Below are 41456 nucleotides of genomic sequence, written 5' to 3' on the forward strand. Positions count from 1 at the left end.
AAATAGTAGACTAGCAACTACTGTCAAACACAAAGATAGAACAATTTTATTTTTCATTGTTTAAATTACCTCCTTTAAAATTCAGACGAGTCTTATTGAAAAACGTTACAACTCTCCATTTAAGAAAGTGGCCCTATTGCGGTATTGGTGCGATTACATTTGCAGCAATCGCACCCGATTCTTTAATCATTATTCTTTTAAGTATTCAAAAGAATTAAGATACCGCACTATGTCTTTTTCGGATGGACCACACTTTTCAAAATAAATGGCAGCACCTTGTTCGTCAGAATCTCCCGGATTTCGAGAGTCAACTTTAAAATCTTTACATGTCCATTTTATTCGTATTAATCCTATTCCACTTGAATTAATGACGGTTATTCCGCTTTCCTCTTTTTTAATATAAAATTTTGTATTTCCTGTTTTTATAAGTTCATTTTCCGAATGACCCGCGACCTTTTGAGGAATGTAATGAGTGTTAAAGTAAAAGTTCCTGATTAGCAGCAGGATTACAAATAAAATAATTAAACCTACTACATTTTTTGTTTTCTTATTCTTCATATCTTAATCTCCTGATGTTCACTTAGAAGTCCGACATAATCTGGCCCGATTGCTTAATAAGCCAACCTCTTATAATTCACTTTAGCATATAATTCCTTTTTTACATCAAAGTTTTTTAGTATTTCAAAATTCCTTTCTAGGAAACCGTTCCATTCATCAAGGCTCAATCATTTAACAATGTAATTAGCAGGGGAAAATAAATTTATGAGCTGCTGTTTAGTTGCCTTTAACGTCAATTCAAAAATAAAAATAGGGACACCGACTCCTGTGCGGATTGCGTCCCAATGTGTTATGCATTTACAGGTTGAACCGGTATCACCATGAAAACAGCAGGTTACCTATGCCGATTCACTTTTTCAGCCCGTGGCCAAATGAAGTAGGAGAGTGAAACCACCATATCAAGGCCAACGATGAGAGCCCATAACTTTAGCATTTGAGAGAGTGCTTCGGTTTTATTGGCATCTCCAATTAGGTAAATCAAGACAAACAAGAACCCGCCACCGATGATAAATGCTAGTACATGTTGTAACGCACCTTTCACGGAATGGCGTGCATGGGCATATCCTGTTTTCTTCGCTGGTTTTGTGCCTTGTTTCTTGATGTAGTAAAGAAAGCGTTCGTCCGCCCAGCCAATCATACTTTTTCCGAAAGCAATCGATACACCTAGATAAATCGCCGCAATGGCATGAACTTGTGTGGCAACAGCGCCGTTGTACAGATCGGTAGCCGTGACGACTAGCAATAGTAAATCGATGATTGGGGTTAATGCTAGAAAAAATAAGCCGAGTCGTTTTTTATTGAATACATATCGTGTAATGAGGCCTGCAAGAATGACGATCCAAAAACCTATTTCACAAGCAATAATCGTCCAAGCAATGAAATCCATTTATTCACCTCTTTTACTAGAGTGATATTGTTTATGTATATAATAGCATAAGTATTCCGAATTGTTTGTGACGATGACACTTTTTGATATCGGAACACCTATCTTCTAGTATATTTCATCACACTAGTTGAAAGCATAAAGAAAATGATAGTGATTAGTAGTAGATACATCACACTGACTAAAGGGGAGATATGCCAACCATTTACTTTGAAAACCACTCCCATATTCAACTGAAAGCTTTCTTTCATTTCAACGGGTGCTTGAGCGAATGCTTCAGTCATTGGAGCCTCCATGAGAATTTGACGAAGCAAAGCGGCGATATGGGAGATTGGGAAAATTTGAATCAAACTTTGTAAGTAGGCAGGTAAAGTGCCGATTGGGATGTAGATGCCGGTAAGGAAACCGATTAAAGTCCCAATTAATGTACTAGCGGCGGCAAATGCATTGGAGGTTTTAAAGAAAATGACGAGTAGAGAAATCATTGAACCAGCAGTCACAACTGCTAGAAATAGTACGCCTACCGATTGAATGAGTTGTGTGAATGAAAGTAAAGGCTCACCAGTGGCGAGAAGCATTGCGTTTGCTACGAGAAGCGTCATGATGCACATAAGAAATCCTATGGAGAGTGAACTGATTATATAGCCACCGAGTAATTGGAATGGTTTGATGGGCGTAACACGGAAATCTTTATAGGCATTCGTTGCTTGGTCATTTACCATCACACTGAATGCACCTAATGTTGTCGTCACACTCGTCACCGTGATGACACCAGCGATAATCCAAGATAGCAAGAGCCAATGCTTCGCTGGAAAGTCCGGCACTCCATCCGCGATCAAATCGCCAAGAAAGAATACATAGAGTGCAATTAAGATCAAGACGGCTAGCAATGAGAAAAACACTGCAGATTTATCCCGGAAATAGAGTAGTAAGTTTCTTTTGGCAAAAATCAGCATGGTCTACACATCCTTTCGATCATGAATACGAATAAAGACATCATCCAAACTAGACTTTCGTACTTCAAAAGACGAAATAAGCGATTGGTATGTAGTGAGTATAGGAATGGCTGCTATCGTACTCGGCAAATCGATTGTGTATCCTCCAGCTTCTTCTTGAAACTCCACATGATCTTGTTGAAAATGTGTGCGCAATGCAATGTGATCGGTCGTTGTAATAAATAAGCGGTCTGCAGAGTATTGCTGTTTTAACTCTACTGGAGTTCCTTTGGCAATGATTCGTCCTTCTTTTATGACGATAACGAAATCCGAATTGGCGGCTTCTTCTATATAATGTGTCGTCAGAAAAACAGTCATGCCATGCTCTTTTTGCAAACGTCCGATCATTTTCCAGATTTGCTGACGACTTTGTGGATCGAGTCCTGTTGTCGGTTCATCGAGAAGCAAAATTTTGGGTTGGTGGAGGAGAGCACGAGCGATATCGACTCTTCGCTTCTGGCCGCCAGATAATTTGCCGTATCGCCGTTTCAAGATGGAATGAATATCTACAATGTCAGCGCAGCGCTGTATGGCCGCTAGCCGCTCCTGCTTTACCATTCCATATAATTGTGCACGTATTTCTAAGTTCTCTTGCACAGATAACAACGGGTCTAGTAAGCTTTCTTGGAATACGACTCCGATCTCTTTTCGAATTACTTCATCCTCTTTGCCAACCGTAAGTCCGTTAACCGTGACGGAGCCACTGTCCGGTTGGAGTGCGGTTAAAATAATAGATATGACTGTCGATTTGCCGGCGCCGTTCGTTCCAAGAAATGAAAATAGACTTCCTTTCGTTACGTAGAAACTCATATCGTCAACAGCATTTACAAGACCGAACGATTTACTGACATTCTCCACTTCAATGATTGTTTGCATCCTGACTCCTCCTCTGCAAAATCATATGATTTATTTTTAACTCGTCTGCTTTATTGTTCAAGTACATCAGTATAATCACAGAACCATATGCAATAAGCCCCACCAGTATAGCCGTCACTACGTTATACAGCCCGAAAGGAAATAAGTCGAAAAATGCACCGGCTACGATCATCACAGTTATGACGCAACTCACTTCTAACACATACACCAAAATCGGATTCTCTATTGGCAATTGATGTGAAAGAAAAATAAGAATCGTAATGATGATAGAAATGACTAGCATGGAAAGCGTCATGTTTTCTGTCAGTGGAGGGTAGATTCCAAGAAATCGGAATAGAGAATAGACGATCGTGCTGAATGTAAATGCGAAGCAAGCCCCGCTTATATAGAGTAAAAGATTTTTCAACTGCTTCACCTCATCCTAGGAAATGCTTTCGAAATATTTTTGCGTAATGACGATTGACGATGACCAGTTCACCGTTTTCTAAGATGGCTTCAAATCGCCCATTCAATAACGCACGAACACTTTCAATTTTGGATGTATTGACCATCATATGTTTGCTGATCCGCAGAAATCGCGTATCTTTCAATTGATTCTCAAATTCATACAGCCGTAATTCGCTTTCATAGACGTCATCCTGTGTGTATAAAAAGGATGCATTGTCCACTGTTTCGATATAGAGAACCTCACTAGATTGTATCGAATAGACAGCGTCATCTTTTGTAACCGTAAAGCTATACATCATTTGATTGATCTGACGTATGAGGCAGGATAAGCGCTCATCTACTTCAGGGCATCTAATCGTGATTTCAATCTCCTGAAATTCATTGGATTCTTCAATTTTCAGCTGTATGGTCATCACCTCTATTCATTGTTCATGGCTGAATCGTATCATGGTGATGGAAATCGAACAATGGCTTTTGTGGTGACCTGCATGTAAAGGGGGGTTAGTTGCATAAAGAGCTTTTGCTATTCAATTACGTTGCCAGCCTCATTGTTTTACCGCAAAGTAAAGATAACGACATGTAATTAATCAATCGACTGTTGAAAGATAGTCAGTTTCGGTATAATCAAGAGAGAAGAAGCGCGTCAGTTCGCAAAGGAGTGAAGCACGATGCAAAGTTATATCGTAATGCAAGGACGTACATATGATGAAGAGAAGGAATTAGGTGTGCTTTGGTCATTACAGCAAGATAGTATAGGCAATGTTCATCATTTTTGGGAACGGATGAAAGAAGTGGATGAAGGAGATCGCATCTTTCATTATGTAAAAGGGGATATTGTCGCAATAAGTGTGGCGAAGTCGAGTTACCGCGAGGAGCGAAAGCCGTCTTCGATTCGATTGACAGATAGTGAAGACGCCAAAGGGTACTTAGTGGAAGTGGAGTATCACGAACTCGATAAACCGTTGACGATTGCGGATTGTTTCGATGAACTTCTACCGCTATTGCCGATTAAGTATTCTGCATTTCAAGAGAACGGCAATGGAAATCAAGGCTATCTCTTCCCGTGCAATGAAGAACTGACGATTAAATTGGTTGAGTTGATTGCAGATTTGAATATTTATGAAATCGATGAAGAACAATTGGAGTTCGTTATGGGCACCGTGCAGAAGACGGAGCATGATTTCCTCATTCCGGTACTTGCTGAAACCGAATCGGAAACGAAAACGAAAGTGCGAATGGGCCATCAGCGCTTCCGCAACGAACTCATGCAATTATGGAATGATCAGTGTGCGCTATGCGATATCGAGCTACCGGAATTATTGCAAGCTAGCTACGCAAAACCTTGGAAAGATTGCACGAACAACGAACGCGTTGATCCGAACAATGGCATTCTGCTCTGTCGCAATCATGATGCGCTCTATCATTACGGTTTCATTGCGTTTGACGGAACTGGCAAAATTCATATTTCATCTAGAATTCTGGAAGAGGATTACGAGAAGTATGGATTGCACAGCAAGATGAGAGTGAATCGAACGGAGAACAACAAGCCATATTTAAAATGGCATAAGAAACATATGTTTAAAGAATAAACCTACCGTCACGCCGAAAACTCAGTCCGTGATCGGATAGAAGTGCTTCGGTTCCGGTCAATTCGCCATACTTCATCTGCAGGCCTTGCAAAACTTGGTGAGTTTACCCTCTTTTTGTAGTATGATGCATAGAGAGTGTGAATTCGATAACATATTGTGCGGAGGTACGACATGAATTATGGTGATCCGTTAAAAAATAAAGACATAGAACGAGATACGACAATTTATAATAGTGAAGGTTTTGACAGACGAGGGTTTAACAAGTTTGGTTATGATCGTCACGGCTTTAATGAACAAGGATTTAATGCCAGTGGTTTTGATAAGTATGGCTTTGATGCACAAGGCTTTGACAAAAATGGCTATAATAATCAAGGGTATGACAAAGAAGGATTTAAGGCAACGGGCTATAATAAAGCGGGCTTTGATCGAACGGGTTATGATCGTTATGGTTATGATGCAGAAGGTTATAATAAAAGTGGTTATAACGTCCAAGGCTATGACAAAGAAGGCTATAAGGCGGATGGTTTCAACCGCCAAGGCTTTCACAAGAATGGCTATAACAGGGACGGTTATGATGTCCATGGCTTCAACCGTGCGGGTTTCAATAAACAAGGCTATGACAAATACGGTTTCAATAAATACGGTGTCAGTGCCCAAGGTTATGGGACGGATGGATTTAATAAGCTAGGTTATGATAAGAACGGTTTTAATCGTCAAGGCTATACTAAATTCGGCTATGACAAAAGAGGGTTCAATCGTGATCGCAAGCATATGAACGGTACGATGTATGATGGCAAAGGCTTTGATTTTCAAGGCGTTCATCTAAATAATAGTCCATTCGATGATCACGGCTTTGATCAAGCGGGCTTTGATGCAGACGGCTATAATAAAAGAGGATACAACCGCGAAGGTTTTACACGCGATGGCGCGCATATTAGTGAAAAGACGTATGATGCAGAAGGTTATGATCAGCACGGTTACAATCGAGATGGCTTTGACCGAGCAGGATACGATGCATCGGGCTTAAATTCGCTGGGCTATGATTCTGAAGGCTATGATGCACAAGGTTTCAATAAACATAGCATGGATCGTGAAGGCTATAATCGAGACGGATTTAATAAAGCAGGCGTCGATCGAGAAGGTTTCGGGAAGAATGGACGAAATCGCCAAGGCTATGATAAAAAAGGTTTTAATTTGCAAGGTTATGATAAGAACGGTTTTAATAAAGAAGGCTATAACCGATTCGGCTATGATCGATATGGTTTTAATCGGGATGGCAAACATGCCAATGGTACGAAGTATGATACAAAAGGGTTCGACTGCAACGGCTTCACCCCACAAGGACTCCACCGAAATGGAACGGACCGGGATGATCAAGGCTATGATAAGTCGGGCTATGATGCGGATCGATATGACCGAAAAGGTTTCAATAAACTCGGCTACGATCGAAATGGTTATGATAAATATGGCTATGATAAATCAGGTTTTCGAGCGGATTCGAAATAAGATTCGTCACTATTAAATAATGAACACCTAGAAAGTTAGAGTATTCCTCTAATTTTCTAGGTGTTTTTTAAAAGGAGTTATGTTGGACTTAGAAAAATACAGAGTGAAACTAAAACAGCCCACACTTCAATGGAAAAGTGCGGGCTGTTTTGTATTAATTTATTATAGCGTACATAAATACTCTTCCAACCACTGATCCGCATCCTCTTTTGAAGAAACGTCTCCATTTAGCTGGCTAACTTCCAAGTGTAGCAAGATCTTAGAGAAAGTTGGACCTGGCTTCAGTCCTGCTTTGACTAAATCACCGCCATTCAAATAGCTTTGCAGCTTGTTACGATCATATAAATACTCCATAACGGATTCCTGATAGGGCACTTGATTAGCCACTAGAATAAACAGAATAGCTTCATCGGAGTAGTCATGTAAAAACAGATGGTAGTCTCCTGTTTGTGTAGACTCATTCCATTGTTCATGTTTTTGCAACTCCATGATTTCTTCCAATAACTTTTTCCTGTTCTTCCGCAACGTGAATTTCTCTGCGGCATACAAGCTATCATTACAATAGAAGGGGAGTAAAAAGTAATTGAACCAACTAGGTTTTTCAGCGATTTTTAAATTCGTAATCTTACGTACTTGTTCGTTGTAAATTTGTTCTAGATTTTCAGCCGTAGCAACCGATGCATCCATCTGTTTTTCATTCACACCGAACTGTTGCCATACATTCAGTTCAAACAGGCGTCGGATCACTTCTTGCGGACTGCCTTCGGTAAATAAACGGATCATTTCTTCGTTAATGCGTTGAGGTGACAAATGGATTACTTTATCGATCGACTCAAGCGCCAATTTTTCTGTCTGTTCATCCATCGAAAATCCGAAACGTTGTTCAAAACGTACCGCTCGGAAAATGCGGGTAGGGTCTTCGACAAAACTAATATTATGAAGAATTTTAATTTTTTTCTCACGTAGATCATTCTGCCCGTCAAATGGGTCAATCAATTCACCGAACGCTTCGGCATTGAGACGGATGGCCATGGCGTTGATCGTGAAATCTCGGCGCTGCAAATCATCGCCGAGAACGGATGTCTCGATCTCGGGTAAAGCAGCAGGCTGTTCATAATATTCGAGTCGAGACGATACGATATCGATTGATAAGCCGGACGGTGTATTCCATGTCGCCGTGCCAAAACTTTCATGTTCAATGACGTCGCCACCATGTGTATCCATCAAGCTATTGGCCAATTCAATTCCATTACCTTCCGCGACGATATCAATATCGAAATTTGGCTTGTCCAATAAAATATCCCGGACAATCCCACCAATTAAATAAACAGGCACGTCGATTCGACTGGCAGTTTCTCCGATTTCTTTCAACAACTGGAGAGCTTCTCCTGGCAGTTGCTTTTGCATTTTATTAATGATCTCACGGGAAGGTGGAGTGTCTGCTGTTTTTTTATCCGCCATCATATCGCTATAGAGAACTTGGATAATATTCGATCGAGTCACAATGCCAACGATTTTTCCGTCTTCAATGACAGGCAAGCGACCGATATTGTGTTTAATGACAAGCTCTTGGATTTCTTCGAGTGACGTATCGGGCTCAATAGTATACATTTTAGTCGTCATATACGCTTTTACAGGCGCATGTCCGAGTCCATGATGATTCCCTTTATCGAGATCTCGTCTAGTAATAATGCCGACTAGTTTTTTATTTTCGACAACCGGGTAGCCGGAATGTCCGTAGCGATACATGCGACGCCCCGCTTCTTCGATCGTTGTATCGGGTGTCAGTGTTTTAACAGGAGAAGTCATCAGCTCTTTTGCGGTAATCGCTGGCCGCAGTATTGTTTCCAAACTGCTGTTGATATCTTCAAGAATCGCTTCTTTATCTCCTTTTTTCACCGTAGCGGAACCGGCGTGTTGATGACCGCCACCGCCAAGTTTTTTTAGAATGGGTTGCAATGTGATGCGTTCTGAGTTTGCACGTCCCACGATAAACACGGAGTTTTTCATTTTAACAACAGCAATGACCGCATCGGTTCCTTTAACGCCTAACACCTTTGTTGTAATCAACGCAAGGCCGTTTACGAAATGATCTAACTCATGTGTGCTGACGGCAATTTCAAGACCATCTACTTCATGAATTTCAGTATGGGTAAGAAGTTGATCTAATAAATCTTGCTGTTCGAATGTCAACGTTTCTTCCGCGAAACTCCCGACCATTTCGAGGCTCATTCCTTGCTCAAGCAGATAAGCAGCTGCCTTCATATCCCGTACCGTGGTGCTCGCATATGTAAATTTTCCTGTGTCTGTATACAGGCCAAGCCCGAATAATGAAGCTTCGAAACTTGAAATAGCTATATTCTGTTTACGTATTTCTTCAATAAGTAGAGTGACCGCAGCGCCAGTTAATTCAACGATACCTTCATCATATTGCACATCATTTTCACCTTTTTGGTGATGGTCGTAGACGATGATTTTTCGCTTAGATGCATCGAAATCGTCAGGAAGTTTGCCGATTCTAGCTAAAGATGCAACGTCGACGATAATCATTTCCGTCACTTGTTCCCAGTCGACGTGAGCGCTTGGCACAAAGTCGAAGACATCCCGATAAATATTTAAGAAACGTTGTACGCGACTTTCGAGCTTATCTGAAATAATTAGTTGTGCGTCCGGATACAGTTTTTTCGCTGCAATCATTGAAGCAAGTGCGTCGAAGTCTGTATTGACGTGTGAAGTAATAATTTGCACGGGTAGTACCTCCTATTTGAAAGTGGTTCAAGTAGTATAAAAAGAAAAGTAACCACCCTCTATTCTGACCAAGTGGAAGGTGGTTACTCGTTAATTTCGATTGTGTTCATGAGACCAGTTTATCATCTTCAACCAATATGTTCAATTCAGTCTAGTAAATGGTACTTGCCTTAACCCATATACACACTTTCGCACGTACCGGCTACTGGCTCATAGAAACAGTGATTTTTAAATTGCCCTGTAAACGGCTGACCATACCAAGTAGGTGGGCAGGGGGCGTATGGATTAAAATACCATAACGCATAGTGGGCGGGATGTTGACGCCAGTTTGTTAGAGTCCGTTCAGCTAATCTTTTTTCAGAAGCTCGAGCGCGTTGGTAGAACAAGTTTCCTTTTTGCACCGCTTCAAAAGAATAATTATTGCCTTGTATTTGGAAAATGACATCGTTTATAGACCGCACATCTCTGAAGTCTAGACAATCGGCTACTGCACGATTCACGATAACATTTCCGACATATAACATACCTTGATTACCTTCGGCCTCGGCTTCCGCTCTCATCATTCTTGCCATTAAGTCGACATCTGAATCTCGATATTTGACTCTCGCCATAGTTTTCACCTCATTCATAGTGTATGAGAACAGCGGGTAATGATGTGACATTTTTAGAAGGATCTATAGAAGTACTTCGAAGAAAATATTGAATGTAGATCGTCGAATAGGCTTATATTTTTAAAAAGTAGGGTAAAGGTTAATAGTTTGAAAAATCTGGACTAAGGATTTAGACTGTGCATAGGACAGTACATTTCTATACAATCACTGTAAAAATAGTATTTTAGTGTCTGCTAGTATTTACGATAATCACATTGTGATAGCATTACTGCATACGCATTCAGTTTCCCGAAAAGTGGGAATGTATTCCGATGTGCATCACTAATGTAGTGTTGAACTATTTACATAAAGAGGAGGAAAGCCAATGGCTGATAATAATTCGAACAACCCGAAGAATACAAATGAAGTTTCCGATCCGGGACGCCGTAATTTTGTTAAGAACACAGGAATTGCTGTCGGTGGTGTAGCCGGTGGTGCGCTACTTGGCGGTCTATTCAGCAGTCGATCTAAAAACGATACGAATTCGAATACCGCTGGGGATAAAGGAAGCGGTAAAGAAAAGCGATATGAAGAAGCGCGTATGTATTTCACACGTATTGCTGATTTCGCTATTTTGGAACAGGCAGTGGAGCGAATCTTCCCTGAAGATGATAACGGTCCTGGAGCGATAGAATTAGGAGTTCCTTATTATATCGATAAACAGTTGGCAGGTCCTTATGGATCCAATGTCGGCGATTTCAGACAAGGTCCTTTCATAGGTTCTAAAGCAGCGGCTTCGGACTCTAGCCTCGACCGTGGGCAGATTTTCATTAATGGTTTACGAACAATGGATGCCGAGAGCCAAAAACGCTTTGATACGAATTTCGTTAAAGCGACCGAAGATCAGCAAGTAGAAATTATGACGGACTTTGCAGATGACAAAGTGGAAGTCAAAGGCATTAGTTCAAAAGGATTCTTTAATTTATTGCGTTCTACTACGCTTGAAGGCGCGTATTGTGATCCGTTATACGGAGGCAATCGAGATATGAAAGGCTGGAAAATGAAAGAATATCCAGGTGCTATCGCATCGTATGCCCATATGATAGAAGAAGATAAGTTCGTGAAAATGGATCAAGTGAGCCTGACAGATTATCAACCTAAATAAATGATAGGAAAGGGGAGAAAAGAATGGTAAAAACATTAGAAAAAGTAGATGCGGTCGTCGTAGGTTCAGGCTGGGCAGGTGGTATTGCAGCAGCTGAATTAACGAAAAAAGGATATAAAGTAGTTGGATTAGAAAGAGGGAAAGCGCAGAAGCGAGAAGATTTCGTCGGTGCAAAAGATGAACTTCGTTACGATGTGCGGAAACTCATGTTCCAAGAATTGAACAAAGAAACGTTGACGATCCGCAATACGCTGGATGAAACGGCGACGCCTAACCGAAGTAACGATACAAATGCGATTAATGGTACAGCTACTGGCGGTTCAGGTGTTCACTGGAACGGCATGGTCTATCGTTGGCTTCCAACAGATTTTGAAATGCATACGAAGACGGTAGAAAAGTATGGAGAGAAGATTATCCCGAAAGATATGCAGCTTCAAGACTGGGGTATTACATATGATGAATTGGAGAAGTATTACGATCAGTTTGAAAAAACAGCTGGTATTTCTGGTGAGCCGGATCCATTGCGGCCAGGTCAACGTTCGGATGAATATCCAACCCCACCGATGAAAGAAACGGATATCATTCGTACCTTTACGAAAGCTGCAAAAGATTTGGGGTACCATCCGTATCGTATAGCTTCTGCTAACATATCGGAGACGTATACGAATCCCGACGGAGAGACGATCAACGGATGTGTGTACTGCGCATTTTGTGAATCATTCGGCTGTGACTTCGGAGCGAAAGCCGATCCGATTGCTACAGTGTTAGCGACAGCAAATAAAAGCGGTAAGTATGAGTTGCGCAATAACTCGTACGCAGTTCGGATTGTCCATGAAAATGGAAAAGCAGTCGGTATTAAATATGTAGATACGGAAACGGGGGAAGAGTTCATTCAACCGGCAGATATTGTCGTTGTGGCTGGATTCACCTTTACGAATACGCGTCTCATGTTATTATCCGAAATCGGCAAGCCATACAATCCAAAAGACGGAACAGGCGTGATTGGTAGCCATTTAACTGCTCACCAGCGCAACTTGACGCATACACGTGTACGTGGATTCTTTGATGAAAAGAAATTCAATCGCTATGCAGGTACCGGCGCACTTGGTGTGACGATGGATGATTTCAACGTGGAGCAACTGGATCACACGAAACTCGATTTCTTGCATGGTTTCTGTTTGCGTACGTCTCAAAGAGGAGATCGACCGATTACGAATAACCACGTTCCAGCAGGTGTCCCTTCTTGGGGGAAAGAATTTAAAGACAAGTCCATTTTCTATGCGAACCGTCGGATAGACGTTCAGCAACAAAATGGTGCGCTTGCTTGGCGTGAAAACTATATGGACTTAGATCCGACGTATACAGATATGTTTGGTGATCCATTGCTACGCGTCACGAGCAAGTTCCATGATCAAGACCGCAACATTGTCAGATATGCTCACCAAAGAGGTAAAGAGTTACTGGAACAAATGGGTGCCGATCATATTACCGTGCCTGAAATTACAGAGGAAACGGAATTTGATAAAACGTCATTATCTGACCATACAGGTGGCGGTGTAGTCATGGGAGACAATCCTGAAACATCCGCTGTCAATAACTATTCACAAGTATGGGATATGGATAATTTATTCGTAGTAGGGGCTTCTTCATTCCCACTTATGGGTAGTTCCAATCCTACAGCAACAGTTGGTGCTCTAGCGTATCGTGCTGCAGAAGGTATGATCAAGTTCTTAGAGAACGGCGGAGGCCAATTGGTTAAAAAAGAGGAAACAGCTAAAGCATAACTTGCAAAGAGGAGAGAGGGATCGAAACCTCTCTCCTTTCTTTCATACCTATTAAAGCGAGGAAAGATGCCTATGACTATACGATCCGTCCTCATACTTTTGGTAGCTGCTCTTTTTCTGAGTGCCTGCAACAATACAATTGAAACGAATATGTCAGAGAAAATCTCAGATTTCGACTACACTACACAAGACGAAAATACACTGGGCTTGGATGATTTGACAGGTGATTGGTGGATTTCTTACTTCTCCTATACGCACTGTACAACCGTTTGCCCGAGAACGACGGCTAATATGGTCGGTATACAGGAAGAATTAAAAAAAGACGGCTTAACACCCCCTATCATTTCGTTCAGTATTGATCCGGAAATTGATACACCGGAAGTTTTACGAGAATATGCAAAAGACTATAGTGCTGACCTACAGACGATGACGTTTTTAACAGGTTATGAGTTTGAAGAAATTCAAGATCTATCGGTTCATACGTTTAAAGCTTTTCTAGAAAAGGGAGCACTTGACCAACGATCACACAGTTTTTTCTTTTACTTAATTAATCCTGACGGAGAGATCGTCAAGCAGTATAACGGTATGAGCGATACGGAAAATGACTTGCTGGTGGCGGATGTAAAGAAGGTTTTAGGGAAGTAGCGTTTCTGTCATGCAATTAAAAAAGCATTCATTTACTCTAAATTAGAGTAAATGAATGCTTTTCTTTGTAAGATTTACGTGCACCATACTACAGATGAAAACAGCTATAGAAGATAGTTCTACTGATCTTTTATTATATAATTGTTTTAAAATATTAGAAAATATAGTAAAATGGAAACGTTTACTATACAATTGTGTTAGAACAGAATGAGGAGGTATGCAGATGAATGTTCCATTAGTTTTGACGCAATTCCTAGATCGTGCCGTTACGCTGTATGGTGGTAAGGAAGCGATTTTTGGAGAAGAAGGACGCACTTTTACATACGCACAGTTAAACGGTCGTGTGAATCAGCTATCACGTGGTTTACGTGACTTGGGTATTGAAAAAGGAAATCACGTAGCGTATTTATGTGGAAACTCGATTGAAATGCTTGAAGGGTTTTATGGACTCTATCAAGTAGGTGGCGTCATGGTGCCGTTAAATACACGACTGAAGCCTGAAGATTATGTATTCATTTTAAATCATAGTGAGTCGAAGTTATTATTTGTTGATCAGGATTTTTATCATCTTATCAAACCGATTGAGCACTCGCTCGAGACGGTAGAGAAAATTATTATTCATCATAAACAAGATGGTTCAGAAGCAATAGATTACGACGAATGGCTAAAATCTTTCTCTACGGAATCGTTTGAGCGAGCAGACGTGCAAGAAGATGATGTGTGCAGTTTACTTTATACAAGTGGAACAACAGGTAATCCGAAAGGGGTTATGCTAACGCACCGCAATAACTATTTGCATGCTATGAGTGCGATGCATCATTTGCGTGTGACGGATGATGATGTGCTACTTCATGTGTTGCCGATGTTCCATGTCAACGGCTGGGGGTCACCATTTTATTATACGGCGAACGGAGCTTCTCAAGTTTGCTTACGTAAAACGTCGCCGCAGACTATTATCGAAGCGATTCAACAGCATAAAGTGACGATATTGCATATGGCACCGGCTGTGTTGAATTTGCTCTTCCAATATTGTGAAGAGCATAAGCCAACGTTCACGCATAAGATCCGAGTGATTGTTGCGGGTTCTGCTCCGCCACCATCCTTCATCTCACGGGTGGAAAAAGAACTGGGTTGGGAATTCATTCAAGTCTATGGCATGACGGAAACATCTCCGTTAAGTTTGTTTTCGACGATTCGCTCGACTGTCCAACATTTATCCGATGAAGAGCAGCTTCAGTTAAAAGCAAAAGCAGGCTATTCGATGATTGGTGTAGATGTCCGTTTAGTTGACGACTACGGGGAAGAAGTAGCCAAGGACGGTCAGCAGACAGGTGAAATCACAGTCCGTAGTCATGGGGTCATGAAAGGCTATTGGAAGAACAAAGAGGCGACTGATGAAGTGTTACGTGACGGGTATATGATGACAGGGGATATGGGGACGATTGATGAGCATGGCTACGTCAATATCGTTGACCGCAAGAAAGACATCGTCATTAGTGGCGGTGAAAATATTTCGTCTATTGAAATCGAAGGTGTGCTCTATGACCATCCCGCTGTTCTAGACGCTGCGGTCATAGCTGTGCCTCACGAGAAGTGGGGAGAGACGCCACATGCCTATATCGTATTGCGTGGCGGTTCAGTAGCAACCGAGCAAGATATTATGGACTTTACGAGAGCAAATCTTGCGCATTTTAAAGCGGTGACAGGCGTGACGTTTGTGGATGAGCTGCCCAAAACGGCGTCAGGTAAAATCTTGAAAGTGCAGATCCGGGACGATTACTGGGAAAAGGTAGGGAAAACGGGTCGTAAAGTGAATTAATGAAGTAATGGGCATTCTTTCGTTCTATAAAGAGCGAAAGGGTGCCTTTTATTATGAAGAAGTAGAAGGGTTCAGGAACAGTTGCATCCAGTTCTAAGAGAGCAAAATGATTGTTAAAAAAACTTTTTAAAAAAGTTTTGAAACTTTTTCGGGAATCCTCCGTCTGTAGGGTGCGCAAATGATAATAGGGGGATTCACATGAAGAAAATATATAGCTGTGTTCTGTTACTTGCAAGCTTACTGTTATTTATAATGGGAAATGAAGCCAAGTGGAATTTGAATGAAGTACCATTGTTCCATGAGCAATCAGCTACAGCTTTTGCAGAAACTTTACAAAACAAACCGTTTATTACTGAAAAAGAATTTGATCAGGTGTTGACACTGACAAACAACCAACCGATCTATATGAAGGAAAAGAACCTGATCCGAATCGGTGAACTACAAGCCAATCAAGCGGTTGCCTTAATAGGAGAAGATGAGGAGTACTACGAAATTCGAGTAGGCAAGATGCCCGCTTTCATTCGTAAAGGTCAGGCAAAAGTAGAAAAGAACGTGTTGAAAGCTCCATTACATACAGAACGACTGGGCTCTGTAAAAACTGCCCAAACAACGCCTGTGTATACAGATTCGAATAGTGAAAGTGATGTCCTCATTCAATTAAGAAAAGGCTATCGTTACCCGGTCATACAGGAAGAAAAAGACTGGTATCTCATCAAAGTAGGTGAGCGGGCAGGTTATATTCACAAGCCTTCAGTAGAAATGGATGAAGGATTACCGGTGCTGCTGTATCACCAAGTGTTACCTCGTAAACAGATGAAAACGGAGATGAGTACCATTTCACTCGAAAGCTTTGAGAAGCAGATGGCGTATTTGGCTGATGAGCAATTTACGACATTGACCTCACAACAGTTGTATGATTATTTAGAAGGCCGGCTTGTTGTACCCGAGAAGGCGTTAATTATTACATTTGATGATGGTTTATTGTCATCCAAAGAGCATGCCTATCCCGTCTTGAAACGATATGGCTTTACTTCGCCACAACATATTATTTCTGCCCGTATGGATAGAGAAAAAGGTGGTCCGGCATTTGACGGTGGAGGATTATTGAAATATTTGAATGTAGAAGACTTAAATGAAATGAACGATGTATTTCAGTTCGAAGCTCACACTTGTGCATTACATGAACTAGGTAGAGAAAGTGGAGCTGGGTTAGTATTTGAACATACAGAAGAAGAAATTATTGAAGACTTGCAGACCAACTTACAGCACGTACCTTCAGCCGTTTCTATCGCATACCCGTATGGACAATATAATGAAGAGTTCATTGCGGCGGCTAAAGAAGTAGGGTTACTGATCGGCTATACAACAGTCGAAGGATATGCCAATATGGATCAGTCCAATTATGAAGTGAACCGCTTTGGCATGACAGAAAAAAGGTCATTCAAGGATTTTGCAACGTATGTTGACGGAGACATGATATGGCCATAGAAGAGAGTGACTAACCCAAATGAATGAAATGGATCAAATAATGAATGAGCATTCGCGTTATTTAGTACGTATCGCTTATTTATACGTAAAAAACTGGTCTACCGCGGAAGACGTCGTGCAAGAAGTCTTCGTCACGTATTTCCAGAAGAGTGACCAGTTCCGTAATGAAGCTTCAATTAAAACGTACTTAACCAAAATGACCGCAAATCGTGCAAAAGATTATTTGCGCTCCTGGAAACATAAGAAAGATGTGGTGTTCGAGTCGATTTTTGTATCTACTAAAAGCTCGGAGCAACAAGTACTCGAGCAAGAGCAACTAGCTTCACTTGAAAAGCATTTATTTCAGCTGCCATTGAAATACCGTGAGCCATTACTTTTATATTATTATGATGAACAATCAATTGCCGAGATCGCAGAATTTCTCGGGCTCAATGAAAATACAATCAAGACTCGATTACGAAGAGCGAAGTTGCAACTCAAGGGATTTTTTGCGGAAGAGGAGGTAGAAACCTATGAATGATTTTAAACGAAAACTGGACCACATGATGGGAGATACAACGGAACAGGAGCGACGAATCAAACAGCGGGTACATGAAAACCTTCAACCTTCGCAAAGGAGGCAGTTTTCTTGGCAAGCGCTGCTAGTTACGGCGGCACTACCGGTAGTCGCTTTGTTATTAGTATTTAACTTTGTTTCAGATAGTCAACTGTCTGCTGATCAAGGTCCAGGAACGCCCTATGATCCACTTGACGATATGGCTTTGATTTCTGCGTTACAAAAGAAAGATCAACTATCCGCTATTGATTACGAAGAATTTTCTTCATTACCCGTAGTGAGAAAAGTGGACGGTCTATTATATGTCGATGACGAATCGTTTTCACTTCAGTGGAGTCCGGATACGTATCATCCAGTTATAGAACGTAAGGCAGACCTGTATGATGCCTCTGTCTATGATCCGGGGGACGTAGTACGGACATTTACGAATACGAATAGTCACTTACCGACGTATACAGGGGTCTATTATGAAGTCGTCGCAGTTCCTGGAGATCGGGTTGTCCTGCAAAACGGCAAGCTGAAAGTCAACGGTAACGAGTTATCATCCGAACTGATGGATCGATATAAGGCACAACATGTAACGATTGCTGGCGGTTATGATCAGCTGTTGAACGCACGGGAATACTTATTATTGAACCATTTTCCAGCCAAAGAAACTGTGCAAGGAGCGACAATCACGCCTATACACAAGATTTATGGCAAACTGATTGGCGTGGCAACCGAAGAAAAAACGGAGTCTATCTATATAGATTATCTGACCGATCAACTAAAGAGTGATTATACGCCCGAGCAGTACTTTGATTTATATTTATACGATCAGCTAACTGGATTGAATAAACTACCTGAATCTGCGGTGTTCGCACAATCAAGCCGAATAGGAGAGTTATTCCTTGAAGCATCGTATCGTAAAGCTATTCCGATTGCCAATGACAAAGTAGAAATTCGTTATCAATATGGACGAGAAGGTGTCGTGGAGCAAGTGTTCACTATGGGAAGGGATACAAGCTCCGGGCAATGGATAGTGGAAAAATAAAGGCGTATACGCTGTAAAGGAGGTGATGCCTAAACGATCACGCAAACCAGGTTGGCACCTGTTCAGCACTAGCCGTCAACCAACCGCTCGCTTATAGAGCCAGCCTGGTTTTCATTATAGGTAACAACAGTAAGAACAATGGGAAGCATTAACGAAGCAAGAAATAGAAAATGCACCAGGCCGGCAGCTGTTTTGCATAAGCCGTCAACCAACCGCTCGCTATATAGAGCCGGTCTGGTGTGTATACATAATGATTTATATGAAACGAGATAGGAACGAAGTCCATCTACAATAAGTAAGGGATGTTGTCTGCATGCTCCTGCTTGCATTGAGGGTTACATGATGAAATACTAAACGTGTATACTCACAATAGGAGATGATACTATGGCACTCAGCAGAAAAGATTACTTACAGAAAATCATTGGATTACATGAACGCTTGATCATAGCCTCAGAAGAATACGAAGGTATTTCTGAAGAATTCATTTCAAAACAAGAGCTCGATATTCCAGGGATGAAAGAACAATGGTTAGTAAAAGTAGAAGAGTTCAAGCAGATCTTAACCGACATGAATGCATTGGAAGTTCCGAACGCGTTTGAAACGGAAGGCAATGAACTAAAAGAAGCGTATACTATATTCGTCAACTGTGTAGAAGAGAAGACGGAGAAGTTTAGCGTAGAGACTATGGAAAACGGCGAGCTCGATGCCCTTCAGTCGAAAGAAATGCATGCTGCGGAAGATATGGAAGAATTGATTGAGAGTATGTTTGAGAAATAAGATATAAAAAGTTATAAAAAAATAAAGAGAAATTTAAATTGCAGACAAACTTTTAGTAAAAGTTTGTCTGCTGTTTTTTTGGTGAATTTATTAATTATCGAAATTTGACGAGTGACTATTCATGGAGGTACGACGAGAAGGTTAAACTAGTCGCTTCAATCGAGCGTTTTGCTCCGCTCCATGGGACAGTTTTGCTACTAGCAATAACCTAAGAACTTAAATAAACTACAAAATAGATCTAGTGGGTGTGGAAAAAACATTTCCACACCCTGTATCCTTTTTTCTTTCTGACTCTATATAGTGTGCGAAGGGGGGGCAGCGATAACTTATAATTTATCAGTTTGCCAACCGAGATATGCTGTAGGCTTGATGGGGATAAACATTTCATACAGGGGATATGTAGTTACGATCAAAATGTCATAAGTTTATGTTCTATACTTCTTGTTAGTAATAGAAATTTGCTACCCTATAAATAGAGATTCCGTAAAGCGTAATGCGCACCTTATTAGCAAATCAATGTTATACATGTATAATAGACACCATAAGAATGATCTGGAGGCTTTAAAAAATGAGCACAACAAAAATTATGAATATAATGAGGAAATTAATAGAGCAAGATTCGTCACTCGCGATTAGTGAATGGCAAGGAACGGCCCATTATGTAGTAGGGGAATTGATGTCGCTTGAAACGAAAGACTTGCAGGAGATTGATTTGGAAGGGATTGCGAAGCCAGGAGAAAAACAAGTGATGCCAATTGAATTATTAATCGCTGCGGCCACTACTAGTTTCGGGGTTACATTCCACTTAGAAGCGTATAATCAAGGAGTGACTGTAGACAGAGCGAAAATCGTTTTCAGTGGAGTATGCGATAAAGCACCGTTTCTAGGAATTCAAAGCGGCAATAGTGGGATTATGAAGCCGATGATCGTGTTATCTGCTGAGTCCACTACAAATAAAGGGCAACTCGCAGAAATCGCAGCTATTGCGGTTGAACGTTCACCCATTCTTTCTAGTTTGAAAGAAGAAGTTACATTGCATATTAAGTGATTTCATAGAGCTATGATATATTCATACAAAAAATACGCCATCACCTTGTTCATTCAGATAAGGTGGTGGCGTATTTATTTACTTAAAATCAAGCGTTCTTTTCAAGTGGTGTAACTGCAATATTGCCACCTTCTTTTAAGAAATTAATCATTCCTTCAGCTGCACGATAAGCGAATGCGCCAATCGTAACGGTTGGGTTGTAGTTACCAGTATGCGGGAATGAAGATCCGCCTACGACAAATAGGTTTTCCATATCCCACATCTGTGAATAGGTGTTAACTGCGGAGTTTTCAGGAGAAGCTCCCATGATCGCACCACCAAAGAAGTGATCAGTAAAGAATTTATGGTCGAATACAGTATCATCTTTTACTACATCGACGTTCATTTGGTCTGCACCCATTTCTTTCATGATCTCTTCACAACGTGCGACTCCTGCTTTTGCACGTTCAATGTCTTGCTTTGCATATTCCACCGTGACCCGAAGAAGTGGATTACCGAGTGCATCTTTATAAGTTGGATCTAAATCCATATAGGTATTCTTGTTTGGCAAGAAGCCACTCTGTGCCGTGATGAAAAGGTTACGGTTATAATACTTTATCGAATTCTTTTTAAATTCTTTACCCCAACCAGGTGTGTCATATGGAACTGCGTTATTGTTAATAGGTCGTGAACCGAGCTGGCTGTAATGTACTTCATACCCATGCAAGTAGTTGAGGTTTGTATGATCTTCATTGTCTCCGCTGAAGTCGCCAATGGAAGAGCCCATACCGCCAGCACCCATGAAGTTGTTGAATTTTTTATCTTCAAAGAATCCACGCGCACCGATATACGTTGACAAATTGTTGAAGTGACCTGTGAAGTTCTTGCCGATGATGCCTTGTCCAGTTTTCGGATCGTATGGTTGTCCAATTTTAGAATGTAACAACAGCTTGGTGTTCGTAAAGACGAAACCTGCAAGTACTACGATATCTGCTGGCTGTTCGAATTCTTCACCAGTCGTTGTATCAGTATAGATTAATCCGTTCGCTTTCTTTCCGTCATGGCTTACTCGATTAACGAACGCATCATTACGAACTTCCATCTTACCCGTTTTATGTGCCGTCTTGAGCACCGTACCAATCGGATCCGCTTTTGCTCCAAAGTCACAACCATATTCTTCGCAAAAGGCACAATATACGCAACCATTGATTGTTTCACCATCTGGATTGGTGTATGTTTGTGAAGCGTTCGCAGATGGAATCCGATAAGGGTGGTAACCGAGAGCTTTCGTTGCTTTGGTGAACAAACGAATATTCGGTGTTTCCTTCATTGGTGGATTCGGATATTTATCGGAACGTGGTGGACCGACTGGGTTTTCTTCACCTGAGATTGCTGCTGTTTTTTCAAATTGATCAAAATATGGTTCGATCTCATCGTATGTAATGCCCCAATCTTGCATCGTCGAACCTTTCGGAATTTTTTCTTTCCCATAACGCTCTACAGTCTTACTATAAATTTCAAAATCATACGGCAACCAGCGAAAAGACATGCCATTCCAGTGAACACCTGCGCCACCTGTATGGTTTCCAAGACGTGCGTTCATATTATTCCGAACCGGTATGGCTTCTTTGCTCATGGAGTTACGGGAAGTAATCGTGTCCTTATTCAATTCTTGCATGAGTTCATATCGCTTAGAATAGCGTAATTCATCTTTGGTACCAATAAAATCTTCATGCTTTTTATTTTTACCACGTTCTAATATGACCACATTGTATCCTGCTTTTGTTAGTTCAGCCGCCGCAATTCCACCGACCCAGCCGGAACCTACGATGACCGCATCTACTTTTTCAAGTTTTTTTACCATTGCATGTCCTCCTTAGTGTTTCTATTTTAATGCCCTTGGTAATCTCTTAGACTAACGGGATCTAGTTTTGCAAAATCGTCTGATTCAATATAGTTTGCGTAGGAAGCCACTGCGCCCGGAAACTCTTTCATTTTCCAACCTTCCATATTGATGTTGCCTCCGTATAATGGATCACAATAAGCACCTTCTAATGTGGCTTGTTTTAACAGAATGAAAAACTCGGAAGCTTTTACACCTCTCATCTGCACGTTGTTTGCCTCGACGTCGGTCATGATTTCTATTTGTTGTTCTTCAGATGCTTTATCAAAAGTGATTTCGAAACGTTTTTGACTTTCCTCATCCATTTTACGTAGCCCAAGTAGGAAGATCATGCCGCGATCCAAAATGGATTGTTCTCCACCAGGTCCAGCAGTTTGATCGACATCCTTCAAATCAATTGCGTATGGAGCTTGTCGATAATCGTATGCATTGACACCCCAACGTCCTGCTAGTTGTTTGTCAATATAATAGGGTACACCTAACTTGATGGCGCCAGGACCGAGTTCGTCCTCAGGAAAAATCTGTTCAGTTGCTGCATTTAACACTTTGAAATCTTGATGACGCGTGAAGAATTGACGTGCTTGTGTTACTTCGATACCTTTAGAGCTAGTGTTTTCAGCTGTCTTGTCATTTTTCTTATCCAAACCTCCTGAAATCAGACCTCCGAAAAGAGATCCACCGACGAGTCCGCCAGCTACGAGCCCAGTGTTTTTCAGGAAGTTTCTCCGGCCTATGTCTTGCTCGTGTTGCGGTTTTCCATTTACGTCTTTGGACGGTTGTTGATCTGCCATCCTAATCCCTCCTTATAGATAAAAGCTAAGTCATTATTTAATAAACAGAATATTGGGAGTATTGCATAAAGTGCACTATTTATCTTACCCGCATTTATCATATTTAGACAATAATATATTCAATTGTCATATTTATATTGAATTTTTTTGATATAGTAAGTGGGAGAGTAGTAGACTGTGATACAGTGTCGTTATACATTTGAATCAATAAAATAGATCAAGTACGATAAGTTGCACTGAAAATGATACAATCATTTAAAGCATCAGATAAATTAATGGGAAATGAGCAATAATAAACAGAAGTTAAGTATGGACCAACCACTTTATTTATTGGGACATACTAAAAGAGGGAGGATCTTCATGAAAGTAAAAATAGCTGTTATTTTATTTACAATGATACTTATATTAAGTGGCTGCAATAAGAAAATCGAAACGAATATGTCTGAAACCGTCCCAGACTTTGAATTTACTACACAGGATAACGAACCACTTGGCTTGAAAGATTTAAAGGGCGAGTGGTGGATTGCTTATTTCTCTTATACGAACTGCATTACAGTATGCCCAAGAACGACCGCAAATATGGTCGGTGTTCAAGAAAGATTAAAAGAAGATGGTTTGGCACCCAGTATTGTCTCTTTCGGTATAGATCCTGAAAATGATACACCAGATGTATTAAAGAACTACGCTGCAGATTTTGGAGCAGATCTTAGTACGATGAGTTTTTTGACAGGCTATGATTTTAAAACGATTCAAGAAATATCGAGAAATACTTTCCTTTCTATATTAGAAAGTGGCGCTTTAGATCAACGTGCGCATAGCTATTATTTTTATTTAGTTAATCCAGAAGGTGTAATTGTCAAAAGATACGATGGTTTAACAGAGACTGAAAATGAATTGTTGATAGAGGATGTCAAGACAGTATTAGGTAAATAATGAGATACTATTCAATAAAACAAAAACGCCTTTCTAATCGAATGATTAGAAAGGCGTTTTTGTTTATTTGTTTACCATTTCGGTACACCGACATGGTTTTCCACCCATTCTTCATTATAATGAATGGTTGAATTGGCTTTATGAAGAGGGACGACTTTAAATCGCTTCTCTTGATCTCTAATGACGCCAGTCGGTAAGAAGCGTGGATCTTCGATAGTTACAGTCTTTAGATCACCTGTTTGTTCTTTCGTTACAGAAAGTCTTGCGATTCCACCGAAGTTCGTATAGTCGAACGGTTGGGCAGAATAGAAATTACCAAGTGAGAAGAATACTTTGGTATTGCCCACTTCGCCATAGCGTTGTAAGACGTGTGGGTGATGGCCGAACAGTACATCGGCGCCTGCATCCGAAACGAATTGCGCCAGTTCTGCTTGATCTTCGGAAGTCTCTAAGTGATACTCAGGACCCCAGTGCAAAGATACGATCGTCACATCTACCATAGGTTTCATTTGTTGGATTTCATTTTCCATCCGTTCACGATCGATATAGTTAACCAAGTACTCTTTGTCATGTAAATCTAGCTCTACATTTGTGCCGTACGTATAAGCAAGCACTCCAATTTTGATGCCGTTGACCTCAACAATCCGTTGAGTTTTGCGGTCTTTAAAAGATTCATAAGCGCCTACATACTGCATGCCGTATTCTTGCGCATGTTCAATTGCTTTGCGTACACCATTTTCCCCTTTATCAAATGTATGATTATTGGCGAATGTAACCATGTCTACGCCAACATTTTGTAAAGCGGGTAGGATATGTTTTGGACTGTTGAACTTTGGATAGGTAGATAATCCAAGTTCCACACCGCCAGGCATAGATTCTTGGTTTGCCATGAGAAAATCAATACTTTCCATTTTCTCCTTTACTGCTTCGAATGCAAAATCAAAGTTAGGGTACGTGTAAATGGGATTATGTAATAATACATCGCCAACCATACCGATTGTAGCCGTATGGATAATTGTTTCTTCCAATTTTTGATCTGGTTCTACCTCAGTCAATTTTTCAGATGAATCCTTTGTAGCAATTGGTGGGGCTTTTCTTTCTGCTTTAGCAGATAATGCGTGCTCTCTGTCGTTCCAGTCGTTCCATAAAATTACGCCACCAATAATCCAAACAAAGATTAAAGATGCAACAAACCATTTCCTCTTCACAAAAATCTCTCCATATCTACAAGTACTATTCTAGTATGTTTCTAAAACTAACGATAGCACACTAATAGAATGGTAAACAATTAAATATGTAAAATATAGTAATAAAATATTTTCTTCATCAATTTTATATAGAAAACGCCAAACTTCGACAAGGGTATCGAGGTCTGACGTTTTCATTATTATTATACATTTACTTTTGTTTGGATCAGAGCTTTATGTTCTTCGACTTTTTTAGTCGGCTTCTTCGACCAGATCGTCGCAAGAATAGGGCCAGAAATATTATGCCAGATTGCGCCCCATACGCTTGGGAGTGCAGCAAGTGGACCGAAGTGAGCAGTAGCAAGCGCTACACCAAGACCGGAGTTTTGCATGCCAACTTCGAGTGAAATTGCCCGTCTGTCGTTTTCGTTCAATCCGAGTCCAAGTGCAATCAAGTAACCGAGAAGTAATCCGATACCGTTATGCAAGAACACAGCGATAAATACGATTAAACCTGAGCTTGCGACGTTACCAGCATTTGCGGAAGTAACCGCAGCCACAATGATGAGAATCGCGACAACCGAAATGATCGGTACGACGGATACGCTTTTTGCCACCGCCCCAGGGAAGAATCGTTGGATAAGTAGCCCTAGAACGATTGGAATAATAATTACTTGTACGATCGACTTAAACATCGACAACGCATCTACCGGAAGCCATTGACCTGCTAACAATAATAATAATAGTGGTGTGACAAGTGGTGCCAATAATGTGGAAAGGGACGTCATTGCCACAGATAATGCAAGATTCCCTTTTGCCAGATAGACCATAACGTTTGAAGCGGTACCGCCTGGAACAGATCCAAGTAATACTAGACCGGCTGCTAGTTCGGGTGGCAGCTTCAATAAATAAGCTAAACCGAAAGCAACCAATGGCATAACAACAAATTGGGCGGCTACTCCAATGATCACGGGTAGCGGGTTTGTCAGAATGATTTTGAAGTCCACTGCACGTAAAGTCAAGCCCATTCCAAACATGACAACGCCGAGTAAAATCGTGATGTATGCACCGAGTCCGAGAAATGGAGTCGGGAACAGGAACGCCATCACAGCGACGATGATTACCCAAAAGGCAAAGTACTTTCCTGCGATAGAACCGATTGCTTCGAGTGCTTTCATCGTTTCGTCACCTCGGAGTCCAGGTGAAATATTTTGTTTGGATTCAGTAGGTGATTCGGATCGAGAGCCCATTTAATCTTCTGCATGACAAGCAATGCAGGACCATGTTCTTGTTGCTGGTATTTCTGTTTGCCAATTCCGACGCCGTGCTCTCCTGTGCAAGTCCCGCCACGTTCAAGTGCGTAGCGAACAATCTTTTCGTTTAATTCGTCGGCTTTCGCTAGTTCAGCAGGATCATTCATATCCATCATTAGCAAGACGTGGAAGTTTCCATCGCCTACGTGGCCAACAATTCCTCCAGGCATTTCAAGCGACTCGACTACTTCGCGCGCATGATTGACGGCGTTAGCTAGTTCTGAAATCGGTAGACAGACGTCGGTGACCATTAATTTTTTACCAGGATTCCCGTGGATATAAGCGTATGCCAGATTGTGGCGTGCTTCCCACAATCGATTTCTTTCCGCGTTGTCTGTTTCAAATTCAATATTTTCGCAGTGGTGATCCGCCACGATTTCTTTCGTGAACTCGACGTCTTGTTGAAGTCCAGCTTCGTTGCCATGAAACTCAAGGAATAGTGTCGGTTGTTCTTGATAATTCGTTTCGCTGAAAATATTTACTTGACGCATCGAGGATTCATCGACTAATTCTACACGCGCGATGGGAACACCCGCTTGCAAGATGGAAACAACTGCTTCTACCGCATCCTTTACAGAAGGGAAAGAAGCCCTAGCTGCTGTTATAAATTCAGGAATACCATAGACGCGTAATGTCAGCTCGGTGAAGCAACCGAGTGTTCCTTCCGAACCAACGAATAAGCCGTTCAAATGAAGACCGGAAGCAGATTTAGCCGCTTTATTTCCAGTATGTATGACTGTTCCGTCAGCCGTGACTACTTCAAGGTCACGTACCTGGTCGCGCATCACGCCGTATTTGACGGAAGTTGTACCGCTAGCATTTGTAGCTGCCATGCCGCCAAGTGTCGCGTCTGCGCCTGGATCAACAGAGAAGAACAATCCATGTTTCTTCAATTCTTTATTTAATTGAGTACGCGTGACACCTGGTTGTACAGTTACGAGGAAATCTTCTGCACGTACGTCTAGAATAGCGTTCATATTTGAAAAATCGATGGTGATTCCACCATTTTCCGGAATGACACTACCTTCTAGGCTCGATCCGAGTCCGAATGGAATGACCGCCACGCTTAGTTCGTTCGATACGCGCATGATCTCGCTTACATCTTCAGTGCAAGAAGGGAAGACGACGATATCTGGTAATTTCATTGTATGGTAGGACTCATCCTTGCCGTGAAGTTCTCTAACAGTTTTATTAATGGTCACTTGTTCTTCGGTTAAAACTTCTTGTAAGGACTGGACGATTTTTTCAGTAGTCGCTGTCATAGTTGATCTCCCCTTAATGGTGAATTAGTTTTGTTGAATGTATTTCTACTGATTGGAATTTTGTAACTATTCTAACTGACATTATACCATTATACTTACTAATCTGAACATTTCAATGATAGTTTACTTATTTTTCTTTTTTCATTCAATGTTTAACAAGCATAAAAAGTATACTTACGCATGTTCGTGGCCTATCTGACTAGCTGTAAGCTTTCATATGAATAAAAGAACGCAAAAATTAAGTGACTGTTCTATTCGTATTTTTATTAACACATACAAATGATTATCAGGCTTTGGCTAAGGAGAGTGTGAAATGGATACTATTTTGTTTGTGGAAACCATGAAGAGTGGTTCGAGCAGGGAGGCCATAAAGGCTGCAGAAAGGATAGGCTATGCCACGGTGTTGTTAACCGAGAATATGAAGTATCTCGATCAAAGAGAGGAATTCCCGGAAGTTACGCAATTGATTCATGTTGACAGCATAACGGAAGAAATGATTCGACAACAGATTCATGAATTACAGAAGTCGGGAATGAAGCTGAAAGGTATCTTCAGTTTCGTAGACCCCTTTGTTTCGATGACTGCCCATCTTGCGAATGAATTTTGCGATTCGAAAGTTTCCGCTGATGCCTATCTGAAAATGGAGGACAAAGTATTAACTAGAACAGCATTAGCTAAAAACGAAGCGACGCCTAAGTTTATAATTTATGAAACATCGGCAAATTTGAAGCAGTTCATCATCGAACAGGAGGTATTTCCCCTCATCATCAAGTCGCCGCTTTCAAAGGCGTCAAGAGATGTGTATCTCGTAGAAGATCGAAACGAAATGATGCGTGTCATGAAGAGTATGTTAAAAGCCCATCCTACCCAGCAGGTTGTCGTTGAAGAGTATTTGGATGGACCGCAGTATTTGGTTGAACTTGTGGTGGTTGATGGGGAGCTACATTTAGTTGCGGTGATTAAACAAGATATCCAAAAAGACTTGAAGTTCATCATTACTGGTTATAATTTTCAACTAACACTAGAGAAAAGCTTATATGACAAGCTTTTCAAAACAGTGGAATCCATTTGCAAAGATCTCGGAGCGAAAAATGTAGCCTGCCACCTAGAACTACGATATGTCAGGGATACCTGGAAGTTGATTGAATTGAACCCAAGAATTTCGGGCGGTGCCATGAATCGTATGATAGAAGAGGCATATGGAATCAATTTGATGGAAGAGACGTTGAAGCTATTTATCGGTGAAGAAATGAATTTAAAGAGAAGGCACGAAAATCATATTTATACGCATTATATTACCGTGAATGCTTACGGTACATTATTGAAAGTGACGGGAAAAAACAATGCAATGAAGTATGAAGGTGTGCGTGAAGTCTACGTGAAGCCACGTAAAGGAACGTTCATGACTCCACCCACTTCGATGGGAAATCGATATGGTTATGTCATCGCTTCCGGTGATTCAGCATCAAGTGCGAAACGAAACGCCTTGCATGCAGCGAAGAATATCAAGTTTTATATAGAAAAGGATGAGGAGTGAGCGCAGATGATTACAGTTGGGATGTTGCATTCAAAGAAACACCCAAGCAAAGTAGATAAAGCTTTCGCCTGGGCAGCTGTTGCTAAAATGGAAGGAATAGATTTTTACTACTTTTCACCATGTGATGTTAATTTCACGACAAACGTAATTTCAGGTTATGTTTATGAAGAAGGCGAATGGATTCAAAAAGAATTGTTGTTTCCGGATGTCATTTTCAATGCATACGGGATGAAAACCGATGAGGATACCGCCGTCTACAATAAGTTGAGCGAGATGGTTCCATTCACTTCACAACGAGTCGGCAATAAAATGAGTGTCTATAAGAGAATTAGTAAAATGTCAGGATTTGAAAAGTATTTGATCCCTTCTATTCGGGTGGATCAACCGAAAGATGTATTGGAGACTTTGACAAAATATAAAAAAGTGATTATCAAACCAGTATCCGGCAGTCAAGGGAAGGGGGTTTGGTTTATAGAGCAAGATGGAGAGCAGTTTCAGAAAGTAGTCGATACAGAAAAGACAACTACGAATCGAAAACAACTTATTTCCGAACTTCAAGACTTAATCAGTGAGGAAGACTATTTGGTTCAGCCATATATTTTATGCCGAACAAAAGATGGGAATCCGTATGATTTAAGACTGCATGTTCAAAAGGACAGAGAGGGTAAATGGATAATTCCCATTATTTTCCCTCGGATAGGTACGATGGATCGAGTGACTAGCAATATCTCACGCGGCGGTAGTAAGGGAGAGTTAATATCATTTTTACAAAGAGAATTTGACGATGAGTGGATGAATATGAAAAAAACTTTAGAGGATTTTGCTGACCACTTCACGAATGAATTCGAAAGTACTTATGACGTGGAATTCGATGAGCTTGGTATTGATATAGGTGTCGATGAAAATAATAAGCTATGGATCTTCGAAGTGAATTGGAGACCTGGATGCGTAGATTTCATGCTTGCTATTGCAATGAATCATATTCCTTATGCAATGTATATCGCCAATCAGAATAAAACGAACTAACGTTTTTCCTAATAATTACCAATTAATGCTTGACCGCACCTAACCTATCTCTCAACCTCGTCATATATATAGAAGATACGTATATATGAAAGGAAGGTTAAAAAATGAATATCCCAAGTGTGATGTGTATGGAGATGATGAAATTACTGGAAGAACAAGCGTTGATGACTAAATTCGGTCATGGATTTCAATTTGTCTGTTCGTTCCCCCTCTACGATACGATCCCCTTTACGCTTCACGACTGCGAGTTACAAAAACCGTTCAGCGCCCATTATAAATGTATAAAGACGCCGTACTTCAGATTGGAAAAACTCGATATAGATACATGCTGTGCAACATTAACCTTACTAGAGCCAGTTGATATGGATGGGAATTCAGTAGACTCTTGCGAAGAACTATACTCCCTTAAGAAGACAAAAGACTGTATCATAGTTAATATCAATTGTTTTTGTACAATCACACCATTTTCCCCTAAGCTAGTTGATAGAAAACTCCCTACCATTGAACCGAAAAAATAAATGAAAACGTATAGGTGATAAAATATGCACAATACTATTAGAAAACAATTAGTTGAACGAATAGATCCCGGCTATCAGAAGTTCTCATCGGCACTTATTCCGAATGTCGATAATATACTCGGGGTGCGTATGCCAGAGCTCCGTCAACTCGCAAAGGAGATCGCAAAAGGCGACTGGCGGGCATATTTACAGACAGCGAATGATGAGTACTTTGAAGAAGTGATGTTACAAGGCCTGGTTATTGGTTATGTAAAAGCGGACTTGGAAGAGCTGTTGACGTACGTAGCGGAATTTGTATCGAAAATAGATAACTGGTCCGTTTGCGATAGTTTTTGTTCGGGGTTGAAAATGACCAAGAAAAATAAAGAACGTGTTTGGCCTTTCCTCCAATCCTATCTAGTTTCTGAGAAAGAGTATGAACTGCGCTTCGGAATTGTCATGTTGCTCATTTATTATAGTGAGCCCGACTATATCGATAGAGTCATCGGTTTGCTAGATCGTGTGCAACATGAAGGGTATTACGTCAAAATGGCGGTTGCTTGGGCTTTGTCCATTTGCTTTGTGAAGTTGCCTGACAAAACGATGAATTATTTGGCAGGAGAGAATTCATTGGATTTGTTTACGTATAATAAAGCGTTACAGAAAATCACAGAGTCGACGCGTGTGGAACAAGATATGAAGAAATTGATTCGGAGTATGAAAAGGCGTTAACAAAAACCTAGTCTTGTGACTAGGTTTTTTGTTATGCGTATGGCATTTTACAATAGAGTGGTGTAGCCCATTTTGGCTGTATGTTTAATATACTATTGTATAAATAGAGATATATTAAAAATAAGAGAAACCTGACAAATGGTCAGGTTTCTCTTATCTCTATTACGTTTATTATTATTTCATTTCACATACATCTGAACGAATCAATTTTCTGTAAGTCTAATCCATAATACTCCCAGCGATAATGACGTGGATCCCATCGATAGCCAGCTATAGAAGTTCTGCCAACGAATGTCGGGTAGTACCAAAACCCTTTGTTTCGCGAAGTCCATACATACGTGTAACGATACAAGCAACCTGCTATACCGCCGGGATCAACAGCGCGTAGATGAGCGTCAGGATAGCTCGGTATTTGGTTTGGAGGAGCGGAAGTTGGCGCACTTTGTTGCGGTTGACCTCCTGGCTGTCCATGGTGTTGGTGTCCTTGGTGATGATCGTGGTTTCCATGCTGTTGATGTTGTCCGGGATACCCTTGATGGCCAGGCTGTCCGGGATAGCCCGAATGCCCTGGATAATTCGGTTGTTGAGGGTAACCGGGATAACTTGGTTGACTTGGATAACCGGGTTGATGTTGCGGTGGATATCCCTGTTGGTGACCCGGATAACCAGGTGGCCATTGCGGATTTTGTTGATTAGGTGGTGGATATCCAGGGGAGTTTCCACCTGGCCACCCATGCTGTTGTTGGCCGTGTTGCGGGTGACTCTGTTGATGGTGGGCATCATACTGCTGACCTGGATAACCGTCAGGCAGCTTCGGATACCACATGCCTTCATCCTGCTGATTCAAACTATCACTCCTTCATTTTGACTAATTTCAGACACAGCGAAACTGATCAATACGTTGTAAATCAATGCCTATATACTCCCAGCGGAATCTGCGTGGATTCCACTGAAACCCTGCGACGGATTGACGACCGACAAATGTCGGGTAAAACCAAAATCCATTTCGTCGTGAAGTCCATACATACGTAAAGCGATACAAACAACCTGCGATAGCGCCTGGATCTACCGCAAACGTCTGAAACTCTGGATAGCTTGGGATTTGATTTGGTGGCGGGGAAGTAGGTGCAGCCGCCTGACCACCTTGGTTTGGTGACCCTGGATTCCCTGGCCGACCTGGTTGCTGTCCAGGGAAATTAGGTTGCTGTGGAAAGCCGGGTGATGAAGGGAAGCCCGGCAAACTCGGAAACCATTGCATACCTGGGAATCCTTGAGATCCTTGCATACCTGGAAACCAAGGAGAAAACGATTGTGCTGTGGAGAAGCCTTGTGGACCAGCACCTTGCCAATATTGATCTGTGTATTGCGGGTACCCCATAAACTCATCTTGTGGATTCAACTAGTACGCCTCCTTTTCTATTCGTTTTATCATATGCAGTCTGTTGGATTTTTGACCTTACTGTCTCTTCGTGCGACAGCTGTGCTAAACTAGAGAAAAAGGAAGTGGAATATAATGAATGAAAATAAACCTCATATTTTAGTAGTGGACGGAATGGCGTTGTTGTTCCGTTCATTTTTTGCGACCGCACATAGCGGGCAGTTTTTCCGCAACGCATTGGATGTACCGACGAATGGCGTCCAAGGGTTCGCGCGGCATACGATGAGTGCCATCTCGATTTTCCAACCGACACATTTAGCGGTGTGCTGGGATATGGGATCGAAAACTTTCCGTAATGAATTATTCGCAGACTATAAAGCGCATCGCCCAGCACCTGCACCGGAATTAATTCCGCAATTCGATATGGCACGTGAGGTATCCGAAACACTAGGGTGGAAGAGTTATGGAATTAAGAACATGGAAGCGGATGATCTGATTGGTTCGCTAGTTGAAACGTGGAAAGACAAAGCAAGATTAACTGTGGTGTCGGGGGATAAAGATTTACTTCAGCTATTGAAGCCTGATGTGTCGATTGCGCTAACGAAAAAAGGCTTCACGCAGTATGATGAATACACGGAAGCTCGTTTTATAGAAGAGTATGGAATTACGCCTAAGCAATTCATTGATATGAAAGCATTTACTGGAGATTCGAGTGACGGATACCCTGGTGTGAAGGGGATTGGACCGAAGACCGCATTAAAGCTTATACAGGAGTATGGTTCGGTCGATGGTGTGCTTGCAGCAAGAGAAAAACTAACGGCAGGCGTACAAAAGAAGCTGAATGCAGAAGAAGAGATGTTGATGATTTCAAAGGATCTCGCAACCATTCATTGTGAAATCAAACTTGATGACCCTCTAGAAGAATTGATCATTCCCGAGTTCACTGCAGAAACGGCCCAAGTAATGGAAGAACTAGGCTATTCCATGATCGCTAAACAAGGATTAGCTGTTTCACCGTTCTAATAGTTCGATCTTAACAAACGTCAAAATCTTTTTATTTGGCTCAAAGGGGATGGAGCGTACACGGCTCGCGCTATTTCTGCCACCGTGATCATGAACGAGTACATGCAGATGATTGTCTACATATTCATATCCAACCATCACGACCCAGTGATAATCAAATGAAAAACGACTACACCATTTGAACTTGAACCATTTATCAAATTTCACAGCAACAGGACGGTCTTCATCGATCTGCTCGATAGCCTGCTGCGCAGTACAAATTTCCACATTCCATAGTGGACCGAGCAGTTGGTTCAGCCTACGAACAAAGCGCCAAGTAGGCAAACCGATCTTCGTACTACCCAATGTTTTATACAACTCATTAATAGAAGGAGTTTGTTCAGCAGGGAAGAAATGACGCAACAACACATACGCTGTAACAGGTCCGCAAGCCGACGGACGGTAGCGTGGTTCAATGTCGTGGTCATATTGCGATTTGCCTTTCACTTCTATGTATTTGGACATGTGGAACTCCTCCTTTAAATGACATGTTGTTGTTTGGTGGATGTGGTGGCGTGTGGCGCTCATATTTGTTGCTTAAATGCTCAATGACCCCGGCTATGCGCTCATTGTATCTTGTTAAGTGCTCTATCCAGCCAATCATACGCTCTATGTAGTGAGGTAACCGCTCATACATGCTGCTTAAGCGCTCAATGTATCTTGTTAAGTGATCTATCAAGCCAGTCTACCGCTCATGCAATCTACACAACCGCTCGATCCACCCCAATAACCGCTCAATAAAACAAATGCTGAGAACCTATAGGCTCTCAGCATTTTTACATCTCATCTTTAGACCTTTACTTCATCTAAAAACGCCATGACTTGTTCAGGTGACTTTGCAAACGCACTATGCAAGTGTGCATGCTTCTCACCATTTTTGAAGACTAACAGACTTGGAATTCCCATTACCTCATACTTCTCGGCAATTTCAGGAATAACGTCGCGATCCGCTTCATACCATGTGTATGTATCGTATTTTTCAACGATTGGATCAATGAACATATCCATACGCTTACAGTCAGGACACCAGCCTGCTTCGAACTTCACAAGTACTGGTTGGTCACTCGCAATGATTTCATCAAACTCATTTGCTGTTTTAATTTCTTTCATTTGTATCGCCTCCATTCAGTAAATAGTGTACAATGAATAAAGAATGTTTGGTATTAAATTGCTTATTTTAAAAAGTCTGATTAAACATGAAATAAATATTGCGAAATAGTTTCAAATGATTTATACTAACAATTATAGGCAACGCGTATTTTTTTTACGCTATAAATGAATGAGTGTTCATTCAAAGAACAAAAGGGGAGGATTGCACGTGACTTATCAAATTAGAAAAGCGGCAGTTTTAGGATCTGGAGTTATGGGTTCTGGTATCGCAGCACACTTGGCGAATATTGGGATTCCTGTACTTTTACTAGATATCGTACCACCGAAATTAGGTGTAGATGACGAGGCAAAAGGATTAACGTATGACGATCCAAAGTTCCGTAATAAGTTTGCGGCTACAGCGTTGGAGAAATTACTAAAACAAAAACCGGCACCTCTGACAACGAAGAAAAGTTTATCATTACTTACACCAGGAAACTTCGAGGACCATTTAGATCAATTGAAAGATGTAGATTGGATCATTGAAGTCGTTGTTGAAAACCTTGAAATTAAAAAGAGTTTATATGAAAAGATTGAACATGTGCGAAAGCCAGGCACCATCATTTCATCCAATACATCAGGTATCAGTATTGAAGCGATGACAGAAGGACGTTCGGAAGATTTCCAGAAGCACTTCCTTGGCACACACTTCTTTAATCCTCCAAGATACTTGAAATTGCTTGAGATTATTCCTACAGAAACAACATCACCTGAAGTTGTAGAATTCATGACAGTGTTCGGTGAGGATCGTTTAGGTAAGGGAGTCGTAATTGCGAAGGATACGCCAAACTTTATCGGTAACCGAATCGGAACGTATGGTTTACAAGTGACATTGCATGAAATGCTAGGACGCGGTTATACAATCGGAGAAATTGACTCGATTACAGGTACATTAATCGGCCGTCCGACATCCGCAACATTCCGTACATTAGATGTCGTGGGACTAGATACGTATATGCACGTTGCGAAAAACGTCTACGATCAGACAACTGGTGAAGAGCAGAAAACATTTGAACTACCTGATGTCGTCACTAAAATGATCGATAATGGCTGGATCGGCGCGAAAGCAAAACAAGGCTTCTACGTGAAAAAAGGCCGAGACATTATGGAATTGGATATGAAGACATTTGAATATGTTCCTACGCAGAAAATGAAAGCGCCTTCAATAGAGGTGGCCAAACAGCAAAAAGGACTAGCAAACAAAGTGAAAACGTTACTGTATGCAAAAGATCGTGCAGGTGAGATCTTGTGGAATACATTAACTCCGACGATGCTATATGCTGCACAACTTCACGGTGAAATTGCAGACGATATCGTTTCGATCGACAACGCAATGAAATGGGGCTTCGGCTGGACACAAGGACCGTTTGAAATTTGGGACGCAATCGGCGTGAAGAAGTCTGTTGATCTGCTGAAAGAAGAAGGCAAGGAAATCCCCGAACTCGTTCAGTCATTGCTTGATAAAGGCTATGAAACTTTCTATAAAGAAGAGAATGGCGATACGTACTACTTCGACGGCTCAGACTATCAGGCTGTGCAAGTAAATGAGAAAGCCATCAACTTGAAACAGTATAAGAAAAAGCACGGTGTCATCAAGAAGAACTCTGGCGCAAGCTTGATTGATCTTGGAGATGGCGTAGCCTTACTGGAATTCCATTCACAATCGAATGCTATCGGTCTAGACATCATTCAGATGATCAACTTCGCAGTAGATGAAGTGGAGCAGAATTTCAAAGGACTTGTGATCGGGAATCAGGGGAAAAACTTCTGTGTTGGTGCAAACCTTGGCATGATTTTAATGGAAGCACAAGATGATAATATTTTCGAACTCGACTTTGTCATCCGTTCATTCCAAAACGCAATGTTGAAAATCAAATATAGTGGCAAGCCAGTTGTTGCGGCGCCATTCCAGATGACGCTAGGTGGCGGAGCAGAAGTTTGTCTTCCAGCTGCACATATTCAGGCATCTATGGAAACGTATATGGGACTAGTTGAAGTAGGGGTAGGCTTGATTCCAGGTGGTGGCGGTAACGTCAACTTGTATCAGAAGCACTTAAAAGGCTTGCCAAACGGTGTACCTACTGATTATCAACATATTGCGAATAAAGTATTTGAATCGATTGCGATGGCGAAAACGTCGACATCTGCTGAAGAAGCTCGAGAGAACAACTTCCTCGACTTTGCAGACGGCATTAGTGTCAATCCGGATCATCTGATCTATGATGCGAAGCATGCTGCTTTGTCATTATATGAAGCTGGCTATGTAGCGCCAAAGAGAGCGAAAGTTCCTGTAACAGGCGATTCAGGCTATGCGACATTATTACTTGCAGCAGAAGGAATGTTCAGTTCTGGATTCATTAGCGAACATGATTTGAAGATTGCGAAGAAACTCGCATACGTACTGTCAGGCGGGAAGATCCCGTATGGTACACGTGTTGATGAGCAGTACTTACTTGATTTAGAACGCGAAGCATTTTTGAGTTTAGTGGCAGAACCGAAATCACAGCAGCGTATGCAGCATATGTTGGTCAAGGGTAAGCCGTTACGTAACTGATGAGAGATAGCTAAAGGAGGAAACAGAATGCGCGAAGCAGTAATTGTAGCCGGTGCTCGAACACCGATTGGAAAAGCAGGAAAAGGTTCTTTGGCAACTGTACGTCCGGATGATTTAGGGGCGTTGACTATAAAGGAAACATTGAAGCGTGCAGGAAATTATGATGGACCAATCGATGATTTAATCATCGGTTGTGCCATGCCAGAAGCGGAGCAAGGTATGAACGTAGCGCGTAATATTGGCGCGTTGGCAGGATTGCCAGATACCACACCAGCCGTAACGGTCAACCGTTTTTGTTCATCCGGTTTGCAGTCGATTGCTTATGCGGCAGAACGTATCATGCTAGGTCACTCGGAAGCAGTTCTAGCGGGTGGCGTTGAATCGATGAGTATGGTCCCGATGATGGGAAATACAATTCGTCCGAACTTTAAACTGGCGGAAGAAGCACCTGAATACTACATGGGAATGGGACATACAGCGGAGCAAGTGGCGCAAAAGTATGGCATCTCTCGTGAAGATCAGGACGCGTTCGCGGTTGAATCTCATAAACGTACGGAAGCGGCAATCAAAGAAAATAAATTTGTCGATGAGATTGTACCAGTTGAAGTAACGAAGCGTTTTGTCGATGCAGACGGCAAGTATCAGGAAAAAACGGTTTTATTCGAAATGGATGAAGGCGTACGACCAGGTACGACGACTGAGATTCTGGGGAAACTACGTCCGGCCTTCTCAGCGAAAGGTTCTGTCACAGCTGGAAACGCGTCACAAACATCTGACGGGGCAGGAATGGTTTTATTAATGGATAGGGAAGTTGCTGAAGGGCGTGGCTTACAACCATTAGCGAAATTCCTTTCATTCGCAGTAGGCGGCGTTCCACCAGAAGTGATGGGGATTGGACCGATTGTAGCTGTTCCAAAAGCTTTGAAACTAGCAGGTCTATCTATTGAAGACATCGATCTTTTCGAGCTCAATGAAGCATTTGCATCTCAGTCACTCGCAGTTATTCGCGAACTTGGACTGGATACGGATAAAGTGAACGTCAATGGTGGAGCTATTTCATCAGGTCATCCACTAGGCGCGACAGGAACTATTTTAACTTTGAAATTAATTAATGAATTGAAACGCCAAGGGAAAAAGTACGGTGTCGTCACGATGTGTATCGGTGGCGGAATGGGAGCAGCTGGAGTGTTCGAAGTTCTATAAAATAAAATTAAACATACAAACAAATAGGGGGAAATACTATGACTAAAGCTATGGAGGGAACAACTATGACAGATTTCGTAAAAGGCGGAGCATTTTTAACTGAGGATATGGACGCTAGTCGTGTTTTCACACCAGAGGACTTTACAGATGAACAAAAGATGATTGCTAAAACAACAGAAGAGTACGTGAAAAATGATGTAACACCGTTGATTGAAAAGCTAGAAAACCATGAATTTGAGAACTCTGTAACATTGCTGAAGAAAGCTGGAGATCTTGGTCTTCTAGCAGCAGACATTCCAGAAGAGTATGAAGGACTTGCACTAGATAAGATTTCATCTGCATTGATTGCGGAGAAATTATCAGTAGCGGGCGGCTTCTCTATCACTCACGGTGCCCACGTAGGGATCGGTACATTGCCGATTGTATTATTCGGTAACCATGAGCAAAAAATGAAGTACTTGCCAAACTCTGCAAGTGGAGCGAAAATCTCCGCTTATGCATTGACAGAGCCAAGCTCAGGGTCAGACGCATTAGGCGCGAAGACGACTGCTAAATTAAACGCTGCAGGTACACACTATGTACTAAACGGTGAAAAACAGTGGATCACGAACTCTGCATTTGCTGATGTTTTCGTAGTCTACGCAAAAGTAGATGGAGACAAATTCACAGCATTTATCGTTGAAAAAGAGTATCCGGGTGTTTCAGTAGGACCGGAAGAGAAGAAAATGGGTATCAAATCATCTTCTACACGTACGTTGATTTTAGAAGACGCAGAAGTACCTGTTGAAAACTTATTAGGTGAAATTGGTCGCGGACATGTGATTGCGTTCAATATCTTGAACATCGGTCGTTACAAACTTGGAGTAGGTACAATCGGCGGATCGAAGCGTGCACTTGAATTGGCTATCAAATATGCGAATCAGCGTAAGCAGTTCGACACACCGATTTCTTCATTCAACTTAACAAAAGAAAAGTTCGGTACGATGGCTTCTATGTTGTACGCAACAGAAAGCTTGATCTATCGTACGGTTGGGTACTTCGAAGAGCGTAATGCGGCGATGAGCCCTGAAGAGCAAAAAGACGGTGCAAAAGTGGCAGCTTCCATTGCTGAATACGCAATTGAATGTTCTATTAATAAAGTAGTAGGTTCAGAAGTATTAGATTACATCTCTGACGAAGCGGTTCAAATTCACGGCGGTTACGGCTTCATGGCTGAGTACGAGGTAGAGCGTATCTATCGTGACTCCCGTATTAACCGTATCTTTGAAGGAACGAATGAAATCAACCGTATGATTGTTCCAGGTACGTTCTTGAAGAAAGCAATGAAAGGCGAATTGCCATTGCTTCAACAAGCACAAGCATTGCAGGAAGAGTTGTTGATGCTTATGCCGGAAGAAGTGGGCGACGAAGCGTTGGCTCAAGAGAAGGCGCTTGTGAAGAACGCGAAGAAGATCGGTATCTTGGTTGCAGGACTTGCAGCACAGCGTTATGGCACGAAGTTGGATCAGGAGCAGGAAATTCTTGTGAACATCGCAGACATTGCGAATGATCTATTCGGTATGGAGTCTGCATTGCTTCGTACGGAGAAGGCGATCAACAAGAATGGTGAAGAGAAAGAGAACCAGAAGCTTCTTTATACACAGATCTTCTGTCAAGAAGCGTTCGGACGTATCGAAGCGGCAGCAAAAGAAACATTGCTTGCAGCGGTAGACGGCGACAACCAGCGCATGATGATTTCGGCGTTGCGTAAGTTGACTCGTAATAATCCGTATAACTTGATTGCGAAGAAGCGTGAAGCGTCAGTGAAGCTGATCGAAGCAGAGAAGTATATCGTTTAATCATAGCTTAGACAAAACGCCTCCTATGTGGGGCGTTTTTGTTGTTTCTGAAATTGTTTAAGTTCAAGTTCAAGTTCAAGTTCAAGTTCAAGTTCAAGTTCCAAAGCAAGTGCTTGGGAGTAGTTAGTGAATTTGTGAGTGGTTCGGGATGGAAGCTCCAGTTGGGGGACGCTTTCCCATGGGCTCTCGGTGAGCCAACCAGTTCGCTGCGCTCTCTTTTGGTTGTCTCACCTTTCGAGCTGATCCATCGGGAGTCGCCACCAACTTCCGCTTCAATCCTACGATGATAGTGTGAGTACTTAGATCACTCACTATAGTTTATATGTGACTAATTGTTTTATTTCAACTTATTAAAATTCAAGTGTTAGGGCTCAAGTTCTTGTTCAAGTTCAACATCAATTACAATCTTAACTTTAATGGGCAACAAAAAGTATCACCCACTCGTATTGCAAGGGATTGGAGCGTAGGAGGGGCGACTCCCTCTTGAACAGACGATAGTGACAAGGTTTATCGAGCTTTTTAGATGAGTGAAAAATATTTTTTAGCTGGAGAGCTATCAAACATATTCCACGTAATACAACTTCGGTTAAAAAGTGGAAATGGAT

General features: G+C 41.6%; 37 protein-coding genes. 20 read left to right on the top strand and 17 right to left on the bottom strand.

Annotated features, from left to right (window positions below):
- Positions 1 to 189: 189 nt before the first annotated feature.
- From CSV72_RS14720 to CSV72_RS14745, 6 genes are all read right to left on the bottom strand, one after another.
- Complete coding sequence (locus CSV72_RS14720) at positions 190 to 558, bottom strand: hypothetical protein (protein WP_099678980.1); 369 nt, start codon at positions 556 to 558, stop codon at positions 190 to 192.
- A gap of 334 nt (positions 559 to 892) precedes the next feature.
- On the bottom strand, positions 893 to 1444 hold the full coding sequence (locus tag CSV72_RS14725) for a hypothetical protein (protein ID WP_099678981.1): 552 nt from the start codon (positions 1442 to 1444) through the stop codon (positions 893 to 895).
- A gap of 98 nt (positions 1445 to 1542) precedes the next feature.
- A complete protein-coding gene (locus CSV72_RS14730; RefSeq protein ID WP_099678982.1) occupies positions 1543 to 2397 on the bottom strand; it encodes an ABC transporter permease in 855 nt (284 codons plus the stop codon).
- Between the two features lie 3 nt (positions 2398 to 2400).
- Complete coding sequence (locus CSV72_RS14735) at positions 2401 to 3312, bottom strand: ABC transporter ATP-binding protein (protein WP_099678983.1); 912 nt, start codon at positions 3310 to 3312, stop codon at positions 2401 to 2403.
- A complete protein-coding gene (locus tag CSV72_RS14740) occupies positions 3296 to 3718 on the bottom strand; it encodes a hypothetical protein (RefSeq protein WP_158232232.1) in 423 nt (140 codons plus the stop codon). Before CSV72_RS14740 ends, CSV72_RS14735 begins: the two co-directional genes overlap by 17 nt.
- Positions 3719 to 3728: 10 nt before the next feature.
- Positions 3729 to 4172 carry a LytTR family DNA-binding domain-containing protein gene (locus tag CSV72_RS14745; RefSeq protein WP_099678985.1) on the bottom strand — a complete coding sequence of 148 codons (444 nt, stop codon included), beginning with the start codon at positions 4170 to 4172 and terminating at the stop codon, positions 3729 to 3731.
- A 255-nt stretch (positions 4173 to 4427) separates the two neighbouring features.
- Between CSV72_RS14745 and CSV72_RS14750 the strand changes: the two genes are divergently transcribed.
- Together CSV72_RS14750 and CSV72_RS14755 are read left to right on the top strand one after the other, a co-directional pair.
- Positions 4428 to 5348, top strand: coding sequence for an HNH endonuclease (locus tag CSV72_RS14750; protein WP_099678986.1), 921 nt, complete (start codon positions 4428 to 4430; stop codon positions 5346 to 5348).
- 171 nt (positions 5349 to 5519) lie between these two features.
- Positions 5520 to 6854, top strand: coding sequence for a hypothetical protein (locus CSV72_RS14755; protein ID WP_099634564.1), 1335 nt, complete (start codon positions 5520 to 5522; stop codon positions 6852 to 6854).
- 162 nt (positions 6855 to 7016) lie between these two features.
- On the opposite strand, the gene CSV72_RS14760 is transcribed toward CSV72_RS14755, so the two are convergent.
- Complete coding sequence (locus CSV72_RS14760; protein WP_099678987.1) at positions 7017 to 9602, bottom strand: CBS domain-containing protein; 2586 nt, start codon at positions 9600 to 9602, stop codon at positions 7017 to 7019.
- A gap of 170 nt (positions 9603 to 9772) precedes the next feature.
- Positions 9773 to 10213 carry a cell wall hydrolase gene (locus CSV72_RS14765; protein WP_099634562.1) on the bottom strand — a complete coding sequence of 147 codons (441 nt, stop codon included), beginning with the start codon at positions 10211 to 10213 and terminating at the stop codon, positions 9773 to 9775.
- A 364-nt stretch (positions 10214 to 10577) separates the two neighbouring features.
- On the opposite strand from CSV72_RS14765, the gene CSV72_RS14770 reads away from it, so the two are divergent.
- From CSV72_RS14770 to CSV72_RS14810, 9 genes are all read left to right on the top strand, one after another.
- Entirely contained in the window at positions 10578 to 11357 is a 780-nt protein-coding gene (locus CSV72_RS14770) for a gluconate 2-dehydrogenase subunit 3 family protein (protein WP_099634561.1), read from the top strand.
- A 23-nt stretch (positions 11358 to 11380) separates the two neighbouring features.
- A complete protein-coding gene (locus CSV72_RS14775; RefSeq protein WP_099634560.1) occupies positions 11381 to 13141 on the top strand; it encodes a GMC family oxidoreductase in 1761 nt (586 codons plus the stop codon).
- A 150-nt stretch (positions 13142 to 13291) separates the two neighbouring features.
- Entirely contained in the window at positions 13292 to 13786 is a 495-nt protein-coding gene (locus tag CSV72_RS14780; RefSeq protein ID WP_233191314.1) for an SCO family protein, read from the top strand.
- Between the two features lie 223 nt (positions 13787 to 14009).
- Entirely contained in the window at positions 14010 to 15605 is a 1596-nt protein-coding gene (locus tag CSV72_RS14785) for a long-chain-fatty-acid--CoA ligase (protein WP_099678989.1), read from the top strand.
- A 198-nt stretch (positions 15606 to 15803) separates the two neighbouring features.
- Positions 15804 to 17093 carry a polysaccharide deacetylase family protein gene (locus CSV72_RS14790; RefSeq protein ID WP_099678990.1) on the top strand — a complete coding sequence of 430 codons (1290 nt, stop codon included), beginning with the start codon at positions 15804 to 15806 and terminating at the stop codon, positions 17091 to 17093.
- A 19-nt stretch (positions 17094 to 17112) separates the two neighbouring features.
- The gene (locus tag CSV72_RS14795) at positions 17113 to 17613 is read left to right on the top strand and encodes a sigma-70 family RNA polymerase sigma factor (RefSeq protein WP_099678991.1); all 501 of its coding nucleotides are present in this window, start codon (positions 17113 to 17115) and stop codon (positions 17611 to 17613) included.
- Positions 17606 to 18682 carry a S26 family signal peptidase gene (locus CSV72_RS14800; protein WP_099678992.1) on the top strand — a complete coding sequence of 359 codons (1077 nt, stop codon included), beginning with the start codon at positions 17606 to 17608 and terminating at the stop codon, positions 18680 to 18682. The genes CSV72_RS14795 and CSV72_RS14800 overlap by 8 nt, the downstream gene beginning before the upstream one ends.
- Positions 18683 to 19066: 384 nt before the next feature.
- A complete protein-coding gene (locus CSV72_RS14805; protein ID WP_099678993.1) occupies positions 19067 to 19459 on the top strand; it encodes a hypothetical protein in 393 nt (130 codons plus the stop codon).
- Between the two features lie 568 nt (positions 19460 to 20027).
- Complete coding sequence (locus CSV72_RS14810) at positions 20028 to 20507, top strand: OsmC family protein (protein ID WP_099678994.1); 480 nt, start codon at positions 20028 to 20030, stop codon at positions 20505 to 20507.
- An 88-nt stretch (positions 20508 to 20595) separates the two neighbouring features.
- On the opposite strand, the gene CSV72_RS14815 is transcribed toward CSV72_RS14810, so the two are convergent.
- The gene (locus CSV72_RS14815) at positions 20596 to 22350 is read right to left on the bottom strand and encodes a GMC family oxidoreductase (protein WP_099678995.1); all 1755 of its coding nucleotides are present in this window, start codon (positions 22348 to 22350) and stop codon (positions 20596 to 20598) included.
- A 26-nt stretch (positions 22351 to 22376) separates the two neighbouring features.
- On the bottom strand, positions 22377 to 23180 hold the full coding sequence (locus tag CSV72_RS14820) for a gluconate 2-dehydrogenase subunit 3 family protein (protein ID WP_099678996.1): 804 nt from the start codon (positions 23178 to 23180) through the stop codon (positions 22377 to 22379).
- A gap of 360 nt (positions 23181 to 23540) precedes the next feature.
- On the opposite strand from CSV72_RS14820, the gene CSV72_RS14825 reads away from it, so the two are divergent.
- Positions 23541 to 24113: an SCO family protein gene (locus CSV72_RS14825; RefSeq protein WP_099678997.1), complete on the top strand. Its 573-nt coding sequence runs from the start codon at positions 23541 to 23543 to the stop codon at positions 24111 to 24113.
- A gap of 71 nt (positions 24114 to 24184) precedes the next feature.
- Here CSV72_RS14825 and CSV72_RS14830 read toward each other — a convergent pair whose 3' ends face one another.
- The 3 genes from CSV72_RS14830 to CSV72_RS14840 all read right to left on the bottom strand — a co-directional run bounded on the left by CSV72_RS14830 (position 24185) and on the right by CSV72_RS14840 (position 27875).
- The gene (locus tag CSV72_RS14830) at positions 24185 to 25321 is read right to left on the bottom strand and encodes a CapA family protein (protein ID WP_099678998.1); all 1137 of its coding nucleotides are present in this window, start codon (positions 25319 to 25321) and stop codon (positions 24185 to 24187) included.
- A 182-nt stretch (positions 25322 to 25503) separates the two neighbouring features.
- A complete protein-coding gene (locus CSV72_RS14835) occupies positions 25504 to 26478 on the bottom strand; it encodes a bile acid:sodium symporter family protein (RefSeq protein WP_099678999.1) in 975 nt (324 codons plus the stop codon).
- Positions 26475 to 27875, bottom strand: a complete 1401-nt coding sequence (locus CSV72_RS14840; protein WP_099679000.1) for an FAD-binding oxidoreductase — start codon at positions 27873 to 27875, stop codon at positions 26475 to 26477. Before CSV72_RS14840 ends, CSV72_RS14835 begins: the two co-directional genes overlap by 4 nt.
- A 313-nt stretch (positions 27876 to 28188) precedes the next feature.
- Here CSV72_RS14840 and CSV72_RS14845 point away from each other — a divergent pair, with 313 nt between their 5' ends.
- The 4 genes from CSV72_RS14845 to CSV72_RS14860 all read left to right on the top strand — a co-directional run bounded on the left by CSV72_RS14845 (position 28189) and on the right by CSV72_RS14860 (position 31667).
- Positions 28189 to 29412 (top strand): ATP-grasp domain-containing protein, encoded by a 1224-nt coding sequence (locus tag CSV72_RS14845; RefSeq protein ID WP_099679001.1) that lies wholly within the window; start codon positions 28189 to 28191, stop codon positions 29410 to 29412.
- Between the two features lie 6 nt (positions 29413 to 29418).
- Positions 29419 to 30438, top strand: coding sequence for a YheC/YheD family endospore coat-associated protein (locus tag CSV72_RS14850; protein ID WP_099679002.1), 1020 nt, complete (start codon positions 29419 to 29421; stop codon positions 30436 to 30438).
- A gap of 164 nt (positions 30439 to 30602) precedes the next feature.
- Complete coding sequence (locus CSV72_RS17290) at positions 30603 to 30956, top strand: CotY/CotZ family spore coat protein (RefSeq protein ID WP_369802930.1); 354 nt, start codon at positions 30603 to 30605, stop codon at positions 30954 to 30956.
- 24 nt (positions 30957 to 30980) lie between these two features.
- Positions 30981 to 31667 (top strand): DNA alkylation repair protein, encoded by a 687-nt coding sequence (locus CSV72_RS14860; RefSeq protein WP_099679004.1) that lies wholly within the window; start codon positions 30981 to 30983, stop codon positions 31665 to 31667.
- Positions 31668 to 32027: 360 nt separating this feature from the next.
- Here the strand turns inward: CSV72_RS14860 and CSV72_RS14865 are convergent, their stop codons facing one another.
- Together CSV72_RS14865 and CSV72_RS14870 are read right to left on the bottom strand one after the other, a co-directional pair.
- On the bottom strand, positions 32028 to 32501 hold the full coding sequence (locus tag CSV72_RS14865) for a hypothetical protein (protein WP_158232233.1): 474 nt from the start codon (positions 32499 to 32501) through the stop codon (positions 32028 to 32030).
- 40 nt (positions 32502 to 32541) lie between these two features.
- Positions 32542 to 33066, bottom strand: coding sequence for a hypothetical protein (locus tag CSV72_RS14870; protein ID WP_233191316.1), 525 nt, complete (start codon positions 33064 to 33066; stop codon positions 32542 to 32544).
- Between the two features lie 114 nt (positions 33067 to 33180).
- Here CSV72_RS14870 and CSV72_RS14875 point away from each other — a divergent pair, with 114 nt between their 5' ends.
- Positions 33181 to 34068 carry a 5'-3' exonuclease gene (locus CSV72_RS14875; protein WP_099679006.1) on the top strand — a complete coding sequence of 296 codons (888 nt, stop codon included), beginning with the start codon at positions 33181 to 33183 and terminating at the stop codon, positions 34066 to 34068.
- On the opposite strand, the gene CSV72_RS14880 is transcribed toward CSV72_RS14875, so the two are convergent.
- On the bottom strand, positions 34057 to 34572 hold the full coding sequence (locus tag CSV72_RS14880; RefSeq protein ID WP_099679007.1) for a C39 family peptidase: 516 nt from the start codon (positions 34570 to 34572) through the stop codon (positions 34057 to 34059). The genes CSV72_RS14875 and CSV72_RS14880 overlap by 12 nt on opposite strands.
- Before the next feature lie 324 nt (positions 34573 to 34896).
- Entirely contained in the window at positions 34897 to 35217 is a 321-nt protein-coding gene (locus CSV72_RS14885) for a thioredoxin family protein (RefSeq protein WP_099679008.1), read from the bottom strand.
- A 208-nt stretch (positions 35218 to 35425) separates the two neighbouring features.
- On the opposite strand from CSV72_RS14885, the gene CSV72_RS14890 reads away from it, so the two are divergent.
- From CSV72_RS14890 to CSV72_RS14900, 3 genes are read left to right on the top strand one after another with little or no spacing between them, the layout of a single operon-like run.
- Positions 35426 to 37810, top strand: coding sequence for a 3-hydroxyacyl-CoA dehydrogenase/enoyl-CoA hydratase family protein (locus tag CSV72_RS14890; RefSeq protein ID WP_099679009.1), 2385 nt, complete (start codon positions 35426 to 35428; stop codon positions 37808 to 37810).
- Between the two features lie 27 nt (positions 37811 to 37837).
- On the top strand, positions 37838 to 39013 hold the full coding sequence (locus tag CSV72_RS14895; RefSeq protein WP_099679010.1) for an acetyl-CoA C-acetyltransferase: 1176 nt from the start codon (positions 37838 to 37840) through the stop codon (positions 39011 to 39013).
- Between the two features lie 38 nt (positions 39014 to 39051).
- Positions 39052 to 40851: an acyl-CoA dehydrogenase family protein gene (locus CSV72_RS14900; protein ID WP_369802929.1), complete on the top strand. Its 1800-nt coding sequence runs from the start codon at positions 39052 to 39054 to the stop codon at positions 40849 to 40851.
- Positions 40852 to 41456: the final 605 nt, after the last annotated feature.

Origin of the sequence: Sporosarcina sp. P20a (assembly GCF_002743175.1) — a bacterium.
GTDB lineage: Bacteria > Bacillota > Bacilli > Bacillales_A > Planococcaceae > Sporosarcina.

Excerpts from the sequence above, each read along its gene's own strand:
- CSV72_RS14810 (WP_099678994.1), top strand. The coding sequence starts at position 20,028 with ATGAGCACAACAAAAATTATGAATATAATGAGGAAATTAATAGAGCAA.
- CSV72_RS14725 (WP_099678981.1), bottom strand. The coding sequence starts at position 1,444 with ATGGATTTCATTGCTTGGACGATTATTGCTTGTGAAATAGGTTTTTGG.
- CSV72_RS14785 (WP_099678989.1), top strand. The coding sequence starts at position 14,010 with ATGAATGTTCCATTAGTTTTGACGCAATTCCTAGATCGTGCCGTTACG.
- CSV72_RS14755 (WP_099634564.1), top strand. The coding sequence starts at position 5,520 with ATGAATTATGGTGATCCGTTAAAAAATAAAGACATAGAACGAGATACG.
- CSV72_RS14735 (WP_099678983.1), bottom strand. The coding sequence starts at position 3,312 with ATGCAAACAATCATTGAAGTGGAGAATGTCAGTAAATCGTTCGGTCTT.
- CSV72_RS14805 (WP_099678993.1), top strand. The coding sequence starts at position 19,067 with ATGGCACTCAGCAGAAAAGATTACTTACAGAAAATCATTGGATTACAT.
- CSV72_RS14840 (WP_099679000.1), bottom strand. The coding sequence starts at position 27,875 with ATGACAGCGACTACTGAAAAAATCGTCCAGTCCTTACAAGAAGTTTTA.
- CSV72_RS14815 (WP_099678995.1), bottom strand. The coding sequence starts at position 22,350 with ATGGTAAAAAAACTTGAAAAAGTAGATGCGGTCATCGTAGGTTCCGGC.
- CSV72_RS14895 (WP_099679010.1), top strand. The coding sequence starts at position 37,838 with ATGCGCGAAGCAGTAATTGTAGCCGGTGCTCGAACACCGATTGGAAAA.
- CSV72_RS14900 (WP_369802929.1), top strand. The coding sequence starts at position 39,052 with ATGACTAAAGCTATGGAGGGAACAACTATGACAGATTTCGTAAAAGGC.
- CSV72_RS14835 (WP_099678999.1), bottom strand. The coding sequence starts at position 26,478 with ATGAAAGCACTCGAAGCAATCGGTTCTATCGCAGGAAAGTACTTTGCC.
- CSV72_RS14750 (WP_099678986.1), top strand. The coding sequence starts at position 4,428 with ATGCAAAGTTATATCGTAATGCAAGGACGTACATATGATGAAGAGAAG.
- CSV72_RS14765 (WP_099634562.1), bottom strand. The coding sequence starts at position 10,213 with ATGGCGAGAGTCAAATATCGAGATTCAGATGTCGACTTAATGGCAAGA.
- CSV72_RS14800 (WP_099678992.1), top strand. The coding sequence starts at position 17,606 with ATGAATGATTTTAAACGAAAACTGGACCACATGATGGGAGATACAACG.
- CSV72_RS14885 (WP_099679008.1), bottom strand. The coding sequence starts at position 35,217 with ATGAAAGAAATTAAAACAGCAAATGAGTTTGATGAAATCATTGCGAGT.
- CSV72_RS17290 (WP_369802930.1), top strand. The coding sequence starts at position 30,603 with ATGACTAAATTCGGTCATGGATTTCAATTTGTCTGTTCGTTCCCCCTC.
- CSV72_RS14875 (WP_099679006.1), top strand. The coding sequence starts at position 33,181 with ATGAATGAAAATAAACCTCATATTTTAGTAGTGGACGGAATGGCGTTG.
- CSV72_RS14795 (WP_099678991.1), top strand. The coding sequence starts at position 17,113 with ATGAATGAAATGGATCAAATAATGAATGAGCATTCGCGTTATTTAGTA.
- CSV72_RS14860 (WP_099679004.1), top strand. The coding sequence starts at position 30,981 with ATGCACAATACTATTAGAAAACAATTAGTTGAACGAATAGATCCCGGC.
- CSV72_RS14820 (WP_099678996.1), bottom strand. The coding sequence starts at position 23,180 with ATGGCAGATCAACAACCGTCCAAAGACGTAAATGGAAAACCGCAACAC.
- CSV72_RS14770 (WP_099634561.1), top strand. The coding sequence starts at position 10,578 with ATGGCTGATAATAATTCGAACAACCCGAAGAATACAAATGAAGTTTCC.
- CSV72_RS14730 (WP_099678982.1), bottom strand. The coding sequence starts at position 2,397 with ATGCTGATTTTTGCCAAAAGAAACTTACTACTCTATTTCCGGGATAAA.
- CSV72_RS14720 (WP_099678980.1), bottom strand. The coding sequence starts at position 558 with ATGAAGAATAAGAAAACAAAAAATGTAGTAGGTTTAATTATTTTATTT.
- CSV72_RS14865 (WP_158232233.1), bottom strand. The coding sequence starts at position 32,501 with ATGAAGGCATGTGGTATCCGAAGCTGCCTGACGGTTATCCAGGTCAGC.
- CSV72_RS14825 (WP_099678997.1), top strand. The coding sequence starts at position 23,541 with ATGAAAGTAAAAATAGCTGTTATTTTATTTACAATGATACTTATATTA.
- CSV72_RS14780 (WP_233191314.1), top strand. The coding sequence starts at position 13,292 with ATGTCAGAGAAAATCTCAGATTTCGACTACACTACACAAGACGAAAAT.
- CSV72_RS14745 (WP_099678985.1), bottom strand. The coding sequence starts at position 4,172 with ATGACCATACAGCTGAAAATTGAAGAATCCAATGAATTTCAGGAGATT.
- CSV72_RS14850 (WP_099679002.1), top strand. The coding sequence starts at position 29,419 with ATGATTACAGTTGGGATGTTGCATTCAAAGAAACACCCAAGCAAAGTA.
- CSV72_RS14880 (WP_099679007.1), bottom strand. The coding sequence starts at position 34,572 with ATGTCCAAATACATAGAAGTGAAAGGCAAATCGCAATATGACCACGAC.
- CSV72_RS14775 (WP_099634560.1), top strand. The coding sequence starts at position 11,381 with ATGGTAAAAACATTAGAAAAAGTAGATGCGGTCGTCGTAGGTTCAGGC.
- CSV72_RS14790 (WP_099678990.1), top strand. The coding sequence starts at position 15,804 with ATGAAGAAAATATATAGCTGTGTTCTGTTACTTGCAAGCTTACTGTTA.
- CSV72_RS14845 (WP_099679001.1), top strand. The coding sequence starts at position 28,189 with ATGGATACTATTTTGTTTGTGGAAACCATGAAGAGTGGTTCGAGCAGG.